General features: G+C 36.0%; 68 protein-coding genes, 6 tRNA genes, 1 other RNA gene and 1 pseudogene (2 of these 76 running past the window's edge). 49 read left to right on the top strand and 27 right to left on the bottom strand.

From position 1 onward, the window contains the following. Nucleotides 1-1,019: the 3' portion of an NAD(P)-dependent oxidoreductase gene (locus tag Q0E08_RS02505; RefSeq protein ID WP_294775929.1), read on the top strand. Its footprint begins 1 nt before the window's first position; the window shows 1,019 of its 1,020 coding nt (coding positions 2-1,020); the start codon is cut by the window's left edge — 2 of its three bases fall inside, at nt 1-2; it ends in the stop codon at nt 1,017-1,019. 103 nt (nt 1,020-1,122) lie between these two features. On the opposite strand, the gene ssrS is transcribed toward Q0E08_RS02505, so the two are convergent. The 4 genes from ssrS to Q0E08_RS02485 all read right to left on the bottom strand — a co-directional run bounded on the left by ssrS (nt 1,123) and on the right by Q0E08_RS02485 (nt 3,897). Continuing rightward, a non-coding RNA gene (ssrS, locus tag Q0E08_RS02500) (6S RNA) lies at nt 1,123-1,319 on the bottom strand. A 27-nt stretch (nt 1,320-1,346) separates the two neighbouring features. Beyond that, nucleotides 1,347-1,664, bottom strand: a complete 318-nt coding sequence (locus Q0E08_RS02495; protein WP_177664257.1) for a DUF1292 domain-containing protein — start codon at nt 1,662-1,664, stop codon at nt 1,347-1,349. Between the two features lie 657 nt (nt 1,665-2,321). Next, nucleotides 2,322-3,203 (bottom strand): ROK family protein, encoded by an 882-nt coding sequence (locus Q0E08_RS02490; protein ID WP_294775923.1) that lies wholly within the window; start codon nt 3,201-3,203, stop codon nt 2,322-2,324. A gap of 1 nt (nt 3,204) precedes the next feature. After that, complete coding sequence (locus Q0E08_RS02485; protein ID WP_294775921.1) at nt 3,205-3,897, bottom strand: N-acetylmannosamine-6-phosphate 2-epimerase; 693 nt, start codon at nt 3,895-3,897, stop codon at nt 3,205-3,207. A 102-nt stretch (nt 3,898-3,999) separates the two neighbouring features. Between Q0E08_RS02485 and Q0E08_RS02480 the strand changes: the two genes are divergently transcribed. From Q0E08_RS02480 to Q0E08_RS02340, 30 genes are all read left to right on the top strand, one after another. After that, entirely contained in the window at nt 4,000-4,905 is a 906-nt protein-coding gene (locus Q0E08_RS02480; protein WP_294775918.1) for a dihydrodipicolinate synthase family protein, read from the top strand. Nucleotides 4,906-4,907: 2 nt separating this feature from the next. Next, on the top strand, nt 4,908-5,564 hold the full coding sequence (locus Q0E08_RS02475) for a hypothetical protein (protein ID WP_294775915.1): 657 nt from the start codon (nt 4,908-4,910) through the stop codon (nt 5,562-5,564). A gap of 142 nt (nt 5,565-5,706) precedes the next feature. After that, nucleotides 5,707-6,585 carry a YicC/YloC family endoribonuclease gene (locus Q0E08_RS02470; protein ID WP_294775912.1) on the top strand — a complete coding sequence of 293 codons (879 nt, stop codon included), beginning with the start codon at nt 5,707-5,709 and terminating at the stop codon, nt 6,583-6,585. Between the two features lie 21 nt (nt 6,586-6,606). Continuing rightward, the gene (locus tag Q0E08_RS02465; RefSeq protein ID WP_294775909.1) at nt 6,607-6,858 is read left to right on the top strand and encodes a DUF370 domain-containing protein; all 252 of its coding nucleotides are present in this window, start codon (nt 6,607-6,609) and stop codon (nt 6,856-6,858) included. Continuing rightward, the gene (gene gmk, locus Q0E08_RS02460) at nt 6,848-7,438 is read left to right on the top strand and encodes a guanylate kinase (RefSeq protein WP_294775907.1); all 591 of its coding nucleotides are present in this window, start codon (nt 6,848-6,850) and stop codon (nt 7,436-7,438) included. Before Q0E08_RS02465 ends, gmk begins: the two co-directional genes overlap by 11 nt. Further along, a complete protein-coding gene (gene rpoZ / locus Q0E08_RS02455) occupies nt 7,438-7,647 on the top strand; it encodes a DNA-directed RNA polymerase subunit omega (RefSeq protein ID WP_294775904.1) in 210 nt (69 codons plus the stop codon). Before gmk ends, rpoZ begins: the two co-directional genes overlap by 1 nt. After that, a complete protein-coding gene (gene priA, locus Q0E08_RS02450) occupies nt 7,647-9,863 on the top strand; it encodes a primosomal protein N' (RefSeq protein WP_294775902.1) in 2,217 nt (738 codons plus the stop codon). Before rpoZ ends, priA begins: the two co-directional genes overlap by 1 nt. A gap of 14 nt (nt 9,864-9,877) precedes the next feature. Further along, complete coding sequence (gene def / locus Q0E08_RS02445) at nt 9,878-10,330, top strand: peptide deformylase (RefSeq protein WP_294775899.1); 453 nt, start codon at nt 9,878-9,880, stop codon at nt 10,328-10,330. Further along, complete coding sequence (gene fmt / locus Q0E08_RS02440; RefSeq protein WP_294775897.1) at nt 10,330-11,259, top strand: methionyl-tRNA formyltransferase; 930 nt, start codon at nt 10,330-10,332, stop codon at nt 11,257-11,259. The genes def and fmt overlap by 1 nt, the downstream gene beginning before the upstream one ends. A gap of 7 nt (nt 11,260-11,266) precedes the next feature. Then, nucleotides 11,267-11,962, top strand: coding sequence for a zinc metallopeptidase (locus Q0E08_RS02435; protein WP_294775894.1), 696 nt, complete (start codon nt 11,267-11,269; stop codon nt 11,960-11,962). Further along, on the top strand, nt 11,959-13,197 hold the full coding sequence (gene rsmB / locus Q0E08_RS02430; protein WP_294775891.1) for a 16S rRNA (cytosine(967)-C(5))-methyltransferase RsmB: 1,239 nt from the start codon (nt 11,959-11,961) through the stop codon (nt 13,195-13,197). Before Q0E08_RS02435 ends, rsmB begins: the two co-directional genes overlap by 4 nt. Beyond that, nucleotides 13,190-14,227 carry a 23S rRNA (adenine(2503)-C(2))-methyltransferase RlmN gene (gene rlmN, locus Q0E08_RS02425; protein ID WP_294775889.1) on the top strand — a complete coding sequence of 346 codons (1,038 nt, stop codon included), beginning with the start codon at nt 13,190-13,192 and terminating at the stop codon, nt 14,225-14,227. The genes rsmB and rlmN overlap by 8 nt, the downstream gene beginning before the upstream one ends. Beyond that, entirely contained in the window at nt 14,224-14,952 is a 729-nt protein-coding gene (locus Q0E08_RS02420; protein WP_294775886.1) for a Stp1/IreP family PP2C-type Ser/Thr phosphatase, read from the top strand. Before rlmN ends, Q0E08_RS02420 begins: the two co-directional genes overlap by 4 nt. A 19-nt stretch (nt 14,953-14,971) precedes the next feature. Continuing rightward, nucleotides 14,972-16,993, top strand: a complete 2,022-nt coding sequence (gene pknB, locus Q0E08_RS02415; protein WP_294775883.1) for a Stk1 family PASTA domain-containing Ser/Thr kinase — start codon at nt 14,972-14,974, stop codon at nt 16,991-16,993. A 52-nt stretch (nt 16,994-17,045) separates the two neighbouring features. Continuing rightward, nucleotides 17,046-17,927 (top strand): ribosome small subunit-dependent GTPase A, encoded by an 882-nt coding sequence (gene rsgA / locus Q0E08_RS02410; protein WP_294775880.1) that lies wholly within the window; start codon nt 17,046-17,048, stop codon nt 17,925-17,927. Then, on the top strand, nt 17,912-18,556 hold the full coding sequence (locus Q0E08_RS02405; RefSeq protein WP_294775876.1) for a thiamine diphosphokinase: 645 nt from the start codon (nt 17,912-17,914) through the stop codon (nt 18,554-18,556). The genes rsgA and Q0E08_RS02405 overlap by 16 nt, the downstream gene beginning before the upstream one ends. Nucleotides 18,557-18,608: 52 nt before the next feature. Beyond that, nucleotides 18,609-18,755, top strand: a complete 147-nt coding sequence (locus tag Q0E08_RS02400; RefSeq protein ID WP_294775873.1) for a hypothetical protein — start codon at nt 18,609-18,611, stop codon at nt 18,753-18,755. Nucleotides 18,756-18,764: 9 nt separating this feature from the next. Beyond that, nucleotides 18,765-18,854 carry a stage V sporulation protein SpoVM gene (spoVM, locus tag Q0E08_RS08880; protein WP_366775055.1) on the top strand — a complete coding sequence of 30 codons (90 nt, stop codon included), beginning with the start codon at nt 18,765-18,767 and terminating at the stop codon, nt 18,852-18,854. A 97-nt stretch (nt 18,855-18,951) separates the two neighbouring features. Further along, complete coding sequence (gene lon / locus Q0E08_RS02395; RefSeq protein ID WP_294775870.1) at nt 18,952-21,354, top strand: endopeptidase La; 2,403 nt, start codon at nt 18,952-18,954, stop codon at nt 21,352-21,354. A gap of 1 nt (nt 21,355) precedes the next feature. Continuing rightward, complete coding sequence (gene yihA, locus Q0E08_RS02390; protein WP_294775865.1) at nt 21,356-21,940, top strand: ribosome biogenesis GTP-binding protein YihA/YsxC; 585 nt, start codon at nt 21,356-21,358, stop codon at nt 21,938-21,940. A 21-nt stretch (nt 21,941-21,961) separates the two neighbouring features. Next, complete coding sequence (locus Q0E08_RS02385; RefSeq protein WP_294775860.1) at nt 21,962-23,236, top strand: diaminopimelate decarboxylase; 1,275 nt, start codon at nt 21,962-21,964, stop codon at nt 23,234-23,236. 109 nt (nt 23,237-23,345) lie between these two features. After that, entirely contained in the window at nt 23,346-23,648 is a 303-nt protein-coding gene (locus Q0E08_RS02380) for a YerC/YecD family TrpR-related protein (protein WP_294775857.1), read from the top strand. Beyond that, nucleotides 23,602-24,381, top strand: coding sequence for a class I SAM-dependent methyltransferase (locus tag Q0E08_RS02375; protein ID WP_294775855.1), 780 nt, complete (start codon nt 23,602-23,604; stop codon nt 24,379-24,381). Before Q0E08_RS02380 ends, Q0E08_RS02375 begins: the two co-directional genes overlap by 47 nt. 2 nt (nt 24,382-24,383) lie before the next feature. Next, nucleotides 24,384-25,268: an Hsp33 family molecular chaperone HslO gene (gene hslO / locus Q0E08_RS02370; protein WP_294775852.1), complete on the top strand. Its 885-nt coding sequence runs from the start codon at nt 24,384-24,386 to the stop codon at nt 25,266-25,268. 80 nt (nt 25,269-25,348) lie between these two features. Beyond that, nucleotides 25,349-25,424, top strand: a tRNA-Val gene (locus tag Q0E08_RS02365). Nucleotides 25,425-25,454: 30 nt separating this feature from the next. Then, nucleotides 25,455-25,531 (top strand) — tRNA-Asp (locus Q0E08_RS02360). 7 nt (nt 25,532-25,538) lie between these two features. Continuing rightward, a tRNA-Phe gene (locus Q0E08_RS02355) sits at nt 25,539-25,614 on the top strand. Between the two features lie 4 nt (nt 25,615-25,618). Then, nucleotides 25,619-25,694, top strand: a tRNA-Gly gene (locus tag Q0E08_RS02350). Between the two features lie 40 nt (nt 25,695-25,734). After that, a tRNA-Cys gene (locus Q0E08_RS02345) sits at nt 25,735-25,808 on the top strand. Between the two features lie 54 nt (nt 25,809-25,862). Further along, entirely contained in the window at nt 25,863-26,399 is a 537-nt protein-coding gene (locus Q0E08_RS02340; protein WP_294775849.1) for a nitroreductase family protein, read from the top strand. Between the two features lie 20 nt (nt 26,400-26,419). Here the strand turns inward: Q0E08_RS02340 and Q0E08_RS02335 are convergent, their stop codons facing one another. Beyond that, nucleotides 26,420-27,478: a mechanosensitive ion channel family protein gene (locus Q0E08_RS02335; protein ID WP_294775847.1), complete on the bottom strand. Its 1,059-nt coding sequence runs from the start codon at nt 27,476-27,478 to the stop codon at nt 26,420-26,422. A 227-nt stretch (nt 27,479-27,705) separates the two neighbouring features. Between Q0E08_RS02335 and Q0E08_RS02330 the strand changes: the two genes are divergently transcribed. Then, nucleotides 27,706-28,371, top strand: a complete 666-nt coding sequence (locus Q0E08_RS02330) for a hypothetical protein (protein ID WP_294775844.1) — start codon at nt 27,706-27,708, stop codon at nt 28,369-28,371. Nucleotides 28,372-28,460: 89 nt separating this feature from the next. Here the strand turns inward: Q0E08_RS02330 and Q0E08_RS02325 are convergent, their stop codons facing one another. Genes Q0E08_RS02325 through Q0E08_RS02315 form a run of 3 tightly spaced genes read right to left on the bottom strand, consistent with a single transcriptional unit; the run spans nt 28,461 to nt 32,102 of the window. After that, nucleotides 28,461-29,816 carry a PFL family protein gene (locus Q0E08_RS02325; RefSeq protein WP_294775842.1) on the bottom strand — a complete coding sequence of 452 codons (1,356 nt, stop codon included), beginning with the start codon at nt 29,814-29,816 and terminating at the stop codon, nt 28,461-28,463. A gap of 15 nt (nt 29,817-29,831) precedes the next feature. Next, nucleotides 29,832-30,101: an ACT domain-containing protein gene (locus tag Q0E08_RS02320; RefSeq protein WP_294775839.1), complete on the bottom strand. Its 270-nt coding sequence runs from the start codon at nt 30,099-30,101 to the stop codon at nt 29,832-29,834. A gap of 18 nt (nt 30,102-30,119) precedes the next feature. Beyond that, on the bottom strand, nt 30,120-32,102 hold the full coding sequence (locus tag Q0E08_RS02315; RefSeq protein WP_294775836.1) for a right-handed parallel beta-helix repeat-containing protein: 1,983 nt from the start codon (nt 32,100-32,102) through the stop codon (nt 30,120-30,122). 129 nt (nt 32,103-32,231) lie between these two features. On the opposite strand from Q0E08_RS02315, the gene Q0E08_RS02310 reads away from it, so the two are divergent. The 8 genes from Q0E08_RS02310 to Q0E08_RS02275 all read left to right on the top strand — a co-directional run bounded on the left by Q0E08_RS02310 (nt 32,232) and on the right by Q0E08_RS02275 (nt 37,099). Further along, nucleotides 32,232-33,038: a histidinol-phosphatase HisJ family protein gene (locus Q0E08_RS02310; protein ID WP_294775833.1), complete on the top strand. Its 807-nt coding sequence runs from the start codon at nt 32,232-32,234 to the stop codon at nt 33,036-33,038. A 9-nt stretch (nt 33,039-33,047) separates the two neighbouring features. Continuing rightward, a complete protein-coding gene (locus Q0E08_RS02305; protein ID WP_294775830.1) occupies nt 33,048-33,527 on the top strand; it encodes an Lrp/AsnC family transcriptional regulator in 480 nt (159 codons plus the stop codon). Further along, nucleotides 33,524-34,705 (top strand): aminotransferase class I/II-fold pyridoxal phosphate-dependent enzyme, encoded by a 1,182-nt coding sequence (locus Q0E08_RS02300; protein WP_294775827.1) that lies wholly within the window; start codon nt 33,524-33,526, stop codon nt 34,703-34,705. Before Q0E08_RS02305 ends, Q0E08_RS02300 begins: the two co-directional genes overlap by 4 nt. Beyond that, entirely contained in the window at nt 34,695-35,570 is an 876-nt protein-coding gene (gene ispE, locus Q0E08_RS02295) for a 4-(cytidine 5'-diphospho)-2-C-methyl-D-erythritol kinase (protein ID WP_294775824.1), read from the top strand. The genes Q0E08_RS02300 and ispE overlap by 11 nt, the downstream gene beginning before the upstream one ends. Before the next feature lie 46 nt (nt 35,571-35,616). Further along, the gene (locus Q0E08_RS02290) at nt 35,617-36,213 is read left to right on the top strand and encodes a stage II sporulation protein R (RefSeq protein WP_294775823.1); all 597 of its coding nucleotides are present in this window, start codon (nt 35,617-35,619) and stop codon (nt 36,211-36,213) included. 36 nt (nt 36,214-36,249) lie between these two features. Next, nucleotides 36,250-36,336: transfer RNA gene (locus tag Q0E08_RS02285), tRNA-Leu, on the top strand. Nucleotides 36,337-36,437: 101 nt separating this feature from the next. After that, nucleotides 36,438-36,962, top strand: a complete 525-nt coding sequence (locus Q0E08_RS02280; RefSeq protein WP_294775821.1) for a hypothetical protein — start codon at nt 36,438-36,440, stop codon at nt 36,960-36,962. Further along, on the top strand, nt 36,947-37,099 hold the full coding sequence (locus Q0E08_RS02275; protein WP_294775819.1) for a hypothetical protein: 153 nt from the start codon (nt 36,947-36,949) through the stop codon (nt 37,097-37,099). Before Q0E08_RS02280 ends, Q0E08_RS02275 begins: the two co-directional genes overlap by 16 nt. Before the next feature lie 191 nt (nt 37,100-37,290). Here the strand turns inward: Q0E08_RS02275 and Q0E08_RS02270 are convergent, their stop codons facing one another. Then, complete coding sequence (locus Q0E08_RS02270; protein WP_294775817.1) at nt 37,291-38,247, bottom strand: D-2-hydroxyacid dehydrogenase; 957 nt, start codon at nt 38,245-38,247, stop codon at nt 37,291-37,293. A gap of 141 nt (nt 38,248-38,388) precedes the next feature. Between Q0E08_RS02270 and Q0E08_RS02265 the strand changes: the two genes are divergently transcribed. Both Q0E08_RS02265 and radA read left to right on the top strand, forming a co-directional pair. Beyond that, complete coding sequence (locus Q0E08_RS02265; RefSeq protein ID WP_294775814.1) at nt 38,389-39,078, top strand: N-acetylmuramoyl-L-alanine amidase; 690 nt, start codon at nt 38,389-38,391, stop codon at nt 39,076-39,078. Further along, on the top strand, nt 39,078-40,448 hold the full coding sequence (gene radA, locus Q0E08_RS02260) for a DNA repair protein RadA (RefSeq protein ID WP_294775812.1): 1,371 nt from the start codon (nt 39,078-39,080) through the stop codon (nt 40,446-40,448). The genes Q0E08_RS02265 and radA overlap by 1 nt, the downstream gene beginning before the upstream one ends. Nucleotides 40,449-40,619: 171 nt before the next feature. Here the strand turns inward: radA and Q0E08_RS02255 are convergent, their stop codons facing one another. The 12 genes and pseudogenes from Q0E08_RS02255 to Q0E08_RS02205 form a co-directional block, all read right to left on the bottom strand. Beyond that, nucleotides 40,620-40,856, bottom strand: a complete 237-nt coding sequence (locus tag Q0E08_RS02255; RefSeq protein ID WP_294775811.1) for a hypothetical protein — start codon at nt 40,854-40,856, stop codon at nt 40,620-40,622. After that, nucleotides 40,856-41,830, bottom strand: coding sequence for a zonular occludens toxin domain-containing protein (locus Q0E08_RS02250; protein WP_294775809.1), 975 nt, complete (start codon nt 41,828-41,830; stop codon nt 40,856-40,858). Before Q0E08_RS02250 ends, Q0E08_RS02255 begins: the two co-directional genes overlap by 1 nt. A gap of 91 nt (nt 41,831-41,921) precedes the next feature. Then, nucleotides 41,922-42,155, bottom strand: a complete 234-nt coding sequence (locus Q0E08_RS02245) for a hypothetical protein (RefSeq protein WP_294775807.1) — start codon at nt 42,153-42,155, stop codon at nt 41,922-41,924. A 4-nt stretch (nt 42,156-42,159) separates the two neighbouring features. Beyond that, a complete protein-coding gene (locus Q0E08_RS02240; RefSeq protein ID WP_294775806.1) occupies nt 42,160-43,020 on the bottom strand; it encodes a hypothetical protein in 861 nt (286 codons plus the stop codon). 101 nt (nt 43,021-43,121) lie between these two features. Next, nucleotides 43,122-43,823, bottom strand: a complete 702-nt coding sequence (locus Q0E08_RS02235) for a hypothetical protein (RefSeq protein ID WP_294775804.1) — start codon at nt 43,821-43,823, stop codon at nt 43,122-43,124. Nucleotides 43,824-43,903: 80 nt separating this feature from the next. Continuing rightward, nucleotides 43,904-44,092 (bottom strand): hypothetical protein, encoded by a 189-nt coding sequence (locus tag Q0E08_RS02230; protein ID WP_294775803.1) that lies wholly within the window; start codon nt 44,090-44,092, stop codon nt 43,904-43,906. A 280-nt stretch (nt 44,093-44,372) separates the two neighbouring features. Beyond that, nucleotides 44,373-44,648: a hypothetical protein gene (locus tag Q0E08_RS02225; RefSeq protein ID WP_294775801.1), complete on the bottom strand. Its 276-nt coding sequence runs from the start codon at nt 44,646-44,648 to the stop codon at nt 44,373-44,375. Then, on the bottom strand, nt 44,638-44,868 hold the full coding sequence (locus Q0E08_RS02220; protein ID WP_294775799.1) for a hypothetical protein: 231 nt from the start codon (nt 44,866-44,868) through the stop codon (nt 44,638-44,640). Before Q0E08_RS02220 ends, Q0E08_RS02225 begins: the two co-directional genes overlap by 11 nt. A gap of 18 nt (nt 44,869-44,886) precedes the next feature. Next, nucleotides 44,887-45,210: a replication initiation factor domain-containing protein gene (locus Q0E08_RS08875; RefSeq protein WP_367118519.1), complete on the bottom strand. Its 324-nt coding sequence runs from the start codon at nt 45,208-45,210 to the stop codon at nt 44,887-44,889. 32 nt (nt 45,211-45,242) lie between these two features. Then, a pseudogene (locus Q0E08_RS08870) lies at nt 45,243-45,680 on the bottom strand (replication initiation factor domain-containing protein); the annotation flags it as partial. Nucleotides 45,681-45,898: 218 nt separating this feature from the next. Further along, nucleotides 45,899-46,042 (bottom strand): hypothetical protein, encoded by a 144-nt coding sequence (locus tag Q0E08_RS02210; RefSeq protein WP_294775796.1) that lies wholly within the window; start codon nt 46,040-46,042, stop codon nt 45,899-45,901. Continuing rightward, on the bottom strand, nt 46,035-46,337 hold the full coding sequence (locus Q0E08_RS02205; RefSeq protein ID WP_294775794.1) for a hypothetical protein: 303 nt from the start codon (nt 46,335-46,337) through the stop codon (nt 46,035-46,037). Before Q0E08_RS02205 ends, Q0E08_RS02210 begins: the two co-directional genes overlap by 8 nt. A 134-nt stretch (nt 46,338-46,471) precedes the next feature. On the opposite strand from Q0E08_RS02205, the gene Q0E08_RS02200 reads away from it, so the two are divergent. The 4 genes from Q0E08_RS02200 (at nt 46,472) to Q0E08_RS02185 (ending at nt 48,879) form a co-directional block, all read left to right on the top strand. Next, entirely contained in the window at nt 46,472-46,702 is a 231-nt protein-coding gene (locus tag Q0E08_RS02200; RefSeq protein WP_294775792.1) for a helix-turn-helix domain-containing protein, read from the top strand. Between the two features lie 120 nt (nt 46,703-46,822). After that, on the top strand, nt 46,823-46,987 hold the full coding sequence (locus tag Q0E08_RS02195) for a hypothetical protein (RefSeq protein ID WP_294775790.1): 165 nt from the start codon (nt 46,823-46,825) through the stop codon (nt 46,985-46,987). Between the two features lie 473 nt (nt 46,988-47,460). Beyond that, nucleotides 47,461-47,691, top strand: coding sequence for a hypothetical protein (locus Q0E08_RS02190; protein WP_294775788.1), 231 nt, complete (start codon nt 47,461-47,463; stop codon nt 47,689-47,691). Nucleotides 47,692-48,030: 339 nt separating this feature from the next. Continuing rightward, on the top strand, nt 48,031-48,879 hold the full coding sequence (locus Q0E08_RS02185; RefSeq protein ID WP_294775784.1) for a tyrosine-type recombinase/integrase: 849 nt from the start codon (nt 48,031-48,033) through the stop codon (nt 48,877-48,879). Here the strand turns inward: Q0E08_RS02185 and Q0E08_RS02180 are convergent. The 5 genes from Q0E08_RS02180 to queA form a co-directional block, all read right to left on the bottom strand. After that, nucleotides 48,869-49,480 (bottom strand): stage II sporulation protein M, encoded by a 612-nt coding sequence (locus tag Q0E08_RS02180; protein WP_294775782.1) that lies wholly within the window; start codon nt 49,478-49,480, stop codon nt 48,869-48,871. The two genes, Q0E08_RS02185 and Q0E08_RS02180, sit on opposite strands and share 11 nt — an antisense overlap. Nucleotides 49,481-49,482: 2 nt before the next feature. Further along, a complete protein-coding gene (locus Q0E08_RS02175) occupies nt 49,483-49,866 on the bottom strand; it encodes a hypothetical protein (protein WP_294775779.1) in 384 nt (127 codons plus the stop codon). Nucleotides 49,867-49,925: 59 nt separating this feature from the next. Further along, on the bottom strand, nt 49,926-50,348 hold the full coding sequence (gene yajC, locus Q0E08_RS02170; RefSeq protein WP_290908127.1) for a preprotein translocase subunit YajC: 423 nt from the start codon (nt 50,346-50,348) through the stop codon (nt 49,926-49,928). Between the two features lie 69 nt (nt 50,349-50,417). After that, a complete protein-coding gene (tgt, locus tag Q0E08_RS02165) occupies nt 50,418-51,551 on the bottom strand; it encodes a tRNA guanosine(34) transglycosylase Tgt (RefSeq protein WP_294775772.1) in 1,134 nt (377 codons plus the stop codon). Nucleotides 51,552-51,561: 10 nt separating this feature from the next. Continuing rightward, nucleotides 51,562-52,599, bottom strand: a complete 1,038-nt coding sequence (queA, locus tag Q0E08_RS02160; protein WP_294775769.1) for a tRNA preQ1(34) S-adenosylmethionine ribosyltransferase-isomerase QueA — start codon at nt 52,597-52,599, stop codon at nt 51,562-51,564. 145 nt (nt 52,600-52,744) lie between these two features. Between queA and asd the strand changes: the two genes are divergently transcribed. From asd to dapB, 3 genes are read left to right on the top strand one after another with little or no spacing between them, the layout of a single operon-like run. Continuing rightward, the gene (gene asd / locus Q0E08_RS02155; protein ID WP_294775767.1) at nt 52,745-53,827 is read left to right on the top strand and encodes an aspartate-semialdehyde dehydrogenase; all 1,083 of its coding nucleotides are present in this window, start codon (nt 52,745-52,747) and stop codon (nt 53,825-53,827) included. Nucleotides 53,828-53,851: 24 nt separating this feature from the next. Continuing rightward, complete coding sequence (gene dapA, locus Q0E08_RS02150; RefSeq protein WP_294775763.1) at nt 53,852-54,742, top strand: 4-hydroxy-tetrahydrodipicolinate synthase; 891 nt, start codon at nt 53,852-53,854, stop codon at nt 54,740-54,742. Nucleotides 54,743-54,760: 18 nt separating this feature from the next. Further along, on the top strand, nt 54,761-55,513 hold the full coding sequence (dapB, locus tag Q0E08_RS02145) for a 4-hydroxy-tetrahydrodipicolinate reductase (RefSeq protein ID WP_294775759.1): 753 nt from the start codon (nt 54,761-54,763) through the stop codon (nt 55,511-55,513). A gap of 59 nt (nt 55,514-55,572) precedes the next feature. Here the strand turns inward: dapB and Q0E08_RS02140 are convergent, their stop codons facing one another. Then, nucleotides 55,573-55,932: the 3' portion of an aldo/keto reductase gene (locus tag Q0E08_RS02140; protein WP_294775756.1), read on the bottom strand. Its footprint extends 771 nt past the window's final position; only the last 360 of its 1,131 coding nucleotides appear in the window; the start codon falls outside the window, past its right edge; it ends in the stop codon at nt 55,573-55,575.

Here is a 55,932-nt window from a genome sequence, read left to right as displayed (position 1 = left end):
TGAACGTATTGATTTTCGGCGGTACCGGTCTTCTTGGCTCGGCAGCTGCACAAATTTTTATTGACAGAGGACACAAGGTAAAAACCATTGCTCTTCCTCCTCTTCCGGAAGGTGCTCCGATTCCAAAAGAAATGGAAATTGAATTCGGTAACTTCCTTGAACTCACAGATGAAGAACTTGAAAAGGCTATGACAGGCATGGATGCTTTTGTTTACGCTGCAGGCGTAGACGAAAGAGTTGAATTCCCGGCTCCTGTATATGAAGCTTACAAGAAGTACAACATCGACCCTGTAGACAGATGCCTTGCTATGGCTAAGAAGTGCGGCGTTAAGCGTTGCGTAGTTCTTGGTTCATACTTTGCTTGGCTTGCAAAAGAGCGTCCTGATATGAAACTTTGCGAAAAGCATCCATATATTCGCTCAAGAGTTGACCAGGAAAATGTTGCTTTCAAGTATGCCGATGACGATATGGGCGTAGCTGTTCTTGAACTCCCATATATCTTTGGTACTCAACCTGGCAGAAGACCTGTTTGGGTTATCCTTATTGAACAACTTCAAAGATTTGAAAAGATGCCTTTCACAATGTATCCAAAGGGAGGCACAGCAATGCTTACGGTTCGCCAGGTTGGTGAAGCTATCGTAGGTGCCGCAGAGCAAGTTAAGGGTGCAAGAGCATACGGTATTTCTTGCTACAACCTTACTTGGAGAGAATTCCTTAAGATTGTTTACAGAGCAATGGACGGAATTCCTGACAGAAAGATTGTTGATGTTCCTAAGTGGACATTCCAGGCTTTCGGTCTTGTTATGAGAAAAGACTATGCAAAGAGAAATGTTGATTCAGGTATCGATCCTGTAGGACTTGCAGACATCATGGGTATGAATCTCTTCATCCCAACAGATGACACAAAGGAACTCGGATGTACTCCTGACGACATCGAAGCAGCTATCTTTGATTCTATCGCACTTTCAAAGGCTTCATTCGAAGGCAAGGCTAAACTCCTTGAAATGAAGGGCGAATAATTTAATTATTTACTGAATATAACGGATAGGGAAACCTGTCCGTTATTTTTTATTAAAAATTAGCAGCAAAAAAATAAACCCAAGTAAATCACTTGAGTTTATAGAAATATCCACACATCCGCCTATGCCGAATATAACCTGCTGTTAAAGGCAGGTGGGCACCACCCAATAAATTTTGTGCTCCCAGCGTCCCGTAAAAACGGGGAGGTCTGCATTCCCATAAATCGGAGTCTGGTTCCCTAATTTAAAATATTTGTTCGGGTTATTTGGGCAATAGGTTGTCGAGATGCGTAGACATTATTAGATTATGTAGTAAACAACAAAATATTACTGCTCAGGTTCAAAATATTCAACATCAAACTTTTCTTCAACTTTTGCCATAAGAATGTCTGAAATTTGCTCATATTCCATTTCGTCTTGAATTTCTTCAAGATATTCGTCGCCGTTTTCATCTTCAACAACCTTGAGAATAATAACTTCATAATCGGCATCAACGATTTCTTCGGCTGTATCGTGATATTCTGTAATAGCAACATAAACATCATCATCTGTTTCGTATCTTTCAAGAAGTTCAAAAACGATTTCGTTACCGTCCTCATCTGTAACAGAGAGAAGGTCCGGTTCATAGATTTCTTCATTTTCCATATTAACACCCCATTTCTGTTTCTTATTATAATATTAATATATAAATTAGTCAATAGGGAACATTCATTTGTGAGTTTTTACATATTTTTTTAAAAAAGTTGAAAAAAACTATTGACAATTAACAAAAAGTATGCTAATATTTAGTTGAACTTAAGGAAGAGTTCGATAATCGAAAGGAGGCTGGAGATATGAAACTTCAGATTGATACACCAGCCACCTATACAGTATCCCAATAGATAACGGAACTTTGACAGTCGCGGGTATTAAAACGGAATTAATCACCGGCTGAGATCTTATGAGATATTAATTAGTTATTGCAGGGTTGGGTAAATACTTGTAGGTGTCGGTAAAAGTTAATAGTAAGGATATATAGGATTATCATCCTGCAGGTAATCAGAGTAGATGGCTCTTAAAATTCAAACAAATATTATTGAGAGGTAAACTCCAATGTACTAAATATTATCTTTTTAGATTAAAATTTATGATAAAGAGGTAAATTCCAATGGGCTAAATAGTTTCAAATTGATTAGATTTGAGGTACGGTCCAATGTACAGATAAAAAAGTAAATATAAATTAATTACTCCCGGCTGATTCAGTCGGGAGTTACATTTTATCTTTGTTAAAAAAGGGAAGCGAAACAGTTCGCTTCCCGATTTTTATAATTTTGCCGCTTCTGAAGCAACACCCAAAAGTGCAGAGTCACCGCCGAGCTTTGTTCTTTCGATTTTAACATTACGGAAGTTTTCCATAAGTCGATTATATATTTTTCTGTCAATTAATTCAATAATATAATCCTCATTCATAATACCGCCGCCGATAACAATTAACGGAGGATTAAATATATAGATTATATTTATTAAGCCGAGAATAATTTCATCAATCCATTTATCAATTTCTGATCTAATTTCAGGTTTAGACATATTCTCTTTTTCAAATATTTGAAAAGCGTCAAGCGGTTCATCGGAGATTTTATTTACTGCATTAATCAAAGCGTTTGCAGATGCGTAACATTCAAAACAGCCCTCACCGCCGCAGGTACATTGCTTACCGCCTGCATGAGTAATCATATGACCGATTTCTCCGGCTGCAGATGTTGAACCTTTGTAAAGTTTATTGTTAAGATAAATTGCACCGCCTATACCTGTACCAAGGGCTAAACTTACAAAATCGGATTGACCTTTTGCCGCACCAAAACGAGCTTCGCCCAAAGCAACGGCGTTTACATCATTTTCAACATAGGTAGGAATTCCTGTTTTGTTTTCAATAATACTTTTAACCATCATTCCGGTATAATAGGGAATATTATCTGTTGAATAAACAACTATACCGTTTTCGCTGTCTACTTGTCCGGCAGTAGATATTGCTACACGATCAATATTATCATAGCTTTCAATAATTTCAATTATTCTTTTTATAATAACCTGACCGCCTTCTTTGGCATTTGTAGGTACTTTCTTTTTATCCGAAAGTTCAAAGTTTTCATTACATACAGCGTACTTAATAAATGTTCCGCCAATATCAAAACAGAGTATTTTCATGTTATTCCTCCAGTGATTTTACAAATCGTTTTGTAATATCCATAGGTCTGGTAATTGCAGTACCGCATACCGCACTGAATGCACCTGCTTTGTATACAGTCTTTAAATCTTCGGGGCACCAAATGCCACCCTCTGCAATAACAGGCTTGTTAAGTTCTGTAGCATATCTGTGTACAAGTTCAACATCGGGAAGATTTCTGCCTTTGGTATACGGTGTATATCCTGCCATTGTTGTACCGATTAAATCAATATCGAGTTCAACTGCTTTTTTACCTTCTTCAAAGCAAGAAGTGTCAGCCATAAAGAGTTGATTAGGATATTTTGCACGAACTTCTTTGAAAAATTCTTCAAACGAAACACCGTTCGGACGCAGACGACTTGTTGCATCTGTTGCAATAATATCACATCCGATTTCAACAAGTGCATCGATTTCTTTCATTGTAGGAGTAATGTAAACATCGCTGTCATCGTATTCCTCTTTGATAATGCCGATAATCGGTAAGTCAACTCTTTCTCTTATTGCCAAAATATCAACTATTGTATTTGCTCTGATACCTACGGCACCGCCGAGCATAGCTGCATATGCCATTTTGGACATAATGTAAGAGTCGTATAAAGGTTCGGTCTTTAATGCTTGACAGGAAACAATAAGGCCGCCCTTAATTTGCTTTAAAATTTCTTCGTTATTCCTCATATTGATAATTATATCAATTAATATATTACAATTCAACAATATTATTGAAAAAAATATTATTCTGTGATATTATTTATTAAAATATATATTTGGAGAATTGTTATGAATCTTGAAAAATTTAAAGGTGTATTTGTTGCACTCAATACAATATATGACGAAAACGATGAAATTAATATTGAAGAAATAAAAAAACTTGTTAAAGTCTATGAATCAAAAGGCGTAAAAGGTGTTTATGTTTGCGGTTCTACCGGTGAAGGATTTTTGCTTTCAACAGAAGAAAGAATGAAAGTTGCCGAAGCTGTTAAAGAAGCCGCATCGGATAACTTTACGATAATTGTTCATGTCGGCTGTGCAGGTACAAAAGAGAGTATAAAACTTGCAAAACACGCCGAAAAAATCGGTGTAGACGCTGTATCGGCTGTTCCGTCTGTATATTATCATCTATCACCGGCAAGCGTTGAAAAGCATTGGAACGGTATTATAGACTCAACAGACTTACCGTTTATTATCTACAATATTCCTCAGCTTACTTCATTTAATCTTCCGTTGGATTTGTTTAAAAGAATGGCGGCAAATCCAAAGGTAATAGGCATTAAAAATTCCGAAGAGCCTGTTTACAATATGGAAAGATACAGAACTGCGGCAGGGGATGATTTTATAATTTTTAACGGCTCGGACGAGCAATTCCTCGGAGGCAGACTTATGGGTGCAAATGCAGGAATCGGCGGTACATACGGCACTATGCCTGAGCTTTTTGTAAAGCTTGACAAATTAATTAACGAAAACCGTATCTCTGAAGCAAAAGAGCTTCAATATAAAATTAATGATGTAATTTTTGATTTGCTCGCTTTGCCTTCACTTTACGGTGCCGCAAAAAATGTAATTTCTCAAAGATTCGGCGTTAACGCCGGAGTTCCGAGAAGCCCGTTTTTACCGGTTGATAATGATGAAAAAATTACAGCTATAGTAAACAAAATTGAAAAATATATTTCAGAAACAGGAGAATAATTATGAGTGATGAAATAAGAGAAGAACAACTTGACGCACCTCTTGTTGTACATAAAAAGTCTGATGCGTCTTATCAGGATGGCGGTATTAATGTTGATATGAACGAAACTCATATTGAAGAAGAAAAAAAGCCAACTCTTGAACGCCACAGATTTAAAAAAGACCCTAACAAAAAATCAAACAAAGCTCCTGTTGTTATTTTGATTATTGTTATTATTGCCGTTGTTTTTTGTGCTCTTTATTTTACGGGTAATATTTCCTTCGGCAACAAAAGTGCAACAAAAACCACAACAGAAACCACTACCGAAACAACAACTTCTCTTGAAGAAGCATATGCCGGTACTATTGTAATTAAAGGCACATATATTTTTGTTGATGCTCAAGAAGTTGACGGTATAGAGGGACTTCAGGAAGCACTTAAATACACCGACAAATCAACCACGGCTTACAAAATCATTGATGAAAGTGCCGATTCAAACTTTCTTAACAATGATGTTTTACCCCTTTTGATGAATATGGGATTATACGATAAAAATACCGAAATTGTTCATCAAGGTTACACGGGACTTATGGCAGCCGAAGAAACAACCACTGCTACAACTACAACGGTTGCTCCTACAACTCAGGCACAACAAACAACTCAAACCACAACAAAATAATGTTTTATTTCAAGAGCCTCAATATGAGGCTTTTTGATTTTGTAAACAAATAGTTAATTTTGTAAACAATTTATTAACAAATGGTTGACTTGAATTCTCTTGTAAAATATAATATATTTAATTATTACATAAGGGGTTTAAAATGTTAAAATCAATGACTGGGTTCGGCAGAGCCCAAAAAGAGACAGACGGTTATGTTATATCCGTTGAAATTAAATCGGTTAATCACAGATATTTTGAATTTTCATCAAGAGTTCCGCGTCAATACGGTTTTCTTGATGAAAAACTAAAATCTTTCGTCAACAGTAAGGTTTCCCGAGGAAAAATCGAATGTTATGTTTCTATCGAAGCACTTAATACAGACACAGCCGATGTTGTTGTTAATCACACATTGGCAAACGCTTATGTTAACGCTCTTAAAGAAATTGCCGTAACCTATAACCTTAAGGACGATTACGGTGCTTCAACAATTTCGCGTTTTCCTGAAGTGCTTGTTTTAAGAAAGTCTGAAGATGACGAAGAAAAGCTTTGGGGATATGTTAAAGATGTTTGCTCCGAAGCGATTGATAAATTCATTGCCATGAGAACTGTTGAAGGCTCAAAAATGAAAGACGATATTTATTCAAGAGGTCAATTTATTTTGGATTGTGTTTCATATATCGAAGAGCGTTCACCTCAAACAGTTAAAGAATATAACGACAAACTTGTTGAAAGAGTTCACGAACTTTTAGGCGATGTATCTCTTGATGAAAGCAGAATTCTGCAAGAGGTTGCAATTTATGCCGATAAGGTTGCCGTTGCCGAAGAAACAGTAAGACTTCGTTCTCATATTGAACAACTCCATACATTCATTTCATCCGATGAGCCTGTCGGAAGAAAAATGGACTTTTTGGTTCAGGAAATCAACCGTGAAACCAACACTATTGGCTCAAAGGCAAACGATGTTGACATTGCACGCAAAGTTGTTGATATAAAGGCAGAAGTTGAAAAAATCAGAGAACAAATTCAAAACATCGAATAATTGATATAATCGGAGAATCAAATGAATTTAGTCAATATAGGTTTTGGAAACTTGATTAATGCGGACAGAGTTATTTCCATTATCTCTCCCGAAAGTGCACCGGCTAAAAGGCTTGTGCAAAAAGGGAAAGAAGACGGAACACTTATTGACGCAACTCACGGACGAAAAACAATGAGTATTATTATTACCGACAGCGACAATGTTGTTTTAAGTTATATGGACTTGAAACAAATTGCCGCACGCTTTGGTGTGGAGGTGCAAAATGACGAATAACAAGGGTTTGCTTATAATTTTATCTGCACCGAGCGGATGCGGTAAAGACACTGTATTTAAAGCAATCAAAGAATTAAGGAACGATGTTGTTGAATCTGTTTCGGCAACAACTCGTAAGCCGAGAGAAGGAGAAATTGAGGGAGTCAATTACTACTTCAAATCCGAATCGGATTTTCAGCTTATGGTTGTAAATGATGAACTTCTTGAATATGCAAGATATAATAATTGCTACTACGGCACACCTGTTTCCGAGGTTGAGAAAGCAATAAATGACGGCAAAATATGTTTTCTTATTATTGACGTTCAGGGTGCTCAAAGTATATTGAAAGTACGCCCTGATGCAATTTCAATATTTTTGTTGCCACCGAGCCTGAAAGTTCTTGAAAAAAGACTGATAAACCGCTCAACAAACGACAGCGAAGATGTTAAAAATCGTATGAAAATAGCACAGAGGGAAATTGATATGGCACCTCTGTACAAATACACTGTAGTCAATGATGATTTGGACGAATGTGTAAACAATATAAATAATATAATAAACAAAGAGTTATTAACTCTTAACAGTAAGGAGATAAAGTAATGTTCAATCCGGATTTAAAGAAAATGTTAAAAAATGTAAACAGTAGATACAGTCTTGTTGTAGGTACTGCAAAAAGAGCAAGAGAAATCAGAGATGAAGCAGTAGAAAACGATACTATTCTCAATGAAAAAACCGTTTCTACAGCTATTGAAGAAATTTGGGACGGCAAGTATGTAATCGAAGAGCCGGACGAAATCAAGTCAAAATAATGAAATCACTTGTAGCAACCGTTGCGGTTGATAACACTTTTTTCAGTTTTGATACAGATTACAGTTACCGTGTACCTGATGAATTTTGTAAATTTGCTCAAATCGGTTCAAAGGTAACAGTTCCTTTTGGCAGAGGAGATAAATCAAGGGATGGCATTATTGTTAATCTTTTTGAAGATTCTTCCGTTGGGCTGAAAGAAATCAAAACCGTTGAAGAAAAAGTGCTTACCGACGAAATGGTTAAACTCGCTTTATGGCTTAAGGAAAGGTGTTTTTGCACAACTTATGATTGCCTAAAACAAATGCTACCGAGAAAATACGGCATATTAAAATCTAAATCCGAAAGGATGGTAAGACTTGCCGTTGACGACGAAGGCATACTTTCAAATGTCACAAAAAAGCAAAAAACAGTTTGTGATTTATTACTCGACATCGGTTCTGCAGGTGCAAACGAAGTTTGCGAATTTTGCAGCGTAGGTATTTCCGTTCTTAAAAATTTAGAAAAAAACGGAATAATCGAATTTTATTCCAGAGAAATTTATCGCAATCCGTATGAAGGTAAAACTGCTACAGACAACAGTAAGATTATACTTTCCGATGAGCAACAAAAAGCATATCAAATCAATAAGCAAAAGCTCGGCTCCGGCAAAACGGGGCTTCTTTTCGGTATAACAGGAAGCGGAAAAACTCAAATTTATTTGAAACTTATTGACGATGTAATTTGCGAAAATAAAGATGTAATAGTTCTTGTTCCCGAAATTGCTCTCACCCCGCAAACTATGAATATATTTCATAAACGGTACGGAGATAAAGTTGCCGTCATTCACAGCGGTCTTTCTTTAGGCGAAAGGAATGACGAATATAAACGAATTGACAGAGGAATGGCAAAAATTGTAGTTGGTACAAGGTCGGCTGTATTTGCCCCAGTTCATAATCTCGGACTTATTGTTATGGATGAAGAACAGGAGCAGACATATAAGTCCGAACGCACACCTCGTTATAATGCCAAAGATGTTGCAAGATTCAGAGCCAAGTATAATAATGCTTATTTTCTTATGTGTTCGGCTACGCCATCGATAGAAACATACAGCAATGCGTTGAATGGCAAATATACCCTTTCAACCGTAACTCAAAGATACGGCGATGCAGTTTTGCCCAATGTTATCACTGTTGATATGAAAAACGAGATGAAAAGCGGCAACAAAAGCCCTATTTCATCAATACTTCTTCATCATTTAACACAAACTATAGATAACGGCAAACAAGCAATTTTGCTGATTAATCGCAGGGGATATAACACATTTATTGCTTGTAACGAATGCGGACATGTTATAACCTGTCCCAACTGCTCTATATCTCTTACATATCACAGCTTTAACAATCGCTTGGTGTGCCATTATTGCGGCTTTACAAAAAAACTCGATAATATATGTCCGGAATGCGGAAGTGAGGAAGTCAGATACAGCGGCTTCGGCACTCAGCGTATTGAAGAAGAATTGCAAGCACTTTTGCCAAATGCTAAAATTTTGCGAATGGACGCCGATACAACCACTGGAAAGTTTTCTCACGAAAAACTCCTTGAGCAATTTGCAAATAAGGAATACAATATTTTAATCGGCACGCAGATGGTTGCAAAAGGGCTCGATTTTGAGGATGTAACGCTTGTGGGTGTTGTTAATGCAGATAATTCTCTGTATGACCAAAACTACACAGCAAGTGAGCGTTCCTTTGATCTGATAACACAGGTTGTCGGCAGAGCCGGTAGGCGTGATAATTCAGGGACAGCGATTATTCAAACAATTAATACGCAAAATGAAACTATCGATTTTGCCTCGCGTCAGGATTATATCGGCTTTTATAACAATGAAATTTTGATGCGTAAGCTTATGATTTATCCGCCGTTTTGCGATATTTATTCAGCAACCTTTACAGGTGAAAACGAAAACACGGTTGCACTGTGTTCAAAGGCATTTTTTGACCGTCTTGTGGCATATAACAGCGATGAATACAAGGATATTAAACTTGTTGTCTTAGGTCCTACGGCTGCAAAGATTTCAAAAATAAACAATACATACAGATACCGTTTGGCAATTAAGTGTAAAAATTCACAAAGAATTCGTCAAATGATAACAAAAATCTTAAAAGATGTTAACAAAGATAAGATATATTCTAAGATAAGCATTAGTATTAGCTTAAATCCACCGGATATATCATAAAAAGAGGAAGTATTATGGCTTTAAGAAATATTGTTGAAATAGGTGATCCTGTTTTAAATAAAAAATGCAGAAAAATTGAAAAGTTTGATGACAAACTTTCAACCCTTATTGATGATATGTTTGATACAATGTATGATGCAAACGGAGTCGGTCTTGCCGCTCCGCAAGTCGGTATGCTCAAAAGAGTTGTTGTTATTGACTGTGGCGACGGTCCGATAGAACTTGTTAATCCCGAAATAACAATGACAGAGGGAGAACAAACCGAATCTGAGGGTTGCCTGTCTGTACCGGGTAAGTACGGTGTTTGTAAGCGTCCTGCCAAAGTTCAGGTTAAAGCTCAGGACAGGACAGGTAAATGGCACATCTATACAGGTGAAGAACTGAAAGCAAGATGCTTCTGTCACGAACTCGACCACCTTGAGGGAATTTTATTTGTATCAAAAGTTATCGGAAAGTTGGAAGGCTGATGAAAATAGTTTTTATGGGTACTCCGGATTTTGCTGTACCTTGCCTTGAAAAGTTAATTGAAGCCAAGCACGAAGTTGCGGCTGTTTTTACTCAGCCGGATAAACCGGTTGGCAGAAAACAGATTTTGACACCTCCAGAAGTAAAGGTTTGTGCTCAAAAGCATAACATTCCTGTTTATCAACCGGAAAAAATCAAAGGTTCAAATTCTGTCGAAATAATTAAAGAAATTGCACCTGATGTAATCGTTGTTGTGGCATACGGTAAAATTTTGCCGAAAGAAATTCTTGAAGCCGCACCATACGGTTGCATAAATGTTCACGCTTCGCTCCTGCCGTTATACAGAGGTGCAGCACCTATTCAATGGGCTGTCCTCAACGGCGACAAAGAAACAGGCGTTTCTATTATGCAAATGGATGAGGGTCTTGATACAGGCGATGTTTTGTATGTTGAAAAAACCGAAATAGGCGAAAATGAAACAAGCGCCGAACTATTTGACAGATTATCTGCAATCGGTGCAAGTGCTCTTGTTAAAACTCTTGATATGATAAAAAACGGCACTGCCGTTGCAACAAAACAAGCTGACATAGAATGTCAATACGCATCTATGATTAACAAATCAATGTGTCCGATTAATTGGAACGATTCGGCAGATAAAATTCATAATCAGGTTAGGGGACTTCAAACTTGGCCGGTGGCAACCACAACAGTTAATACTAAAAGCTTAAAAATTCACAAAACCGTTCATACAGACATTACCGCAAATAAAGCCGGTGAAATTGTAGATAATAGGAACAGGCTTGTTGTCTGCTGCGGTGACGGTCATTGCCTTGAAATTCTTGAGCTTCAGCTTGACGGTAAAAAAAGAATGGACACAAAGTCATTCCTTCAAGGTAATAATATTGAACTTGGTACTGTTTTAGGAGAGTAATTAAATTATGGGATATTATATGATGTACTATATGACGGGATTTATTATGATTCCTGTGTTCATTTTTGCATTGATTTGTCAGGCAAGCGTAAAAAAGAATTTTAATAAATATTCATCGGTTATCAGTCGTTCGGGAATGACAGGAGCCGATGCCGCATGGCGACTTTTACAGTTAAACGGCATCAATGATGTAAAGATTAAAAAGATTTCGGGTTCATTAACCGATTATTACGACCCAAGAACAAAAGAAATTTGCCTCAGCGAAGATGTTTTTGATTCGCGTTCAATTGCTGCTATCGGTGTTGCTTGCCATGAAGCGGGTCACGCCTGCCAGCATGCGGAAGGATATTTTCCGCTTAAAATCAGAAATTTTGTAATCCCGGTTACCAATATCGGGTCTTCTCTCGGTATTCCTCTTTGTTTAATCGGTATGTTTATCCGTTCCGAAACGGTTGCATATATCGGAATTATTTTGTATTGTTTCGTTGCAGTTTTTCAACTTATAACATTACCTGTTGAATTTAATGCGAGCAGAAGAGCTCTTGAAACTATAGAATCAAATCATTTTATGACAGACGAGGAATATTTAGGTGCCAAAAAAGTGCTTACTGCTGCCGCTTTAACATATGTTGCCGCTTTAGCTTCTGCACTTGCAACAATATTCAGACTTTTACTTGTGGTAAACGGCGGTAACAGACGATGAAAAACAGCAGACTTACGGCGTTTGATATTATTTATGATATTTTAAAAAACGGAGCTTACTCAAATATAGCTGTTGAAAAAGGTTTGACCGAAGTTGAAGCGAAAGACAAAGCGTTTGTTTCAAGGCTTGTTTACGGTGTTACAGAACGCAAAATAACTCTTGATTATTTTGTTAATAAATTTCTTGATTCTAAAACTAAACCAAAAGTTAGATTTTTACTTTATCTCGGTGCATATCAAATACTTTTTATGGACAAGGTACCGGATGCGGTTGCCGTTTACGAAACTGTGGAACTTGCCGATTCAATCGGTCTTTCATATTATAAAAAACTCATAAATGCCGTATTACATAAAATAATCGACAATAAGGATGAACTTGAAAATACAGAGGATTTGAGCATCAAGTTTTCGTGTCCGCCACATTTAATTAATATGTGGAAGAAGATGTACGGCGAAGAAAAAACACTCTTTATTCTTAAAGTTGTTAATAACAGACCTCCTGTTTTTGCAATACCAAACAGAAAATTTGTTGATGAAGGCGAACTTCAATATGAATTTTTAGACGCCGGCATTGACTGCGAAGTTTACAACGATGTTGTAAAAATCAACTCATCTTTTGATTTAAGTAATATAAAAGCATTTAAAGACGGACTTTTCTATATAGAAGATTTCAGTTCATATTCATGCGCAAAAGCTCTTGATTGTACAAACGGAGAAACCGTACTTGATATTTGTGCCGCTCCGGGAGGAAAAACATTCACCATGGCTCAATCGGGAGCAAATGTTTACGCCTTTGATTTATATGAACACAGAGTTGATTTAATAAAGAAATCAGCAGAAAGACTTGAACTTTATAATATAAAAACAGCCGTCAATGATGCTTTGGTATATAACGAAAATATACCTTTTGCAGATAAAATTTTGTGTGATGTTCCGTGCAGCGGCTTCGGTATAATCAGAAGAAAGCCCGAAATAAGATACAAAAATCTTGATGATATAAAGGCTTTGCCGCAAATCCAATATGATATTTTAAATACATCATCAAAATATTTAAAAGTAAACGGCAGAATTTTATATTCTACCTGCACTCTCAATAAAAAAGAAAACGAAAAGGTTGTTGAAAAGTTTTTACAAAATAACGTTAATTTCAAATTATTAAATGAAGTTACCGTATTTCCGAGTGAAAGCGGCGGCGACGGATTTTTCTATGCACTTATGGAAAAGATAAATGACTGATATTAAATCACTTACATTTGACGAATTAAATAGCGAAATCACCTCAATAGGTCTGCCTAAATTCAGAACAGGGCAGATCTATTCGTGGTTACACGAAAAGGGCGTTGATTCTTTTGATGAAATGTCAAACCTTTCTAAAGATTTAAGGCAGAAATTGAGTGAAAAATATTTTATCCCTTCTGTTAAAATCGAAGACAAGTATGTTTCAAAAATTGATGACACCGTTAAATACCTTTTTAAATTATACGACGGGGAATATGTGGAAGCTGTAATTATGAAATATAAATACGGATATACCATTTGTATTTCTTCACAGGTCGGTTGTAAAATGGGATGTAAATTCTGTGCATCAACGCTTGCAGGATTTAAACGCAATTTACTTCCTGCGGAAATGGAATCTCAGTTACATATTGCACAAAAGGATTTGAATATAAGAATTTCTCATATTGTTCTTATGGGTATCGGCGAACCGCTCGATAATTATTATAATGTTATAAAGTTTATAAAAACAGTTAATAATGACAAAGGACTTAATATATCCATGCGTGACATAACGCTCTCCACCTGCGGTGTAGTGCCAAAAATGTATGATTTGGCAAATGAGCAAATGCCCATAACATTAACACTTTCATTACATGCACCGAATGATAAAATCCGTTCTTCCATGATGCCCGTAAATGATAAGTGGGGTGTTGACGAGGCTATTGCAGCATGCAAAAATTATGCCGAAAAGACGGGCAGAAGGGTATCGTTTGAATACACGCTAATAAACGGTGTCAACGATACCGAGGAATGTGCAAAAGAATTAGCCTCAAAACTTGACGGAATGCTTTGTCATGTAAATTTAATTCCGGTAAATGATGTTGAAGAAAGAGGAAATGTACGCTCAACAGATAATTCAATTAAAAATTTCTGTGAAACCTTGTATTCACTCGGAATAAATGCTACAATAAGAAGAACGCTCGGTTCGGATATTAATGCTTCGTGCGGTCAGTTAAGACGCAAGAAGAATGAAGGTGAAATCCAATGAAAATAGTTGCTAAAACAGACAAAGGATTAGTCAGAGAAAATAATCAGGACGCATATGCAGTCGGTGAACTTCCCGGTGAAGTTGCATGGGCTGTTGTTTGTGACGGAATGGGCGGTGCTGCAGGCGGTAATATTGCCTCAGCTCTTGCCGTAAAAGTAATAAGCGATAAAATTACTTCGTCATATAACGAAAGAATGCGTGATTCCTCAATCAAAAATCTGCTTGATTCCGCCATTGCTGCGGCAAATATTGAAGTGTACGATATGGCATACTCAAGACCCGATTTAAAAGGCATGGGTACAACAGTTGTTGCCGTAGTAGTTAGAAACAATGTTGCATATATAGCTCATGCGGGTGACAGCAGAGCCTATTTGGTAAACGAAAACGGAGTTGAACAAATTACCGTTGACCACAGTCTTGTTCAAAATCTTGTTGACAGAGGCGAAATTACAAAGGAAGAAGCCGAGCATCATCCTAACAAAAATGTAATTACACGAGCACTCGGCGTAGATAAAAGAATTGATGTTGATTTTTCAGAAGTTGACTTGTATGAAAATGAAACATTGATTTTATGTACCGACGGTTTGAGCAACTGCGTAAATAATTCGGAATTGGCTGAAGATATAAAAGACGGTCAATATTATGCGTTTGCAGACAGATTGGTTAAAAGAGCAAACAGAAACGGCGGAAACGATAACATTACGGTTGTAGCAATCGCAATTTGAAATATATTTAGGAGAAAATATGGATAACTATGTTGGTAAAAGATTAGACGGAAGATATGAAATTCAGGAAATAATCGGTGTAGGCGGTATGTCTGTTGTTTATAAAGCATACGACAATGTAGACGACAGAATAGTTGCCGTAAAAATATTAAAAGAAGAATTTTTAAACAACGATGATTTCAAGCGTAGATTTAAAAACGAATCAAAAGCTATTGCACTTTTGTCACATGAAAATATCGTTAAGGTTTATGATGTAAATTTCGGCGAAAAGCTCCAATATATCGTTATGGAATATATCGACGGAATTACGCTTAAAGAATTCATAAATAAGCAAGGTTCAATCACTTGGAACGATGCACTTTTCTTTATGACTCAGATTTTAAGAGCCGTTCAACACGCACACGACAAAGGTATTGTTCACCGTGATATAAAGCCTCAAAATATCATCCTGCTTCCAAACGGCAACTTAAAGGTTACCGATTTCGGTATTGCAAGATTTTCCCGTTCGGATACAAAAACTCTTACGGAACAAGCTATCGGTTCGGTTCACTATATTTCACCGGAACAGGCAAAAGGTGAATATACCGACGAAAAAGCAGATATTTATTCAATCGGCGTTGTACTTTACGAAATGCTTTCGGGCAAGGTTCCGTTTGAAGCAGACAGTGCCGTATCGGTTGCACTTATGCAAGTAAACTCCAATGCCGAAGATTTGAGAAAAATCAATCCCGATATTCCTTTGGGACTTGAGCAAATTTGCATGCATGCTATGCAAAAAAATCCTGCAGACAGATATCAATCCGCAACGGAAATGCTTCTTGACATAGAAGAAATTGTTAAAGACCCAAATAAAACATTCAATTATGTAAATAACGAAGTTGTGCCTGAACCGTCACAGGAAATTGAACCGATAATTGATACCTCCGATGAATATGACGAAGAAGAAACCGAATATGACGATTCTTCAAGAAAGAAAAAAATAACCGTTGCGATTATAACAGGTCTTGTTGTTTTGATTGCGGCAATCGTTGCAATTATTATGATGTTCACATCAGGCTTTAATACCAAAACTCAAAAGCTTGAAAACTTCGTCGGTTTTTCTTATGATCAACTTCAGGATAACAGCTCATATAATTATGAATTCGTTGCAGAATACGAAAAATCCGACCAGTATGATCCGGGAACGGTCATTAAACAATCTCCTGAAGCCGGTTCAAAGGTTATGCAAGGCTCAAAGGTTACTTTGATTGTTGCTTCATCCGATAAAGATATAACTATGCCGAATGTGTATGGTTTGTCTCTTGAACTTGCTCAGCAAACCTTGCAACTTGAAGGACTTAACAATTTTAAGACTATGGATATAGCGAGCGATAATGTTGAGGAAGGAAAAGTAATATATACCGACCCTAAAGCAACAAGCGTTGTATCGGCAGAACAGGAAGTAACAATTTATGTTTCGGCAGGTCCGACAACTACAGTTATTGAAACATTAACCGTTCCGGATGTATCAGGTCTTACCCAAAGCGGAGCAAGAGCATTCCTTGAAAAATTCGGATTTACAAATATTTCTTTTGTAACACAAGACAATGCAATCAAAAAAGGTGTTGTTATTTCGCAAAGTCCGGCTGTCGGTTCACAGGCAAAGACTACCGATTCAATAAAGGTAATTATCAGTTCCGGCATTACAACCACTTCTGCACAGGCAGTTAAGTATTCTGTGGGAATTAAACTTCCGATGGTTCAAAATTATGACGGCTCTTTTGTAACCGACACATTGATTGTTAAACTCGGAAAAGACACATATTCAAGCCGTAAAGTAACACTCGACGGTAATTCGATTCCTATCGATATTACGGCAGAGAACGGAAAAGCTCAAAACATTAAAGTTTCTCTTAAATCAACGGGTGTAACCGAAACCAAGCACATTGACGGCAAAAAATCCGAAGACATTAACATTGATTTTTCAGCCGCAACAAACACAACTACAGTTGAATCAACGCAGACTACAACACCTACAACCCCAACCGAAGCAAACAACTGATGAACATTTCAACGGCGACACCCTCGCCGTTGATGTTATTTGAGAGAAACATATGACAAAAGGAAAAATTATCAAAGGCATCGGCGGCTTTTATTATGTCGATACCGACAACGAAATATATGAATGCAAGGCAAGAGGAAATTTCAGAAAACAAAAGATTACTCCGCTTGTAGGCGACAATGTTGAAATAAGCATAAACGACAAATCCGAAAACACGATTGATACAATATATCCTCGTAAGAATGAGCTTGTCAGACCACCGCTTGCCAATCTCGACAGACTCTTTATTGTTGCTTCACTTGTAGACCCAAAAATCAATACAACAATAATTGATAATTTAATCGCTATTGCCGAATTTAAAAAAATCGAACCGGTAATCGTTATTACAAAAACCGATTTGGACAACAGTGCCGACGAATATAAAACCATTTATGAAAAAGCAGGATTTAAAGTGGTTATTTGCAATAATACAACGGGTGATGGGGCAAACGAAATTCTCAGCCTTTTAAACGGCAAATGCTCTGCTTTTACAGGTAATACAGGCGTAGGAAAATCCACATTGCTCAATAATATTTTTCCGAATTTGGATTTAAAAACGGACGAAACAAGTAAAAAATTAGGCAGAGGTAAACACACAACCCGTCATTGTGAACTTTTTAAAATCGACAACGGATATATAGCCGATACACCGGGTTTTTCTTCTTTGGAATTTAAACAATGCGAAAAAATACTCAAAGATGATTTACCGTATTGCTTCAGAGAATTTGAAAAATACATAGGACAGTGCAAGTTTTCAACCTGTTCGCATACAAATGATAAAGGCTGTGCAATTATCGAAGCGGTAAATGACGGTAAAATCAGCAAATCACGACACGAAAGTTATGTATCAATGTACAACGAGGTTAAAAATATAAAAGAATGGGAACTCAAATAAAAAGATGTACAATAATATCAGGAGCACCCGATAACGATATTGAATTTTTAAAAGATAATATTGATAAAAATTCGTATATCATCTGTGCCGACTCCGGATATAAAAATTGTATCAAATCAGGATTTACTCCGGATTTAATCATAGGAGATTTTGATTCTTCCGAAAAGCCCGATATTGATTGCGAAATTATTACGCTTGAAGTTGAGAAAGCTTTTACAGATTCGTTTCATTGCGTTATGGAAGCTGTCAAAAGGGGATACAGCGAAATTCAGATTTTTTGTGCCATCGGCTCACGAATGGACCATACATATTCAAACATCCTTTCACTTGATTACTGTCAAAAACACAATGTAAAATGCTGTATTATTAATAGAAAAAACAGAATTTCACTTATAAAAGACAAAGGCATAATTAATAAGGATTATGACAATTTTTCTTTGTTTGCATATCTTTCCGATTGCAAAAGAGTTAAAATTAAAGGGGCATATTACACGGCAGGATTTTATGGAAAAGATTCTATAGACATAAATCAAGGCGACCAATTTGCTCAAAGCAATTTTGTAAACGAAGACTTTGCCGAAATTACACTTGATTCGGGAACGCTTTTGTTAATTGAAAGTAACGATTAATTACAAGTTTGCATATATTATAGTAAGCACAGATGCTACGGGGGTGTTTGCTATGAAAAAAATGTGCAAGAAAGATTATTTGTGGATTGCTTTTGGTCTGGGTTGTGTTATGGCTTGCTGTTTGCCGACCGTATGGCTTACCCGAATTCTTGCAATAGCAGTTATTATCCTCGGAATTATAATCTGTTGCAGAAAGTAGGGGGAGAAAATGAAAGTAATACTTATCAAAAGTCCAAAACTTTTAGCACCTATATTGCGAACCATTTTTAAAGTGAAGAAAATAAATTATGATGAATAGTTAAAAGGTGTTCTGCGGAACACCTTTTAAATTTTAAGTATTGAAATATATCTTTATTTATTATATAATATTATAAATATTTTTAAGGATTTAATATATGAACAGCTATATTGATTTAAATAATTTTGAGGATATTCCCGTTGTCCCGCTTCGCGGACTTGTTGTTTATCCAAATATGAACCTGCATTTTGATGTAGGGAGAAAGAAAAGCATTGCGGCTCTTAACGAAGCGATGGACACGCATCAAATGATTTTTCTTGTTTCTCAAATTGATTCAACAATAGAAGACCCAACAGAAAGAGATGTGTTTGAAGTAGGCGTTATTTGCAAAATTAAGCAAATGATTAAAATACCTAATTCTTCAAATCTTCGTGTAATTGTTGAAGGCGTTTCAAGGGCAAGCATTGTAACAATGTATACTGACGGCGACCATTTCAATGCTGTTGTTGACAGAGCACCGATTTATGATGTTGAAGAATCTCCGGAAAATTCCGCATACATCAGAACTGTTAAAAAAGAATATGAAATATACGCTTCAATGTTTAAAAAGATTTCAAACGAAGTTGTTGCAAAAATTGTTTGCTGTGAAAATATTGATGAATTAACAGATTATATTTGCGAAAACAGCTTTTTCTCATTTTCGGACAAGCAGGCAATGCTTGAAGAATTCAATCCGGAAGAGAGAATTAAAAAGCTTGTTGTTCTTTTGAAAAAAGAAACCGCTTCACTTGAAATTGAAGCCGAAATCCAAGAAAAACTTCAAAAGGAAATAGACAAAAGTCAAAGAGAATATTACCTTCGTGAAGAGATGAAAGTAATTTCGGATGAACTCGGCGACAGCGAAACACCTGTTGAAGAAGCAGATGAATACAAAGCCAAAGTAAATAATCTGAAATGTACCGATGAAATAAAAACAAAACTTCTTAAAGAATGTGACAAACTTGTGAAAATGCCATCGGGTTCTCATGAGGGAACGGTCGTCAGAACATATCTTGACAAATGCCTTGAAATTCCTTTCGGCAAATATTCAAAAGACAGAATAAATCTTGAGAAGTCAAGAAAAATTCTCGATGCCGACCATTACGGACTTGATAAAGTTAAAACAAGAATTATCGAATCTCTCGCCGTATTAAAAAGAAATCCGGAATACAACGGTCAAATCATATGCTTATACGGTCCTCCGGGCGTCGGCAAGACAAGTATTGTTAAATCTCTTGCAAAATCCATGAACCGAAAATATGTTCGTATCGCTCTCGGAGGCGTTCACGATGAGGCAGAAATAAGAGGACACAGAAAAACATATATCGGTTCAATGCCCGGCAGAATTATGCAGGCAATTATCGACGCCGGAACAATGAATCCGATTGTGTTGCTTGATGAAATAGATAAAGTCGGAAACGACTACAAAGGCGACCCGTCATCGGCTCTTTTAGAAGCTTTAGACCCTGAACAAAACAACTCATTTAATGACCATTATATTGATTTTTCTGTAGATTTAAGCAAGGTTTTATTTATTACAACGGCAAATGATACTTCATCCATTGCCGCTCCGCTTTATGACAGAATGGAAATTATTGAGCTTAACTCCTATTCTGTTGAAGAAAAATTCAATATTGCAAAACTTCATTTGGTTAAAAAGGAAATGAAAAAGCATAACTTAACCGCAAGAGAGTTTAAAATCTCGGATGAAGCAATATATAAAATCATCGAGTGCTACACAAGAGAAGCCGGAGTAAGAGGTCTTGAAAAAAGCATTGCAACTCTTTGCAGAAAAGCAACTCTTGAGCTTGAAAGCGGTAAAAAATCATTTAAGGTTACTGACAAAAATATTTCAGACTATTTGGGAGTAGAGAAATATTCAAAAGATGAAATACCTGCCGATAATCAAATCGGTGTTGTAAACGGACTTGCTTGGACTCAGGTAGGAGGCACAATGCTTCCGATAGAAATATCTGCACTTGACGGTTCCGGTAAAATCGAGCTTACAGGTAATCTCGGTGATGTTATGAAAGAAAGTGCCAAAACCGCAGTAAGTTATGTAAGAAGCAAATCAGAACAATACGGTATTAAATCGGACTTCTACAAAACAAAAGATATACATATTCATGCACCTGAAGCTGCAATTCCAAAAGACGGACCGTCTGCAGGTCTTGCAATCACAACCGCACTTGTAAGCGAACTTACAGGTATTCCTATTAAAAAGAATGTTGCTATGACCGGTGAAATTTCACTTAAAGGCAAAGCACTTCCTATAGGCGGTTTAAAAGAAAAATCGATGGCTGCATACAAAGCAGGTTGTGATACAGTAATTATTCCAAAGGATAACTTTAAAGATTTGGCAGAAATAGGCACAGAGGTTAAAACAGCGGTTAGGTTTATTCCCGTAAACTCCTTTGACGAGGTTATAACTCAAGCGCTTGAATATATGCCAAAAAAAGATAAAAAACAAAATGTAATAATTAAATCAGATGAATCTGTTTCATCGGTGGTGACACAGTAATATGAATTATAACAAAGCAGAATTTGAAAAAGCATACGGCATATCAAGCCAACTTCCGCCAAGCGATATTACAGAAATCGCTTTTGCCGGCAGGTCAAATGTAGGTAAAAGTTCGTTATTAAACAAATTGTTCAACAGAAAATCGTTGGCAAGAGTAAGTTCGGTTCCCGGAAAAACAATTACAATCAATTTTTATGATGTTGACGGATATAAATTCGTTGATCTCCCGGGATACGGCTATGCCAAACTGAGTAAATCCGAGCGTGATCGCTTCGGTGAACTTATGGAAGGTTACTTTCAAAGCGGAAGAAACATAAACCTTGTTGTTCAACTTGTTGATATGCGTCATAAACCGTCACAAGACGATTTCGGTATGATTGACTTTATGAAACAAATGAATATACCGTTTATTGTAGTTTGCACAAAGGCAGACAAATTGAAAGTCAAAGAGTTTAAAAAAAGAGAACAGGAAATAAAGGAAGAACTGTCTATGGTAGACAGCGATTTGATTATTCCGTTTTCTTCACAAAACGGGCTTGGACTTGATAAAATTAAAATGTTAATTGAAAAATCACTTACCGATTAAAGGTAATTTGAGGAGGATAAAATGAATAAAACACCATTTCTTTCATTAGAAAAAGCACAGGAAATCATCAAAGATTATCCTACACCTTTTCACATTTACGATGAAAAGGGAATAAGGGAAAATGTAAAAGCTCTTAAAGAAGCTTTTGCATGGAATGAGGGCTATAAGGAATACTTTGCGGTAAAAGCCACTCCAAACCCATTTTTAATTAAAATTTTGCAGGAATACGGTTGCGGTTGTGACTGCTCGTCAAAAACAGAACTTATGATGGCAAAAACAATCGGTGCAACGGGCGATGATATTATGTTTTCATCAAACGACACTCCTATTCAGGAATTTAAGTATTGCAACGACTTGGGCGGTATCATCAATCTTGATGACATCACACATATTGAAGCTGTAGAAAAAGCTTGCGGCAAACTTCCTAAAAAAATGAGCTGTCGTTACAATCCGGGCGGACTTTTCAAAATCAGCAATGATATTATGGATAACCCGGGCGACGCAAAATACGGTATGACAACAGAGCAGATATTTGAGGCTTTCAAAATTATGAAAGAAAAGGGTGTTGAGGAATTCGGTATCCATGCTTTTCTTGCTTCAAACACAGTAACAAACGAATACTATCCAATGCTTGCAAAAGTTCTTTTCGAGCTTGCTGTTGAGCTTAAAGAAAAAGTTGGCGTACATATTGGATTCATCAACCTTTCGGGCGGTGTAGGTATTCCTTACAGACCTGACCAAGAACCTAATGACATCAGAGTTATCGGTGAGGGCGTACACAAAGTCTTTGACGAAGTACTTGTTCCTGCCGGAATGGGTGATGTAAAGCTTTGCACAGAACTCGGTAGATTTATGATGGGTCCTTACGGTGCTCTTGTAACAACAGCAATCAACGAAAAGCACACTCACAAGGAATATATCGGCGTTGACGCTTGTGCAGTTAACCTTATGCGTCCTGCAATTTACGGCGCATATCATCATATTTCGGTTTTGGGCAAAGAAAACGAAGAATGCAACACAAAGTATGATGTTACAGGCTCTCTTTGCGAAAACTGCGATAAGTTTGCTATAGACAGAATGTTGCCTAAAATTGATATGGGGGATATTCTTTACATTCATGATACAGGTGCACACGGCTTTTCAATGGGTTATAATTATAACGGAAAACTCAAGAGTGCTGAGATTCTCCTCTGTGAGGATGGCTCATACAAACTCATCAGAAGAGCGGAAACTCCAAAGGATTATTTTGCAACATTTGATTGCTTTGATTTTTACGATGAATTAATCAAAGAATAATTAATAATTTTAGCGGCAGGAAAGTTTCTTGCCGCTTTTTTTAAATTTTGCTTTACTATCACGATTTAATGTGTTAAAATATTAGCATACTAAAGACGGAGGCTTACTTATGAATAATAAGCTGCATAATAAAAATGTGGATTTTTTGTTTAAGGCCATTTTGGCTCTTGAAAATACAGAAGAATGTTATGACTTTTTTGAAGATTTGTGTACCGTTCAAGAGCTAAAAACTCTCAGCCAACGCATCGTTGTTGCAAAAATGCTCTCGGAAAAATCTGTTTACACGGATATTGTTGAACAAACAGGTGCGTCAACTGCCACAATCAGTCGTGTAAACCGTTCTCTCCAGTACGGTTGTGACGGATATGATAAAATATTTGAAAGAATCAACGAAAACGAAAACAATGAGTAGTTATCAAACTTTTGCTTATCTTTATGACGAACTGACTCAAAATGTTGAATACGAAAAAAGATGTGATTACATTCACTCGTTTTTTGAAAAGGACAACATTAAATCAGGCGTTATTTTGGATTTGGCTTGCGGAACAGGGTCTATGAGTATACCTTTTATAAAAAAAGGGTATAGCATTATAGGTATTGATTGCTCAGAAGATATGCTTGAAATCGCCTCAGAACGACTCTCAAACAAAAGCAACAATTTTTCCTTGCTTAAAGCTAAAATGCAAAATTTCGAACTTTCAGACAAAATTGATGCGTGTATTTGCTGTCTTGACAGTATCAATCATTTGAATAATAAATCCGAGGTTCAAAACACATTTCAAAATGTATACAAATCGCTGAAAAATAACGGATTATTCATTTTTGACGCCAATACGGTTTATAAACACAATAATGTTCTTGCAGATAATACTTTTGTATTTGACGAGGATGATTATTATCTTGTATGGGATAATGAAAAAATCGATGACAGAACCGTTCGTATTTTACTTGATATGTTTATATATAACGGTTTATCATACGACCGATTCAGCGAAGAATTCTGCGAAACGGCATATACCGTTGAAGAATTATGCCAAATGCTTAAAGATGCCGGATTTGATAATATTAAAATATATGATGAACTTTCGCTAGACAAACCTAAAGAAAACAGCGAAAGAATTTATTTTGTGTGCAAAAAGGTGTAATAATGGGAAAAATAGTAAGATATATTGCAGTAGACGGCTCCGCATTCGTAATTGCAACCGACTCTACTGACATTGTATATAAAGCAGAACAAATTCATAAAACGTCCGCAACCGTAACAGCTGCTTTGGGCAGACTTATAACAGCAACATCAATGATGGGTGATATGCTCAAAGACAAAGATGACAGCATTACGGTAAGAATGAACGGTGCAGGTCCATGCGGCGATTTAATTGCCGTTTCAGACTATGAGGGTAACACAAGAGGATATGTTCAAAATCCGGTTGTAGAAATCCCGTTAAAATCTAACGGCAAACTTGATGTATCGGGTGCAGTAGGTACAGACGGCCAACTTTATGTTATTAAAGATATCGGAATGAAAGAACCGTATGTCGGTCAAGTGCCTATTGTAAGCGGTGAGATTGCAGAAGACATTACAAATTACTTTGCAACCAGCGAACAAACACCGTCGGTTTGTGCTCTTGGTGTTCTTGTTAATCCTGATTTAACCGTAAAAAAGGCAGGCGGATATATCATTCAGCTTTTGCCGGGCTGCCCTGATGAAATTATTGATATTATTGAAAAAAATGTTTCGGAAATTCCATCCGTTACCCAAATGCTTGACAGCGGTATGACTCCCGATGAAATAGCACAAAAAGCCATGAAGGGAATAGAACTTGACAAGCTTGATGAAAGTACCGCAGAATACAGATGCAACTGTTCAAGAAAAAAAGTGGAAAACGCTCTTATTTCTACAGGTATAGAAGCACTTACCGAAATGGCAAATGATGATAAAAATACTAAAGTAGAATGTCACTTTTGCGATAAGGAATATGTTTTTACTCCGCAAGATATTCAACATTTAATTGATGCTTCAATCAAAAAATAAAAATTTTAAAAAAGTTGAAAAAAAGTGTTGACATTTTTGTCAAAATACTGTATAGTATAACACGTTGCAAGTAGCAATTCGGAAGCATAGCTCAGCTGGGAGAGCACCTGCCTTACAAGCAGGGGGTCACAGGTTCGAGCCCTGTTGTTTCCACCACTTCCAAGGCGAAAGCCTTGGAATATAAATGGCCCGGTAGTTCAGTTGGTTAGAACGCCAGCCTGTCACGCTGGAGGTCGACGGTTCGAGCCCGTTCCGGGTCGCCATTTATATGCTTCTGTAGCTCAGTCGGTAGAGCAGAGGACTGAAAATCCTCGTGTCGATGGTTCGATTCCGTCCGGAAGCACCAATTTGCGGATTTAGCTCATCCGGTAGAGCGTCACCTTGCCAAGGTGAAGGTAGCGAGTTCGAGTCTCGTAATCCGCTCCACATAATAGAAAACACTAATTGTGTTTTCTATTAATTTTATGGCACCATAGCCAAGAGGTAAGGCAGAGGTCTGCAACACCTTTATCCCCAGTTCAAGTCTGGGTGGTGCCTCCACAAAACCCGAGTCTTACGATTCGGGTTTTTAATTTTCGAAAGGTCAGATAATTTATGGATTTTAACGATGTAATCAAATCAAGAAGAAGTATAAGAAAATATTGTGCAGATAAATCTGTGACTTCCGAACAAATCGAAGAAATTATTAAATCGGCAATTTATGCACCGTCTTGGAAGAACTCACAAACAGCAAGATATTATTGTGCGGTTGATCAAGAGGCGATTGAAAAGGTAAGAAATTGCTTACCTGAATTTAATCAGAAAAATTCTGAAAATTCTGCATTAATTGTTACAACATTCGTACATAACCGTTCCGGATTTAAACCCGACGGAGAGCCTCAAAACGAATGCGAAAACGGTTGGGGCTACTATGATTTAGGCCTTGCAAACGAAAATTTACTTCTTAAAGCAACCGAATTGAGCTTAGGAACGCTTGTAATGGGTATCAGAGACGGTGAAGCATTAAAGACAGCGTTGGATATCCCGAATGAAGAAACAGTCGTTTCTGTCATCGCTGTAGGTTATCCGAATATCGAACCGGAAAAGCCAAAAAGAAAAGAACTCACAGATATTATTAAATGGGTAAAATAAAAGAGGGAACAGCCCCTCTTTTATTTTTGTACATATACGGTTTGAGTAGGATATGCAAAATCCGTATCATTGTTTTCAATAATCTTTTTAATGGCGAGATTAAGCTCATTTTCGATTTTTAGGTACTCATCCATATCGGATGTTTCAGTGTAGCAAACAACCTCAAAATTAAGGGCACTGTCGCCGAATTCTCTGAAATGTATTCTGCAAGGCTCCGGAAGAATGTCTTTGTTATCAACAATGTATTTTTGTATTTCGTTTCTGACTTTTTCTATCGTTTCGTTTGAAGTTGAATAGACAAGACCGAATGTCATCTTAATTCTTCTTTTATCCATCATTGAAATGTTTGTAACGGCTTCTTTTGTCAAAGTTGAATTCGGAACAGTTATAACACTGTCGTCAAGAGTACGAATCTTTGTACTTCTCATTGTAACTTCTTCAACGAAGCCTTTAACGGTCGCAGATTCAATTAAATCTCCGACTTTGAAAGGTTTGTCAAAAATTATAATAAAACCGCTTATAAGGTTTCCTACGGCGTCTTGTGCCGCTAAAGAAACAGCTAAACCTCCAACGCCCAAACCGGTAAGAAGACCGTTTACATTATATCCCAATTCGCTTATAACCATCACAACGCCAAAAGCAATTACAACAATTTTAAGTATATTTGCCAAAAACTTGAGTGCGGTTGTATTCATAGTATCATCGGCATTTTCACCGAATCGCAAGCTAAGAAACAAATTATCCGACAAATAATTAATTATGCCCCAACATATAATTAATATAATTAAAATTTTGAACACCTTTGTAACCCCGGGCTTGTTGTAATTTATTGCAAAGGCGATGTACAAGCCGATTGTACCGATTAAATAAGCAAGCGGCTTTTGAAGGGAATTAACAAGCAAGGTCACTTTTTCCTTGTTATTTCTGAAAAAAATTCTTCCGAAAACATTTATCAAAGCATTTGAGATTTTATTTTTAAAAACAAATAAAATCAAAAACACTGCAACACCTAATACCAAATCAATTATTTTATCGGTATCGTTCACAAAGGTCGATAGAGAATTGATGAATTTATTCATATTGCACCTCGTTTAAAACTATTTTATATAATATATTTTAGCTCATAGTTCGACTGAATTCAATCAAATTCTATTAACAATTCTACAATATAGAGTATATTATTAGTATAAATATTACTAATGTTTACAGTTTGTTCACAAAAAATAACTATAAAATTAAAAATAGTTATTGAATTTTAAAATAAATAATGGTATACTACATTCATACTTATAAGGAGGGGACTGCTTTGAGTAAAGAATCAAAAATCGCAAAAAAAGAAGCTAAAGCCGCAAAGAAAGCTGCTAAGGCTGAAAAAAAGCAGGCTAGCCAATACGCAAAACTTGTAAAAAAGATAGACAAGAAAAATGCAAAGGCTGAAAAGAAAGCTAACAAAAAAGGTAAACCGTTTACACCTGCACCTATTCCTACACAAGAGGAAGCATTTGCCGGTGTTCAACAAAGCAAGGGTAAAAAGGTATTTAAACTTATCATTTTAATTCTTTTAATTTGGTTGGTAATTTATTTCTTGGTTATGTGGTTTAATTATGTAGCACCTATCAAAAATGCTGAAGAAAATCCTGACGATTCAACTTCAACAGCTCAGGAATATGAGAGATATGTAAATGAGCACGAAATTACAACAACTAAAAACTACAGCGTATCTGAAGCAAAGGCTCTTTTGAAGCAAGTTCTTCACGATAATTGGAGAACACTTTCATACTCAAGTGATCCTTCATCCGCTACTATTAACTACACATCAAACATTGTTACGGTTAATAATGTAGATTGTTATGAATTTAATGCAAGCGGCAAAACTTATGCGGTTGCAATTAATCTTTCAGCTGTATATGTAAGCCAAAACGGTGAATATGTTCCTGTTACATTCCATGGAACTTCACTTATCACAAAGTAAATAAATACATATTTATACCGTCGATTTTTTCGGCGGTATTTTTTATATTAATAAAAGGCGGTCATTGACCGCCTTAATAATTATAATAATTAGTTTTTAAGTGAATGTAACGGAGCAGGGATTTTACCGCCGCGAGAAATAAATTTTGCAGGGGAATTGGTGTTAACCTTCATAACAGGTCCCGAGCCCAAAAGTCCGCCGAATTCAAGTACATCGCCGTCTTTCTTACCAACCGCAGGAATAACCCTTACAGCAGTTGTTTTTCCGTTTACCATACCTATAGCTGCCTCATCTGCAATAATGCCGCTGATGACCTCAGGAGTGGTATCTCCGGGGATAACAATCATATCAAGACCAACAGAGCATACTGCTGTCATAGCTTCAAGTTTTTCAATAGAAAGAGCACCCGATTTAGCAGCAGCTATCATACCGGCATCTTCCGAAACAGGAATAAATGCACCCGAAAGGCCGCCTACGCTTGAAGAAGCCATAACTCCGCCTTTTTTAACAGCATCATTAAGCATTGCAAGGCAAGCGGTAGTTCCTGCCGCACCACACTGTTCAAGACCGATTTCTTCCAAAATATGGGCGACCGAATCGCCGACAGCCGGGGTAGGGGCTAACGAAAGGTCAACGATACCAAACGGAACTCCCAGTCGTTTACTTGCAAGAGTACCGACAAGTTGACCCATTCTTGTAACCTTAAACGCAGTCTTTTTGATAAGCTCGGCTATTTCATTAATTGAATAATCAGGATGCTTGGCAACTGCAGCTCTTACAACACCCGGACCTGAAACGCCGACATTAATCACGCAATCAGGCTCGGATACACCGTGAAATGCACCTGCCATAAATGGATTATCCTCAGGAGCATTACAGAATACAACAAGTTTACCGGCTCCGATACAATCATTGTCTTTTGTAAGTTCTGCCGCTTCTTTTACCTTTTGACCCATAATACGAACAGCATCCATATTGATACCGGCTTTTGTAGAACCGATATTAACGGAAGAACACAAATGCTCTGTTTGAGCGAGTGCCTGCGGAATAGAATCAATAAGTTCTCTGTCACCGGCTGCAAAACCTTTTTGCACCAAAGCAGAATAACCGCCTATAAAGTTCACTCCGATAGTTCTTGCGGCTTTTTCAAGTGTAAGAGCATATTTTACAGGATCACCGCCGCTTATTCCGGCTAAAATCGAAATAGGAGTAACACTGACTCTTTTATTAATAATAGGAATACCATATTCCTTTTCTATATCTTCACCGGTTTTAACAAGATTCTCGGCTTTTGTGCAAATTTTGTCATACACCTTTTGGCATGACTTATCTATATCACTGTCGCCGCAATCTAAAAGGGAAATACCCATTGTTGTTGTTCTTATATCAAGACATTCATCCTGAATCATCCTTATTGTTTCAAGTATGTCATATGTATTAATCAAAACAATATCCTCCGGTTATATTCTGTGCATCGAATTAAAAATATCCTCATGCATCGCATGAATTGACAATCCGTTTTCTTCTCCGTACTTTGAAAGCTTTTCTGCAAAAGCAGGGAAGTCAACATTGGATTTTGAAGTATCAGCCATCATCATCATACAAAACATATCTTGTAAAATCGATTGTGAAACTTCTGTAACATTTACATTACATTCCTTGCAAATTCCCGAAACAGAAGCAAGAATACCAACCATATCCTTACCTACAACAGTAATTACACATCTCATAAAAATGTCCTCCGTTATTTATATTTTCTTACTTTTATAGTTTGAAAGGTTGGAGCGTGATTTTACTCCGTTTGCAACCTTTACGGCTTGAACTTTATAATAGTAAGTTTTTCCTTTTTTAAGCTTTTTATTTGTGTATGTTTTTGACTTTGTACTACCGATATAACTATAGGTGCCTTTTTTGCTTGTGGCTCTGTAAATATAATAGGTTGTTGCTCCGCCGACTTTTTTCCAAGAGATTTTGGCCGAAGTTCCGCTCTTTGAAACGGAAATTGACGGAACGCCTACATTGGCAAACTTGTAATCTTTTTTTGTACCCTTGCTATATCCGTATCTTGAGGAGCAATTCTTATAATTGTTTGCATAAACATTACCAGATGCATTTTTATCAAAATAAATGGCATATTTACTGTTTGAATTAAATACATTGCCCTTTATAGCAGAAACATTACCTTTTGCATTAATCTGAAGTGCATTTGATTTTGATGATGAAATATTGTTTTTTTGAATACTGTTTACTTTTGCCGCACCGATTAAAATGCCGTTTTTGCCTGAATTTGAAACAACATTTGATTCAATCACATTGGAATTACATCCCGAGTTAATAACAATACCGCTATTGCCTACTCCGTTAATGTTATTTCTTGTCAACTTGTTGCTCTTACTTGAAGATGCAACTAAAATACCGTTTGAAAATCTTGTTATTCTGTTGGAATTTACAGAGTTTGAATTTGAAGCATTTGCTAGATAAATTCCGTATCCGCCGCTGCTTCTTGAACTTGTAATCGTGTTTGAGTACACCTTGGAATTTACTGTATCGTAAAGTCTTATTCCGTGTCCGGTTGTGTTAATAGTATTATTGTGAACCGAAATTTTATTAACCGCATAATTTCCTACAGGTGCATATGAATCATATTTGCTTTGCTTTGAAGCTGTAACATTATTGCCGAAAACATAAATGCCCGATGCGGTTGCAATATCTTCGGTAGCTTTTACGCTGATAGTGTTATTGTAAATATTTGATGCACAATTCTTATTTATCGAGCCGTTTTGGTCAATTTCACAAACGGTTCCCAAACGAGAATCGTTTCTCATAAGATAATAATTGATTCCTTCACCGCAATCGGTAATTGTATTGCCGTAAATGTTTGTATTTACAAATGCGGTACAGCTAATGGCAGAACCGGTAAGATTTGTAAATGTGTTATTTCTGATTGTAATATTTTTTTGGTAATAGCTGTGGAACATTGACTTTGTACCAACACCGCTGACAAGGTTTTTAAAAGTACAGTTTTCAACGGTAATATTACTGTTCATTGTTCCGTCATAATAAGGAAAGCCTGAAAAATGTTCTTCCTCTTCAAGTATATCAATTTGAATGGCTTCACAGCTTGAAGAAGTAAGGTCACCCAAAAAGCCGTCAAAAGTACATCCGCTAAACACAACATTTGTTGAGCCTGCAACTTCAACAAAGTGTGACATATAACCGTTTGTAAAAGAAACATTTTCAAATCTTACATTGCTTGCATGTGCAATTCTTGACAATGTCGACTCGTTACCGTTTTCTGCGGAATAGGTCAACTCGCCGCCTCTGACGGTAAAATTAGTTAAACCGCTGTAGCCGTAATAACCGCTTGGTGAATTTATAATATTGCCTCGACCTGCACAGTTATTATAAATTTTAGTTCCGTTTGTCAAATCCAAAACAGTATTACTTGTTGCAATGTTTGTTTTGGTTATTGAATATTCACCGGCAGGCATTTTAATTGTCAAAACATTTTGCTCATTTGCATTTTGAGCACAATACTGAAGAGCCTGTTTTAAAGGTTCTGTAATATCGTTTGAAGCAAAAGCATCAACAGGAATTTCCTGAACAGTATTTGAGCCGGAATCAAGAATTTGAATTCCGTCCGCAGCAAAAACATTTGTTGCCGAGAAAGGGAAAATACATGTAACTAAAATAACTAAACTGATTATTGATGAAACAACTTTCGATTTCATTTAACTCTACCTCTTAATAAAATATTATATCTATTATATGTTCTTATGCAAAGATTGTCAAATAAATATTTTAAATTTAGTATTTTATTTTTATTAACATTGTGATATAATATTGAGCCGGGTGATATTATGAAATACCGAAATATTTTTGATACTCATACACACTCCGTTAATTCGTTTGACGGTCATCACAGTTGCAAGCAACTATGCGAGGGTATAATAAAAAACAACGGAATCGGCATAGCGATTACCGACCATTGTGACATAGACGGAATGAAGGATGATTGTTGGTCTTTTCAGGACAAACAATTTAACGAAGTACTTGAAGCAAAAGCCGAATTTCAACAGATTACTGTATTTAATGGAGTTGAACTCGGTCAAGGTCTTTTTGAAAAAGAACTTTCTGAAAAATTCCTTTCCGCTTATGATTTTGATTTTGTTTTAGGTTCTGTTCACAATCTTAAAAATATGGAAGATTTTTATTTTTTAGATTACAAGCAGTGTGACATTTACAGCTTGTTGCAACAATACTTTAATGCTTTGCTTGATTTGGTGAAATGGAACCAAACCGACAGTTTGGCTCATCTCACATATCCCTTGAGATATATTGTTGCAAGAGAAAAGATCAATGTTGATATGTCAAAATTCAATGATATTATCGAAGAAATATTTGATACTGTTATTAAAAACGAAAAGGCAATTGAACTTAATGTTTCCGGTCTTTCAATGGATATGAACGACACACTGCCTAACAAGAAATATATTAAAAAATTTCACGATATGGGCGGAAAATATGTTACCGTCGGCTCTGATTCACATTATTTTGATAAAGTGTGCAACAATATTGACAAAGGCTATGACATATTAAAAGAATGCGGCTTTGACTCATTTACGATTTTTGAAAAAAGACAGCCAAAACTAATTACTATAGAATAAGGAGATAAAATGGACAGATTATTATATTTGCTTGAAACCAATCCAAGACTTACAAATGCCGAACTTGCGGTTATGCTCGGTGTAAGCGAAAACGAAGTTAAAGAACAAATCAGAATATATGAAGAAAGCGGCGTAATCAAAGGTTATCGTGCTATTATTGACAAAGACAAGGTAAACGCAAAATCCTGCACGGCACTTATCGAAATTAAAGTTCAGCCAAAGTTCGGCCACGGCTTTGATGAAGTTGCTCAAAGAATAGCAAATCTCGAAGAGGTAGAAAGCATTTACCTTATGAGTGGAGGATACGACCTCTGCTGTATAGTTCAAAACAAATCATTTGAAGAAGTTGCAATGTTTGTTGTAAAACGACTTTCTCCGCTTGAGGATGTTGTTTCAACAACTACAAACTTTATTCTCAAAAAATACAAAGAGCAGGGCATCAGCTTTGCAGAACCGACAAAAGATGACAGGGGGACAATCTCACTGTGATTGACTATAATGAATTTTTAAATCCTAATCTTGTTGATGTTAAGCCATCGGGAATAAGAAAGTTTTTTTCAATCGCAGAAGAAATGGACAATGTTATTTCTCTCGGTGTAGGTGAGCCTGACTTTTTGACTCCGTGGCATATCAGACAACAGGGAATAGACTATCTTGAACGAGGAGCAACAAGATATACCGCAAACGCAGGTCTTATTGAACTCAGAAACGAAATTTCAAGATTCTATACACGAAAATACCTTGTTCAATACGACCCTAAGACAGAGGTGCTTGTAACCGTTGGCGGCAGTGAAGGCATTGATATGGCTATCCGCACTCTTATCGGCAACGGCGATGAAGTACTTGTTGTTGAACCGTCATTCGTTTGTTACAAGCCTATAATTGAGGTTTCGGGCGGTAAAGCTGTTCCTATAGCAACAAAACTCGAAAACGAATTTAAGCTTACACCTGAAGATATTGAAAACAATATTACACAAAAAACAAAGGCTATTGTGTTTCCTTTTCCTAACAATCCAACCGGTGCTACAATGAATGAACAGGAACTCAAAGCGGTGTGTGAAATAATAATCAAGCACAATCTTTTTGTAATTTCAGATGAAATATACAGCGAGCTGACCTACACTCCGGAGGGACACATCTCAATAGCTTCAATCGCCGGTATGAAAGAACGCACAATCGTTATCAACGGCTTTTCAAAAACATACTCTATGACAGGTTGGAGACTTGGCTATGCACTTGGACCTGCGCCTGTTATTAAACAAATGACAAAACTTCATCAGTTTGCTATTATGTCAGCACCTACAAACTCACAATATGCCGCAATAGACGCATTAAGAAACAGTGACAACGACATCAAAAAAATGGTTATGGACTACGATATGCGTCGCAGATTTACGGTTAACGCATTCAGAAAAATCGGTCTTGAATGCTTCGAGCCCAAGGGTGCATTTTATGTATTTCCGTGCATAAAATCAACAGGCCTTTCAAGCAATGAATTTTGTGAAAGACTTATCAAAGAAAAGCGTGTTGCTGTTGTTCCGGGCAGTGCTTTCGGCGAAAGCGGCGAAGGATATATCAGAGCATCATATTGCTATTCCATTGATAATATCAAAGAAGCAATTACAAGAATAGGCGAATTTGTTAAGGAACTTAAAAATGAAGATTAAAGTAAAAGCTTATGCAAAAATAAATTTAATGCTTGATATCGTTGCACAAAGAAAAGACGGCTATCACGATTTGTTTATGATTATGCAGTCGGTCGGTCTTTACGATACCGTAACCGTTGAAAAAACAAAAGGCAAAAAAATTACTCTTTCCTGTGATGAAGAGCGTATTCCGCTTAATGAAAAAAACATTGCATACAAAGCGGCAGAGGCGTTTTTTAAATCGAACAATATTAAAGATACGGGCATTCATATTGATATAAAAAAACGAATTCCGCACGCTGCCGGACTTGCCGGCGGAAGTGCCGACGGCGCCGCAGTTATCGTGGCACTTAATAAAATATACAAGACAAATTTGAACAACAAAGAGCTTTGTAAAATAGGCGTTAAAATCGGTGCCGATGTACCGTTTTGTATTTGTGGCGGTACACTTCTTGCACAGGGCATCGGTGAAGTGCTCAATCCTGTAAAACCGCTCCGCAAGTGCTTTATCCTGCTTGCTAAGCCAAAAGCAGGAGTCAACACCGGCAATGCTTTCAAGGCTTTTGACGAAAACGGAAAGGTACATACTCCTGACAAACTCGGTATGCTTTATGCCATGCAATCAAGAGATTTAGAGCAAATATGTACAAAAATGGAAAATGTTTTTGAACAATTTATCGAAGTGCCCGAACGTGTTTATATAAAAGAAATTATGCGTTCAAACGGAGCACTCGGAACATGTATGAGCGGCTCAGGACCTACTGTTTTCGGCATATTTTTAAACAAAGAAGATGCCGAAAAATCAGCCAATGAACTAAAAAAATACGCCAAAGACATACATATTTGTTTGCCTGTAAGCAAGGGTTGCAAAATCGAAAGCGAATAAAAATAACAAAACCTGCCAATCATTTGTTTGAAAGGCAGGCTTTTTTATGTCAAAAAAAATATATTTATTTGTACCTATATTCTTAATTGCTTTGGTTTTGTTCAGCATTATGTCACCGATTAACACATTGTCAAACGACATCAGCCAAAAGGTATTAAGGTTGCACATATTGGCAAACAGCAACAGCAAAGCAGACCAAAATTTAAAAATGATGGTTAAAGACAACATTTTAAAAGACACGGCATATATTTTTAAAGATTGCAAAACACTTGATGAATCGATAGAAGCAGCAAACAAAAACATAAATATTTTTCAAAAATCAGCTGAAAAAACATTAAAAAACTACAACAGCAATTATTCGGTAAAAGTATATGTTGACAAAGAATTTTTTGATATAAGGGAATATAAGGATTTTACATTGCCGTCGGGATATTACAATACAATAAAAATTGTAATAGGGGAGGGTAAAGGCCACAACTGGTGGTGTGTAATGTATCCGAGTGTTTGTATATCTGCTTGCACAGACGATTTTGACAAAGTGCTCACAAAAGAAGAAAAGAAAATGATTACATCAAAAAAATACATCCCGAAATTTAAAATTCTCGAAATAGTTAATAAACTTAAAAATAAAATTAAATCTTGACATTATATTAAAAATCAATTAATATATATGTGTTGTGCTGGTGTGGCGAAATCGGCAGACGCAAGGGACTTAAAATCCCTCGGTAGCAATACCGTACCGGTTCAAGTCCGGTCACCAGCACCAAAGCAGTGTTCATTTGAGCACTGCTTTTTTGTTTTGTATGCAAAACTATCGAAAAAGGATATATAAGCGGTAGTTCTAAAATAGGTTCAAATAAAGTTGATTTGAATTATATAAAATCAGATGAGTATCGTTCCAAATTCTCAAAACTGACAGATAATACTAAAGTTAATGAGGCTATACGAAATGCAACAAGCGGAATGTTGACACATAGAAACGGCACAAATTTTGAAGATTTATATGTTATTGATGCAGAAACAGGCGATGTTGTTATTCGCCAAACTAACGCAATAAGAGAATTGACAGTCAATTTATCTAAAGAACAGCGAGAAATGTTGCTAAATGCTAAAGCAAACGGCAGAAAACTTATCGGAATACATAATCATCCAACTAACATAATGCCAACGGGTAGCAATTATTTAACAAGCTATTCAAGAAATTACGAATTTGGACTTGTCGCTACTCATAACGGAGAACTTTATATGTATAATTGTAACGATAAATTCATCGGAGGATTGTACGATATGGAAGTTGACAAGTATATAAAGAATGGATATAATGTTATTAAAGCACAAGAAAAAGCTTTATCAATACTTAAAGGATATGATTTTCAATGCGTGAAGAAGTAAGAAAAATGCTCAATGAACCGTATCATTTAGATTTGTGTCGTGATTACAGTTTCTTAACGGAAGAAGAACTCGATGAATGTATCGAAGAAGTAAAAAAAATGATTGCTGAAGAACGAGCAAAGAAAAAGTTGAATTAATAACATTAAAATATTTGAAAGCATAGCGAAAGCTGTGCTTTTTTATTATTCGAAAAAAACAAGCAAAAGAAATTTAGCACAGTAGATTATTCTATTGTGCTTTTTTTATGCCCTGCGAATAAGGCGTTTAAACTGTTCGGATTGTAGTAAGACAAAAGACACTTTCAAATACGAAAGTGCCTTTACAAATTTTACTTATTAACAACATTTTGCGGATTGCCGTCAATAAACGCTTTGAGGTTATCCTCAAGTATGCCCAAAAGGCGTTTTCTTGTTTCGTACGCAGCCCAAGCAATATGCGGAGTGATTATACAATTCTTTGCTGTAAGAAGTGGGTTATCGGCTGTTGGCGGTTCAACTCTCAACACATCAACTCCTGCCGCCTGAATATCACCGTTATTAAGTGCATCGGCAAGGTCTTCATCATTTACAACAGGACCTCTTGATGTATTAATTACAATAGCACTTTTTTTCATTTTTGAAATAGCGTTCTTATCAATCAAATTTTCTGTCTGCGGTGTAAGAGGACAATGGCAGGTGATTATATCACTTTCATTACAAAGCTTGTCAAAATCAACAAATGTAACATTTTTGAATTCATCAGGCTTTGGATGAGGAGTAAACACCAAAACGTTCATACCGAACGCTCTTGAAATCTCTGCAACTCTTTGTCCGATTGAGCCGAATCCGACTATACCGATTGTTTTTCCGTCAAGTTCTGTTAACGGTGCTTTCCAGAAGCAGAAGTCGGGGCAAGATGTCCATTCTCCGTTATGAACAGCATCACTGTGAAGTGAAACCTTGTTTGTAATTTGCAAAATAAGTGCAAAAACAAGCTGTGCAACCGCTGCTGTTGAATACGCAGGAATATTTGAAACAACAATACCTTTTTTCTTTGCCGCATCACAATCCACAACATTATATCCTGTTGACTGCAAGCCTATATATTTTAAGTTTGGCATCTGTTCAAGCATTTCTGCTGTGATTATAGTTTTGTTTATGATAAGAGCGTCTGCATCTTTTGCACGCTCAAGTACTTCTTCCGGTGCAGTTCTTTCATATACGGTAAAATCGCCGTACTTCTTAAAGTTTTCCCATGATTGGTCACCCGGATTTGTCGTATATCCGTCTAAATTAACAATCTTCATAATATCACTCCTTTATCTTATAGTACAAATTATATCCCTTCTAAATAAATAAATCAACCGATTTATTGAAAGATTGATAAATATATTGTATAATTTAATCATATTATTAATGTCTATACTTTTAACCAAAACGGTGATATAATGAAAAAGGCATTAATGATATTATTTTCCGGATTTTTACTTATAGCAGTTTGCATAAACATAAGTTATAAAATTGATGATGTTATGGTAAAAACAGTCGGCATCAATAATGTTAAAACAAAAAAGACTGTAATCATTGACCCGGGTCACGGAGGAATCGATGTCGGTACCGTCGGAATTGACGGTTCACTCGAAAAAAATATTAATCTATCAATATCCCTTGATTTGTATGATTATCTTATGGTTTCGGGAATAAACACCGTTTTAACCCGTGACGGCGATTATGAGGTGTACAGGGCAGGGGAGAAAAGAACAAAATCCGACCTTTACAATCGTATGGACTTTATAAATTCTGTTCCAAACAGTATTTTAATTTCAATCCATCAAAATCATTTTGAAAACGAGGCAGAATGGGGGACTCAGGTTTGGTTTTCTCCGAATGACGAAATCAGTCCGACACTTGCAGACAAGATTTTACAAAGCGTAAAGAAAAATATTCAACCGGAAAACAAAAGAGAAAATAAAGTATCAGATAACAGTTATTACATATTATACAAAGCACAGAAGCCGTCAGTTATGGTTGAATGTGGCTTTGTAAGCAATAAAAATGAAAACAACAAATTGCAGGATAAAGAATATCAAAAAGATATGGCATATTCTATTCTTGCAGGAATTTGTGAGGATGTATAATGGCAGCAAAAGTAAAATCCGTATATGTGTGCAGCGAATGTGGATACGAAAGTGTAAAATGGTTTGGTAAGTGCCCGGGTTGCGGCGAATGGAACACAATGGAGGAACAAACTCCGGTTGTTTCCGCAAAAGGCGTTACAAGGTCAAAAGCAACAATAAAGCCTGTTCAAAGGCTTAACGAAATCGACAGCGACATTGAAAAGCGACTTTCGACAGGCATAAAAGAATTTGATAGAGTGCTCGGCGGCGGAATTGTAGAAGGAAGTTTAATTTTACTTTCAGGTGATCCTGGTATCGGCAAATCAACTATTTTGCTTCAAATATGTCAAAGTTTAGGACAAAAACACAAAATATTATACATCAGCGGCGAAGAATCTGCTCGGCAAATCAAACTCCGTGCCAACAGGCTCGGTGTTGATACCGACAATTTATTTATTCTTGCCGAAACCGATGTTTCAATTATAGTTGAAACAATAAAGGTTGAAAAGCCGGATATGGTTATAATCGACTCAATTCAAACAATGATGATTGATGATATTTCATCATCTGCCGGCAGTATTACACAAGTAAGAGAATGTACAAATATTTTTATGCACCTTGCCAAATCGCTCGGAATCCCGATTTTTGTCGTTGGCCATGTTAACAAAGACGGTGCAATTGCTGGTCCGAAAGTGCTTGAACACATTGTTGATACTGTATTATATTTTGAGGGCGAACGCAATTATTCATACAGAATTTTGCGAAGTGCAAAAAACCGATTTGGCTCAACAAACGAAATCGGTGTTTTTGAAATGACGCAAGGCGGAATGAACGAGGTTGAAAATCCTTCACTTATGATGCTTTCGGGCAGACCGAAGAATACAAGCGGAACATGTGTTGCATGCACCATGGAGGGCTCACGACCGATTCTTGCTGAAGTTCAAGGACTTGTTACTTCATCAGGTTTTGGCACACCGAGAAGAATGAGCACAGGATTTGACTACAACAGAATGAGTATGTTGATTGCCGTGCTTGAAAAGCGTGCAGGATATTTATTCAACGGAATGGACGCATATCTAAATGTAATAGGCGGATTAAAGCTATATGAGCCTGCGGCAGATCTAAGCGTTGCAATGGCGCTTATTTCATCATTAAAGGACAAACCTGTAAACGAAAACACACTTGCATTTGGTGAAATCGGACTTGCAGGAGAAATCAGAGCCGTAAATAATTGTGAGCAAAGAATTACCGAAGCTCAACGCCTCGGCTTCACAAAATGTATAATTCCGTTCCACAATTACAAATCTTTGTCAAAAGATATAAAAATAAGTATGGATATAGTACCGGTTAGAAATATCCGTTCAGCTTTTGATGCAATTACTGAAGAATAAGAAAAGCATATAATATTTAGAAAGGAAAAGCATTGTTTAAAGTTCCCCTAATTTCGCAAAATATTAATTTTGCGAAATTAGATAGAAAATAAATAAAATACTTACCTTTCTAAATTTTAGTTAAATTATAGCATTTTAAAGGCTTACAGTCAACAAAACAACCGCAAGGATTTATTCCCTGCGGTTTTCTTTGCGTTCAAACGGTCCAACCTTAAGAAGCTGGAATACTTCGAGCATTACTTCGTTAAACATATTTTTACGAACGATTGAAATAATACTTTCAAGGTGGTCTATTTCGTCACAATACCGGACCCGGTACCTATTTTCATATGTAACAATATCATCTTGTAATCTCATATCTTTATTATAGTAATATTGTAATAAAAGTTCTTTTTCTTTTTCTTTCATTAGAATTCATCACCTTTACCATCAAAAAGATTTAAACAATCATCCATAGCACGCATTACTTGACTTTCTGCGTTATAATTTCGTCTACGAGCTTTTAAAGTGGATTTAGGAGCTTTCAAAATGTTACTATCCTGTTCATCAACCCAAGTATCGGACTCAAAACCCGCAGCACTTAAATTCTTTACAACTCTTAAAGTGTCGTAAGCCTTATACAAATCATCGTTATGAACAAAGCAATAATAACCTAATGTACGCTTTTTAATAACATCACCCTCAGCGTTCATAATAGGTTGCCACCTTTTAACTATGGTAAAACAACCAAGAAATGTACGGCAAGACCTCACCTCTGTACAATGTTTACGAATAGGCTTCGATACATCCATAAAAAAGTGAGCAGACATAATAATTACACGCTTATTCTTTCGGTTCTGAGTGACGGTAGCTAACATTCTCGGTGGGAAATTTTTTGACATAGACGAGCTGAACCAATTCTGACACTCATCGATAGCACAAACTATCCCCTTTTTACCGTTATTATAATCAACTAAATCACGCCAATCAGCTACGGGAGCATCTTCAAAATAGTAACCGTAATTAGTATTAACTTTAACAGACGGGTAACGATACTGTATATCACGCAAATACTTTGTTTCTGCAATTGTTTTACCCTGCCCCTGTGCTCCGGTAAACATAATAATACCGTGTTCTCTGAATTCGCCTATAGGCTTATTATAATAATTTTCCCAATACTGTTTTGGAAGCTGAACAAAAAGTTTTGTAAGAAGCGACACATCAGCTTTAGGATTTACATGAGCAATAACCTTTCTTACCGCTGTACCTGATTTTTTCTTTTTTAAATAAGCAACCAAAAAAGCAATAACAAAAGCAACAATAACAGGAATAATAACAAACAAGCAAGGTTTGAGAAAAACCCAAACAATCTCCCAAAATGTTTTTAATATAGTAGAAACCATACTTCACAACCTTTCATAAAAAATATAAAATGTTTAATTCCGTTGCACCGTGGCACAGCCACGGGTGCAAACGGACAATTTAAAACATTTTTTATAACAGAGGTATAACAGACCATAAAAGCTTAAAAAAAGAAACCAACAAACGCCAAGCATAAGTAGCAGCTAAAAATGAAACAATAACAACCACAGGACCAAGAGGAATGAAATAACCAATAAATCCGATAGCTTCAGTTAAAACATCCCAAGCAACCTGAATTGAAGACAAATCAAAATTAGTGCCATGTAACAAATTAGCTATCCAATTTAAAAAAGTAATAACAATCATATTATCACCACCAATCACGCTCATAAGAAGAATAATTGCCGTACGAATCATATTCACCGTCTGCCATATCCAAATCATCATATCCGTCATGAGATACAAGCTGTTCATAATAATCATTAGCCATTGTATCACTCACACGATCATTAAATTGTGATTCGTGAAACTCAGCTTGACCGACATACATAACACCAGCACCGTGAATAATTTCAGGCAAACGCTTCCAAAAAGCAATTAAGAAACCTAAGTACATAAATGCACTGATTACAGTATCTGCAGTACCTTTAAACGGAGCATACCAAGAAAAATCAATACTATATTTTTTAGCAGGTAATGTAAAATAACTATTTGATACCCCTGCAGTAGTAAACTGTAAAACAGGTGAACTATCTTTATTCAATGCCCCTTTGAGTTCTTCAGGAAAAGTTGTAACCATTTCATTAGCCGAACCGATAAAGGTATTATCTTTGATATTAGTTATAGCTCCCTCAAACGCAGCTGAATTATTTTCAGACAACGGATTAACTTTATCCTCAATTTTTTGATTTACTTCTAAAAGTACTTCATCAAACTTTTTATATCTGAATGTAGACCAAAACGAATGCCAACCGGATTTTATATCATAAACGTCTTCTTTTGAAATACCGGGATAAACTTCACCGGAATTAGGATAATAAAATTTTTCAATATTTTTTAAAACATCCCTAATCTGCATTAAAAAAGTATTTGCATTTTCAAAATATTGTTTAATAGTTGACTGATATTTTTTTGTAGTATCTGAAAAATCTTTAAAATTAGTCATAAAGGCAGTAAGATTATTATTTATATTACCTAACAATTTATCAATATTTTCTGATGATGTTTTCATACTTGTTAAAGCAGGAACTATCTTAGTTTCAATTAAACGTAACCATTCGTGATTATCCCAAACATAATCTAAACACTCATTAAAAAGTTTAATTAACTCATCTAAACGGTTCGTAATATTTTCAAGCTGAAGCGTATCCCCTTCCTGATTGCTAAGAATGTCACCAATACCGGAAGCAATATAGGTAAGAGTGCGATTATTTCCTGCAATATCGTCCCTGATGTTTGAAATACCTTGCTTAGTGAGGTAGATAAGGTATTCGAGGCGGGTGTTGGGTTCGGGGACGGGTTCGTTGGGGTCGGGGACGGGTTCGTCCCCTGCGTAAAAAGTTTATCACCGTTTAAACCTGAAATATCGTAATAACTATCAACTGTATTAGTTAAAAGATTAGCTTCGGTAAGACCGTTACCTTGACCGATACCGTAAACGCAATCTTTATCTTTGGCAACAATAGTAGGTTTTGAATAAATATTATCATCATCAAATTTAAGACAAACATAGTCACCGGAACCAGCACCTGAATTTAAACCGTTAGAACCATAAGAATTAGTAAAATGCAAGCCGTCATCACTTACACCGCGACCGTCTATCCACAACATATATAAATGACCATTATAACGATAAATAAATGCAGGAACAACTTTATAACCGTCAGTTTGGAAATCATAATAATCTTTTACTATTTGAGTTGCTACAGATAATGAAATATCAGTAGAAGTTTTTGAATAAGCAACAGAACAGGTACCAAAACAAAAAACTGCAATCATAACAACACAAAGAACGATTTTTAATTTATTTTTCACAAAAAACTCCTTTCTTAATTGAAAAACAGGGGGCTGAAACCAACCCCCTGCCCCAATTAGAATAAAAAATACAATAAAAATTAAGCAGAACGAAGCATACCAAGCACAAAGCTGATACCTTTTCTGATAGCAATAAATGAAATAGCAACAGGAATAATTGTAGGAATAATCGCTACAACTTCATTAAGTACACCCTGAACCATAGTACCGGTAATAGTTTTGTCAAGAACTGTTCCTTCCATCGTAATTGCGTTTAGAAGATTTGACATACTTTTTATCCCCCTTTCTTTGTTCTTTTTTTATTTCAGCTGTTACGGTAATAATTTTCTTTGTCGCATCACGAAGCAAAGCAAACACACCGTACAGAAAAATAGCAAACGCTATAAAAAGTAAAATTAATTCTTTCACTATTTAGTTGACCCCCAATCTTCAGGAAACATACTTGAAATCCAATTTTTGAGAGGTTTGATAATATAATCAATAGAAAACTTCAAAATTTCAATTACAAGAATTCCCCCGCATTGATAGTAGATAAGTTGTAAAAGTTCGTTATTGTCCAACTTTTTCAACCCCTATAATAGTTTTCTTTACCTTGTCATAAGCTTCTGTAAGCTCAATATTAAGCTTATATTCATCAAACAAAGTAATATTTCTAACCTTTGAAAAAACAGAAGCGTTATCAGGGTCAACAGTCAATCTCTCTGCTCTGTGATTTTCAAAATCATACACAACAACAAAATGAGATGTTCCCTTTTTGCCGTCAAATTCCCACTCACGAGAAAACATATCAATAACAGGAGCCTGAAGAACTGCATTAATCTTCATTCAAATCACCACCTTTCAAAATCATTATTTCATTATGAGCATGTTCAAGGTCTTTTTTTGCCGAACGAAGCTCATCTTCATAAGCGGCAAGCTTGCTTTTGCAAACCAAAGCACCTTTATTGTAAAAGAGAATAACAGCAAGCTCAATAAAGCATGTAATTGTTAAACTCCATTCAATAGCACCAAAATTTTTAATCGAATCAATCATTGTGTTAAACATAATATTTTTTTCCTTTCTTTAATCAATAATATAAAAATCACAATCTTGTACATAATTATCAACAAGTCTTTTTTGTCTTGCATTTAGTTTAATATCACGCTGTCCTAATTCATTTAACAAATCATCAACAGAATGTGTTAACAAATATGTTTTTAATGTAGACCCTGCCGTATTAAACAAGTAGTTTTCCATTTTACCGAAATCATACTCAATACCTACCGAACTGAACACCGATATTTTATCGGTATGAGATAACAACTTTTTCCAATAAGGAGCGGTTGGCAATCTTGATTTATTGACATCTGAAGAGTTAACAACAAATCGTAAATAGTTATTAAGTATGCCGGAATAAAAAAACCAACATTACAGTTTTCGTACAGCTTTTCACCGAAGCCGACAGCGTTCGGACCTCTTAATCTTATTTCAAGTCGTGTCCAATTTGGCATATCTTCAGGAGAATATCCCCTCTCTGCCCTCTTATCATAAATATTTATATAGATATTTGAACTTTGTTTACCGAAGTAAAGAGATGTACCCTTGATACCGTCATCAATACTTTTCATCACATTTGAAAATTTGCTCCGGCAAGTGTAATTTCCTTTTTCGTAATTCTTAACAAGCGTTTGTATATCAAACTTATCATCAATAACATCCATTGCTATATCAACTCTTGTAAGCTGAAAATCAGGAAGCTCTGTAACACGGTTGATAATTTGTGTTAAATCATAACAGCTGAAGCTTTCAAGAAGCCTACAACCTTTACCCGTTATATTCACACAGGCACTTGTAATACTGTCTTTTTGACTTAACATCAAAGTTATCATATTATCGTAATCAACAGCGTACTTGAAGAACCACCGAGGACCGATAGGCTTGAACTCTAAATTTGCGTTTTTCAATCCTAAAAAATCTATCATTTCTTCAAAGTTATTAAAAACCCCTGAAAAGGTTATGTAGTCTATGATTATAGGATATTTACTTGTATTTTCTGACCCCCTATTAGTGGTGGGGGTCAACACCCGCTTTTTGTTCATTTTTCAACCTCTTCTTTCTTTAATTTCTTATCGTTTTTCTTTGATTTTAAAAAATCTCTTAAATCATCACAGATTATATCAACATCCCTTGCAGGACAATTAAATCTATTTTTACAAGTTGGACAAATTGAATTATTCATTTGAAACACCTCTTAAAAAAAGATTTTTTTCAATATCAATAAAAAAATTATCAAAATCAACAACACGAAATGTATCAACATAATTTAATGTTGACCAATCATCAGAAGTACGGTAAAAAACTTCAAAAAACTCAACTGAATTATATTCAGGAATTACCATTAATTCATGAATATATTGCAAAATAGTTTTATCACCGGATAATGTACTAACCGCATTTAATAAACGAGTATACCCTTTTGAATTTCTTTTATAAGGCACAAAATAATAAAACCGTGTTTCTTCATTCTTTTTCATATTTTTTACTCCTTTGCGTTTCTGTCCGCCGACAATTTTAGGTAATTGTTTACCTTTTATTTACATTATAGGTAATTGATTACCTATTGTCAAGTGAAAAATATGATAATATCTAAAAAAGGAGCAAAAGAATTATGCTAAATACAGAAGAAATGGGAAAAAGAATAAAAGAATTAAGAATTGAAAAAGGCTGGACAGGTATAAAAATGTCAACGAAAATAGGAGTTGACCAATCATATTACTCAAAAATAGAAAAAGGAAAACACGAAATAAAATTAGAAAAATTATATGAAATTGCAGATATATTCAATGTTTCACTCGACTACCTAACAGCGAGAACAAATAAAAAGGAGATAATAAATTGACGCAAATACAAGAAGTAGTTATATATTTAGGATTTAGTTTAATCGCAGGATTATTATTAATTAAAGGAATCAAAAAACTATTTTTAAAAATAAAAGAAATTTTCAAATAAGGAGATAAAAATGATTTTACTTGATACATTTTTAGATAAAGTTATAACACCTAATTTAATTTGGAAAGCTATTGCAGAAATTTCACCAATAATATTACCCATTTTAGTAATTGTTATTATAACAAAAGGACCAAGTGGATTTAAATTTTGTTTGGATATGATTCGTAACAAATAACAATTAGTATAAAAAATACAATAAAAACACGCTGATGAGGTGTGAGCTCGTTTGAGCTGAAGTTTCATCGGCGTGTTTTTTTCTTCATTTTATTTACTTTTTGTATTATCAATAATTGCTATCTAAGTTATCACAATACAACTTTACCATATCGTTAACGATAAAAAGGGTGTCAGCAAGCTGACACGGTTTTATTTTTTTGCCTTATACCTGCGATTATTTCCTTTTAGAGTTAAAGCTTTTGTTCCCGGCTGTCAGCACTTATTCCACCTCAGAGAGTTAGCATATAACCTTGACTTTATCAAAACCATAAATAAAATAATTTTATCTAAACTCTGATTTAAAATTTTTTTATTTATTATTCTGCGAATTTTTGACAAAATCAAGAACATATGCTTTTAAATAGATGTCGAAATAAGAGCCGACAGCCAGAGACTTCAAAAGCAATAATTCTAAAAAAGGAGGAAAGAAGCGTGCAGGAGTATAAAAAAAATAAAAATTATATAAGAGCCTCTGCCAAGGTGCTTAAAAGCAATAATTTTAGACACCTTGAAGCAATAAAGACATCAGAGGAGAAAGGTGGTGAAAAAATGACCAGCAGCGAGATATATAGACTTATTAAGTGGCTAAAAAAAGAAGGCTACACACTCGAACAAGTCATTGACTTAATCGGATGCATAGCCGAAAAGAAATCTGATGATTAATCATCAGGCAACGGAGTACCCCAAGTGCTCCGTTGTTTTTATTATATCAAAGCATTTCTAATTTATCAAGTATTACTTGAAAAATCTAATAAAAAATGCTAAAATATATATAAACATTATGAAAGGGAAAATACGATTGAACGATTATTTCGCATTATTACGCATTACGCATATTAATTTTGCGAAATTAGTAATGCAAATTAATATTTGAAACGCGAAGATTTTATAAAGTTACCTGCTTTAGTGCAGGATTATTTAACTTATGTTGAAGCGATTAAAGGACACAGTTCTTTATCGGTAATTGAATATGCAAGTGATTTGAGGACCTTTTTCCGTTTTATGGCTAAACACAAAGGTCTTTATTCCGATGATGTTCCTGACGAAGAAATAGATTTAACTCAAATTGATTTAAGTTTTATAAAAAGCATTACATTAAATGACACATACACCTTTTTGATTTATTGTAAAAATGTACGCGGCAACAACGAAGCAACCCGTGCCCGCCGTGTTGTATGTATCAGAAGATTTTTTAGTTATTTATCGGATAACCTTGGATTGCTACCTTCTAATCCCATGAAAAATCTTGATGCTCCAAAAACAAAAAAAGCTCTTCCAAAATATCTTACTTTGGAAGAAGCTCAAAAATTACTATCTGTAATAGACGGTAAATATAAAGAAAGAGATTTTGCAATCATTACCCTATTCCTGAATTGTGGAATGCGTCTTGCAGAACTTGTGTCTATCGACTATACAGATATTAAATCAGACGGCACACTTGTCATTACAGGTAAAGGAAACAAAGAACGAACTGTTTACCTTAACCAAGCTTGTATTGACGCTATAACAGAATATATGAAGGTTCGTCCTAACGACAAAGTAAAAGATCGAGCACTCTTTATCAGCAGTCGTTATCAAAGAATAAGCCCTCGAATGGTTGAAACTATGGTTGCAAATAATCTTGAAAAAGCTGGACTCGGCGGCAGAGGGCTTTCGGTACACAAACTCCGTCATACGGCTGCTACACTTATGTACCAGCACGGAAATGTCGATGTGCTGGTACTAAAAGAAATTCTCGGTCATGAAAATTTGGGCACAACCGAAATATATACCCACATTCAAAGTGATGCGTCAAAGCAAGCTATTGACTCTAATCCGCTTGCAAACAATAAGCCTAACTTTAAATCTTGATTATTGAATTAAAAAGATAAATTATAATCGAATTTACAAATGAAATCACAATAATCTCTGCTCCGTATTTTAAAAATGATTTTAAATAATCCGCAAGAACGATTTGTTTTTTTGAATTTTTTTGTACAGATATATCAAAAATGTTTTTGCTCAACTCTTTTGATGCGGAAATTGTAAAAAACAGAATTACCATAAAAGCCGCAGTTTCGGGTACAATCATCAAAAGTGAGTACCCTATTCCCTTTAATGAATACAAATTGTAATAAAAAGCAACTTTTATTGCTACTTCAAATCCACACAAAAACGGAACAAGATTTATAATAGGAAATCCAATAATACAAAGCCCGAGAAGAATTGTAAAAACATATATAATAAGATAAATAGACAGTCTGTCAACCACTACGGAAAGCAGACTGTCGCCTTTTACTGTCAAAATATCATTTACATAAGATGAATACTTTGACAATTGAAGAGTCTTAAAAAGCAATGAACCGGCAAGCAACCCGGCAATATAAATAAGTGATAAATATATATATTCTTTGTTCTTTTCTAAAAACTTATCAAAATCAAAAGTTTCTTTGGCAACAGCTATATCTTTCATTTTCATACCTTCAATTTTCTTGTTCGTTTTGCGTTAAAAACAGATGCGAGAACACTGCCAAATGCTATTATTACAGCACTGATACAAAGCTGACCGAAGGATTTATTGATTATTGAATTAATTACAGACAGTATTAAAATCGGTGTGTTTGACAAAACACTCATCAATATTAAGCTGTTTTTAAACTTGACTGTTGACAGAAAACCTACTGCAACAGACGTTATAAACAAGATAAAATATCCTAAATATGCACAATAGGAATTATCCAAATCAAATATCAAAACAACCTTTGACAAAATTGCAGTTAAAAATGCAACAATAACAACAGACAAAAACACCGATTTAATTATAAATCCCAAAAGGACATTGTCAAATTTTGCTTTCATAAAAAAATCCCCCTGAATATCCTGTTAAAAGATATTCAGGGGGACATTTATTTATTACATTATTTATCTGATTTTTTATCGGCCTTTTTAGCTTCTTTCTTTTCCTTAGCAGCTTCTCTTGCCTTTTCAACTTCTTTTTTGTGCTGTTCTGTCTTTGTTACATTTGTATTTACAGCCCAGCGTTGAATTTTCATCTTGTTTCTGTCAGCACCTGTTTCGATAATTATATCTTCTTCTCTGATAGTAACTACCTTACCAACGATGCCGCCGATTGTAATAATTTCATCACCGATTTCGAGTGAAGAACGCATTTCCTGTTCTTCCTTTTGACGCTTCTTTTGCGGACGAATCATCATAAAATACATTACGGCAACGAGTACAACCATAAGCACAATATAAGATGTAGAGCCTGCCTTTGTTTGACCGGCAGCCTGCGTTGTTCCTTGCATTAAAGTTATTGCTTGCATTAAATCTAAAATCATTTTTTGCCTCCTAAAATACATTAAGTACTACAATTATATAGTATCTGTCAAATAATTGCAAGAATTATTTTAAATTCTTGTATCCAATTTATCAACATATTCATTTTTGTAATCTTCAAATGAATTGTTATCAATATTATCTCTGATTTCGGTCATTAAGTTATTATAAAAATAAAGATTGTGCATAACTGCAAGACGCATACCAAGCATTTCCCCTGCCTTAAGAAGATGTCTGACATATGCTCTCGAATAATTTTGACAGGTTGGGCACTGACATTCTTCATCAATCGGATGGTCATCAAGAATATACTTGGCATTGTTAATATTAATTATACCTTTTTTAGTAAACAACTGACCGTGACGGGCGTTTCTTGCAGGCATAACACAATCAAACAGGTCAACACCTCGGCTGACACCTTCAAGAATATTGCCAGGAGTACCGACTCCCATAAGATATCTTGGTTTATCAACCAGAGCAAAAGGTTCAACAGCAGAAATAATCCTGTACATATCCTCCTTTGGCTCGCCGACAGCAAGACCACCGATAGCATAACCGTCAAGGTCCAATTTTGCAATTTCTTTCATATGCTCAATTCTTAAATCGTCAAAGGTGCAACCCTGATTGATACCGAAAAGCATTTGATTTTTATTGATTGTGTCAGGCAATGAATTAAGTCTTTCCATTTCCGCTTTACAGCGTTCTAACCATCTCAAAGTACGGTTGCATGCTTCTTTTGAATATTCATATTTTGCCGGATTAGCAACACATTCGTCAAAAGTCATTGCTATTGTAGAACCTAAATTTGACTGAATTTGCATACTCTCTTCAGGTCCCATAAAGATTTTTCTGCCATCTACATGAGAATTGAATGTAACACCGTCTTCGGTAATCTTATTGAGTTTTGCAAGAGAAAACACCTGAAATCCACCCGAATCGGTCAAAATAGGTCTGTCCCAATTTGTAAATTTATGAAGTCCGCCGAGAGTTTTTACCTTGTCGTCACCCGGTCTGACATGAAGATGATATGTATTGCATAGCATAACCTGTGCACCGACCGTTTTAAGGTCAACAGTTGAAAGACCGCCTTTTATTGCGGCAACGGTTGCAACATTCATAAAGCACGGTGTTTGAACCGTACCGTGAACTGTTGAAAACTCACCCCGTCTTGCTTTACCCTCTGTTTTTAACAATTTATATCCCATAAATTTCTCCTTATTTTGTATCAATAAAAAGACATGCGTCACCAAATGAGAAAAATCTGTACTTCTCTTCCACTGCAATCTTATAAGCATTCATTACATTATCATATCCGGCAAAAGCAGAAATAAGCATAATCAAAGTGCTTTCAGGCAAATGAAAGTTTGTTACCAAGCCATCAATACATTTGAATTCATATCCCGGATAAATAAATATAGAAGTATCGTCCTCGTCTTCACATATACAACCGTTTTTGGTTGCAACAGATTCAAGCGTTCTTGTACTTGTTGTACCTACCGAAATTACTCTACCGCCGTTTTTCTTTGTTTCATTAATCAAATCGGCTGTTTCTTTGCTTATATGATAATGTTCGCTGTGCATTTTGTGCTTTGTAACATCATCAACCTTTACAGGTCTGAACGTTCCGAGTCCGACATGAAGCGTTACATACCCAAGTTTAATACCCTTGTCCTCAATCTTTTTTAGCATTTCCTCGGTAAAATGAAGTCCGGCAGTCGGAGCTGCGGCAGAACCAAGTTCTTTGGAATAAACAGTTTGATATAATTCACCGTTTTGAAGTTCTTCCGTAATATATGGTGGGAGGGGCATTTTGCCTATCTTGTCCAAAATATTGTAAATTTCTTTGGAATCACACTTAAATTGAACCTTTCTGTTTCCGTCATCGGTAATATCCACAACTTCGCATTCGACAATACCGTCACCGAATACAAATTCTGTTCCTATTTTTGCTCGTTTTCCCGGTTTGCAAAGACATTCCCACACATTATTTTCACTTTGTTTAAGAAGCAAGAATTCAACTACGGCACCCGTTTCCTTCTTAACGCCGTAAATCCTTGCGGGAATTACTCTTGTATCATTAAGGATAAGACAATCACCCGGTCTTAAATAATCTATTAAATCCTTAAAAATTTTGTGTTCAACCTCACCGGTATTTTTGTCAATTACCATAAGTCTTGACATATCTCGCGGTTCAATAGGAGTTTGCGCAATCAGTTCTTGCGGCAAATCATAATAAAAGTCAGAAGTTTTCATCATAATTCTCCAAATTTATATAATTATTAATTGACATTCATATATAAATAGTGATATTATATATACTAAATTATCTTGTGCGAATTGCACTTTGTCTATTATATTGCAAAATGATAAATAATACAAGTTCTAAGGAGAATTATTTATGAAAAAATTTAATGTCGGCATCGTAGGTGCCACAGGTATGGTAGGTCAAAGATTTATGACCTTGCTAGAAAATCACCCATGGTTCAATGTTGTTGTACTTGCAGCGTCATCAAGATCAGCAGGCAAACCTTACGGCGAAGTTATCGGCAACAAATGGTGTATGGATACACCGCTCGCAGACAAATATAAAGATATGGTAGTTATGGACGCTACCAACGATATTGAAAAAATCACATCAATGGTTGACTTCGTATTCTGTGCGGTAAATATGAAGAAGGATGAAATCAAGGCACTTGAAGAAGAATATGCAAAGCATGAATGCCCTGTAGTTTCAAATAACTCTGCAAACAGATTTACTCCGGATGTTCCTATGGTAGTTCCTGAACTCAATGCAGAACACATCCATATCATCCCTGAGCAAAGAAAAAGACTCGGCACAAAGCGTGGCTTTATCGCTGTTAAGTCTAACTGCTCACTTCAGTCTTATGTACCGGCTCTCTTCCCTCTTCATGAGAAGTTTGGCGTAAAAGATGTATTGGTTTGTACATATCAAGCTATTTCAGGTGCAGGCAAAACATTTGAAACATGGCCTGAAATGATTGACAATGTTATTCCTTACATCGGCGGCGAAGAAGAAAAGAGCGAAAAAGAACCTCTCAAACTTTGGGGTAAAATTGAAGGCGACCATATCGAAAGTGCCACAAAACCAAACTTTACCGCTCAGTGCATCCGTGTTCCTGTATCAAACGGTCACCTCGGTGCAGTATTTGTAAACTTTGAAAAGAAGCCTACAAAGGATGAAATGATTGAAATTTGGAACAACTTCAAGGGCAGAGCACAAGAACTCGAGCTTCCGTCTGCACCAAAGCAGTTCCTCAACTACTTCACAGAACCTGACAGACCTCAAATTCATTCAGAGCGTATGCTTGAAAACGGTATGGCAGTTTCTATCGGCAGACTCAGAGAAGACACACAATATCAATACAAATTTGTTTGTCTTTCACACAACACACTTCGTGGCGCAGCAGGCGGTGCAGTATTGCTTGCAGAATTGCTTGCCGCTGAAGGTTATTTAGACTAATCTATATAAGGAGAATATACTATTATGAAGAATCCGGTATTTACAGGTTCGGCTGTAGCTATCATTACCCCAATGAATGAAGACTTCAGCATTAATTACGATGAATTTAAGAAGTTTATTGATTGGCAGATTGACAATGGAACAGACGCTATTGTAATCTGCGGCACAACAGGTGAAAGTTCAACACTTAAAACAGTACATCACCTTGAAGCAATTAAATTCTGTGTTGATTATGTTAACGGCAGAGTACCTGTTATTGCAGGTGCCGGCTCAAATAATACAGAATGCGGTCTTGAACTTGCTGAAAAGGCTTGCGAATACGGTGTTGATGCACTTTTGCTTGTTACTCCTTACTACAACAAATGCACACAAAAAGGTCTTATCAAGCACTACACAATGTATCATGATGCAACAAATGTACCTATCATTCTTTACAATGTTCCGTCAAGAACAGGCGTAAACATTGCTCCTGAAACTCTCAAAGAGCTTTCAAAGCTCCCAAGAATCAACGGTGTTAAGGAAGCATCCGGCAACATCAGTCAGGTTATGAAAATTCACGCACTTTGCGGTGACGACCTCAATATTTGGAGCGGTAACGATGACCAAATTCCTGCAGTTATGGCTTGCGGCGGTAAGGGCGTTATTTCCGTCCTTTCAAACATTTGCCCACAGGAAACTCATGATATGGTTCAGGCTTATCTTGACGGTGACGCAAACAAGTGCACAGAAATGATGGCAAAATATCTTGAACTTGCAAATGCTATGTTTGTTGAAGTTAACCCGATTCCTGTAAAAGCAGCCTGCAATATGATGGGCTGGGCTGCAGGACCTTGCAAGATGCCTCTTTGCGATATGACTGATGAACATACAGAATATGTAAAGAGTGTTATGCAAAAGTACGGACTTATTAAGTAAAATTTAGAGGAAGTATAAATGACAAGAATTATATTATCAGGATGCTGTGGCAAAATGGGCGGAGTTATCCAAAATATTGTTGCAAACCGTGATGATGCAACTATCGTTGCCGGTGTTGACAAGTATAACAACAATATGACCGACTTCCCTGTTTACGAAAACATTTCGGATGTAAAAGAAGAAGCCGATGTTGTAATAGACTTTTCAAATCCGTCACTTCTTGACAGTCTTTTGGAATATGGCAAAACAACAAAAACAGCTCTTGTAATTGCTACAACCGGCTATGATGATTGCCAAAAGAAAAAGATTGCGGACGCATCAAAAGAGTGCCCTGTATTTTTCACATACAATTACAGTTTGGGTATCAACCTCCTTGCAACTCTTGCAAAGAAAGCAGCTGCACTTTTGGGTGATGAATTTGATATTGAGATTGTTGAACAGCATCATAACCAAAAAATTGACGCTCCGTCAGGCACTGCACTTATGCTTGCAGATGCTATCAACGAAGAACTTGACAATCGTATGAAATATGAATACGACCGTCACTCAAAGCGTGAAAAACGTACAAAGAACGAAATCGGTATGCACTCAATCAGAGGCGGCACAATCGTCGGTGAACACGAAATTATTTTTGCCGGCAGAGATGAAATTATCACACTTTCACACTCTGCAAGGTCAAAAGAAGTTTTCGCCGTTGGTGCTGTAAACGCTGCTGTATTTATGGCAGGTAAAGAAGCCGGTATGTACGATATGTCAGAGCTTGTAAAATAAATATAATAACATTAAAGAGCAAACCGTAATTGGTTTGCTCTTTTTTAGTCAATATTCATTTACGAAAATAAATCGTTAATTTTTCCTGCCAATTCATTTGGAATGTCAATTCCTTGCGGGCAATGTTCTTTGCACTTGCCGCATTTTACGCAAGCGGTATGATTTACATCAATGTTTTTATACTTATTCTTCGCTTCAAACTCGGTGTACTCCTCTGTTTTTAGCTTGTTGTATACATCAAATATCGTGCTGATTTTTACACCCTTTGGGCAGTCGGCACAATAATCGCAACCTGTGCACGGAATAATATCATTTTTATTAATGATAGATGCAACATTCTCGCAAACTTTAAATCCTTTTTCATTCATAGGAACAAAATCGGTTAAAGTATTGAGATTATCCTGCATTTGCTCTAACGA

Origin of the sequence: uncultured Eubacterium sp. (assembly GCF_934561735.1) — a bacterium.
Taxonomy (GTDB): Bacteria; Bacillota; Clostridia; order Oscillospirales; family Acutalibacteraceae; genus Eubacterium_R.
Note: the sequence above shows the minus strand (reverse complement) of the source record. Positions and strands in the feature narration are given on the sequence as shown.

Excerpts from the sequence above, each read along its gene's own strand:
- Q0E08_RS02495 (WP_177664257.1), bottom strand. The coding sequence starts at position 1,664 with ATGGAAAATGAAGAAATCTATGAACCGGACCTTCTCTCTGTTACAGAT.
- Q0E08_RS02490 (WP_294775923.1), bottom strand. The coding sequence starts at position 3,203 with ATGAAAATACTCTGTTTTGATATTGGCGGAACATTTATTAAGTACGCT.
- Q0E08_RS02485 (WP_294775921.1), bottom strand. The coding sequence starts at position 3,897 with ATGAGGAATAACGAAGAAATTTTAAAGCAAATTAAGGGCGGCCTTATT.
- Q0E08_RS02480 (WP_294775918.1), top strand. The coding sequence starts at position 4,000 with ATGAATCTTGAAAAATTTAAAGGTGTATTTGTTGCACTCAATACAATA.
- Q0E08_RS02475 (WP_294775915.1), top strand. The coding sequence starts at position 4,908 with ATGAGTGATGAAATAAGAGAAGAACAACTTGACGCACCTCTTGTTGTA.
- Q0E08_RS02470 (WP_294775912.1), top strand. The coding sequence starts at position 5,707 with ATGTTAAAATCAATGACTGGGTTCGGCAGAGCCCAAAAAGAGACAGAC.
- Q0E08_RS02465 (WP_294775909.1), top strand. The coding sequence starts at position 6,607 with ATGAATTTAGTCAATATAGGTTTTGGAAACTTGATTAATGCGGACAGA.
- gmk (WP_294775907.1), top strand. The coding sequence starts at position 6,848 with ATGACGAATAACAAGGGTTTGCTTATAATTTTATCTGCACCGAGCGGA.
- rpoZ (WP_294775904.1), top strand. The coding sequence starts at position 7,438 with ATGTTCAATCCGGATTTAAAGAAAATGTTAAAAAATGTAAACAGTAGA.
- priA (WP_294775902.1), top strand. The coding sequence starts at position 7,647 with ATGAAATCACTTGTAGCAACCGTTGCGGTTGATAACACTTTTTTCAGT.
- def (WP_294775899.1), top strand. The coding sequence starts at position 9,878 with ATGGCTTTAAGAAATATTGTTGAAATAGGTGATCCTGTTTTAAATAAA.
- fmt (WP_294775897.1), top strand. The coding sequence starts at position 10,330 with ATGAAAATAGTTTTTATGGGTACTCCGGATTTTGCTGTACCTTGCCTT.
- Q0E08_RS02435 (WP_294775894.1), top strand. The coding sequence starts at position 11,267 with ATGGGATATTATATGATGTACTATATGACGGGATTTATTATGATTCCT.
- rsmB (WP_294775891.1), top strand. The coding sequence starts at position 11,959 with ATGAAAAACAGCAGACTTACGGCGTTTGATATTATTTATGATATTTTA.
- rlmN (WP_294775889.1), top strand. The coding sequence starts at position 13,190 with ATGACTGATATTAAATCACTTACATTTGACGAATTAAATAGCGAAATC.
- Q0E08_RS02420 (WP_294775886.1), top strand. The coding sequence starts at position 14,224 with ATGAAAATAGTTGCTAAAACAGACAAAGGATTAGTCAGAGAAAATAAT.
- pknB (WP_294775883.1), top strand. The coding sequence starts at position 14,972 with ATGGATAACTATGTTGGTAAAAGATTAGACGGAAGATATGAAATTCAG.
- rsgA (WP_294775880.1), top strand. The coding sequence starts at position 17,046 with ATGACAAAAGGAAAAATTATCAAAGGCATCGGCGGCTTTTATTATGTC.
- Q0E08_RS02405 (WP_294775876.1), top strand. The coding sequence starts at position 17,912 with ATGGGAACTCAAATAAAAAGATGTACAATAATATCAGGAGCACCCGAT.
- Q0E08_RS02400 (WP_294775873.1), top strand. The coding sequence starts at position 18,609 with ATGAAAAAAATGTGCAAGAAAGATTATTTGTGGATTGCTTTTGGTCTG.
- spoVM (WP_366775055.1), top strand. The coding sequence starts at position 18,765 with ATGAAAGTAATACTTATCAAAAGTCCAAAACTTTTAGCACCTATATTG.
- lon (WP_294775870.1), top strand. The coding sequence starts at position 18,952 with ATGAACAGCTATATTGATTTAAATAATTTTGAGGATATTCCCGTTGTC.
- yihA (WP_294775865.1), top strand. The coding sequence starts at position 21,356 with ATGAATTATAACAAAGCAGAATTTGAAAAAGCATACGGCATATCAAGC.
- Q0E08_RS02385 (WP_294775860.1), top strand. The coding sequence starts at position 21,962 with ATGAATAAAACACCATTTCTTTCATTAGAAAAAGCACAGGAAATCATC.
- Q0E08_RS02380 (WP_294775857.1), top strand. The coding sequence starts at position 23,346 with ATGAATAATAAGCTGCATAATAAAAATGTGGATTTTTTGTTTAAGGCC.
- Q0E08_RS02375 (WP_294775855.1), top strand. The coding sequence starts at position 23,602 with ATGATAAAATATTTGAAAGAATCAACGAAAACGAAAACAATGAGTAGT.
- hslO (WP_294775852.1), top strand. The coding sequence starts at position 24,384 with ATGGGAAAAATAGTAAGATATATTGCAGTAGACGGCTCCGCATTCGTA.
- Q0E08_RS02340 (WP_294775849.1), top strand. The coding sequence starts at position 25,863 with ATGGATTTTAACGATGTAATCAAATCAAGAAGAAGTATAAGAAAATAT.
- Q0E08_RS02335 (WP_294775847.1), bottom strand. The coding sequence starts at position 27,478 with ATGAATAAATTCATCAATTCTCTATCGACCTTTGTGAACGATACCGAT.
- Q0E08_RS02320 (WP_294775839.1), bottom strand. The coding sequence starts at position 30,101 with ATGAGATGTGTAATTACTGTTGTAGGTAAGGATATGGTTGGTATTCTT.
- Q0E08_RS02315 (WP_294775836.1), bottom strand. The coding sequence starts at position 32,102 with ATGAAATCGAAAGTTGTTTCATCAATAATCAGTTTAGTTATTTTAGTT.
- Q0E08_RS02310 (WP_294775833.1), top strand. The coding sequence starts at position 32,232 with ATGAAATACCGAAATATTTTTGATACTCATACACACTCCGTTAATTCG.
- Q0E08_RS02305 (WP_294775830.1), top strand. The coding sequence starts at position 33,048 with ATGGACAGATTATTATATTTGCTTGAAACCAATCCAAGACTTACAAAT.
- ispE (WP_294775824.1), top strand. The coding sequence starts at position 34,695 with ATGAAGATTAAAGTAAAAGCTTATGCAAAAATAAATTTAATGCTTGAT.
- Q0E08_RS02290 (WP_294775823.1), top strand. The coding sequence starts at position 35,617 with ATGTCAAAAAAAATATATTTATTTGTACCTATATTCTTAATTGCTTTG.
- Q0E08_RS02275 (WP_294775819.1), top strand. The coding sequence starts at position 36,947 with ATGCGTGAAGAAGTAAGAAAAATGCTCAATGAACCGTATCATTTAGAT.
- Q0E08_RS02270 (WP_294775817.1), bottom strand. The coding sequence starts at position 38,247 with ATGAAGATTGTTAATTTAGACGGATATACGACAAATCCGGGTGACCAA.
- Q0E08_RS02265 (WP_294775814.1), top strand. The coding sequence starts at position 38,389 with ATGAAAAAGGCATTAATGATATTATTTTCCGGATTTTTACTTATAGCA.
- radA (WP_294775812.1), top strand. The coding sequence starts at position 39,078 with ATGGCAGCAAAAGTAAAATCCGTATATGTGTGCAGCGAATGTGGATAC.
- Q0E08_RS02255 (WP_294775811.1), bottom strand. The coding sequence starts at position 40,856 with ATGAAAGAAAAAGAAAAAGAACTTTTATTACAATATTACTATAATAAA.
- Q0E08_RS02250 (WP_294775809.1), bottom strand. The coding sequence starts at position 41,830 with ATGGTTTCTACTATATTAAAAACATTTTGGGAGATTGTTTGGGTTTTT.
- Q0E08_RS02245 (WP_294775807.1), bottom strand. The coding sequence starts at position 42,155 with ATGATTGTTATTACTTTTTTAAATTGGATAGCTAATTTGTTACATGGC.
- Q0E08_RS02240 (WP_294775806.1), bottom strand. The coding sequence starts at position 43,020 with ATGAAAACATCATCAGAAAATATTGATAAATTGTTAGGTAATATAAAT.
- Q0E08_RS02230 (WP_294775803.1), bottom strand. The coding sequence starts at position 44,092 with ATGTCAAATCTTCTAAACGCAATTACGATGGAAGGAACAGTTCTTGAC.
- Q0E08_RS02225 (WP_294775801.1), bottom strand. The coding sequence starts at position 44,648 with ATGAAGATTAATGCAGTTCTTCAGGCTCCTGTTATTGATATGTTTTCT.
- Q0E08_RS02220 (WP_294775799.1), bottom strand. The coding sequence starts at position 44,868 with ATGTTTAACACAATGATTGATTCGATTAAAAATTTTGGTGCTATTGAA.
- Q0E08_RS02210 (WP_294775796.1), bottom strand. The coding sequence starts at position 46,042 with ATGAATAATTCAATTTGTCCAACTTGTAAAAATAGATTTAATTGTCCT.
- Q0E08_RS02205 (WP_294775794.1), bottom strand. The coding sequence starts at position 46,337 with ATGAAAAAGAATGAAGAAACACGGTTTTATTATTTTGTGCCTTATAAA.
- Q0E08_RS02200 (WP_294775792.1), top strand. The coding sequence starts at position 46,472 with ATGCTAAATACAGAAGAAATGGGAAAAAGAATAAAAGAATTAAGAATT.
- Q0E08_RS02195 (WP_294775790.1), top strand. The coding sequence starts at position 46,823 with ATGATTTTACTTGATACATTTTTAGATAAAGTTATAACACCTAATTTA.
- Q0E08_RS02185 (WP_294775784.1), top strand. The coding sequence starts at position 48,031 with ATGGCTAAACACAAAGGTCTTTATTCCGATGATGTTCCTGACGAAGAA.
- Q0E08_RS02180 (WP_294775782.1), bottom strand. The coding sequence starts at position 49,480 with ATGAAAGATATAGCTGTTGCCAAAGAAACTTTTGATTTTGATAAGTTT.
- Q0E08_RS02175 (WP_294775779.1), bottom strand. The coding sequence starts at position 49,866 with ATGAAAGCAAAATTTGACAATGTCCTTTTGGGATTTATAATTAAATCG.
- yajC (WP_290908127.1), bottom strand. The coding sequence starts at position 50,348 with ATGATTTTAGATTTAATGCAAGCAATAACTTTAATGCAAGGAACAACG.
- tgt (WP_294775772.1), bottom strand. The coding sequence starts at position 51,551 with ATGGGATATAAATTGTTAAAAACAGAGGGTAAAGCAAGACGGGGTGAG.
- queA (WP_294775769.1), bottom strand. The coding sequence starts at position 52,599 with ATGAAAACTTCTGACTTTTATTATGATTTGCCGCAAGAACTGATTGCG.
- asd (WP_294775767.1), top strand. The coding sequence starts at position 52,745 with ATGAAAAAATTTAATGTCGGCATCGTAGGTGCCACAGGTATGGTAGGT.
- dapA (WP_294775763.1), top strand. The coding sequence starts at position 53,852 with ATGAAGAATCCGGTATTTACAGGTTCGGCTGTAGCTATCATTACCCCA.
- dapB (WP_294775759.1), top strand. The coding sequence starts at position 54,761 with ATGACAAGAATTATATTATCAGGATGCTGTGGCAAAATGGGCGGAGTT.